The 57,671-nt window shown below is 74.5% G+C and carries 50 protein-coding genes (1 of these 50 running past the window's edge); 38 read left to right on the top strand and 12 right to left on the bottom strand.

Going from position 1 to position 57,671, the window contains the following annotated elements:
- Positions 1-214 carry part of the coding region annotated (locus J1M39_RS02970) for a hypothetical protein (protein ID WP_206496444.1) on the top strand (this coding region is incomplete at its 5' end). Its footprint begins 426 nt before the window's first position, so 214 of the 640 annotated nt are shown.
- 41 nt (positions 215-255) lie between these two features.
- Here J1M39_RS02970 and J1M39_RS02965 read toward each other — a convergent pair.
- The 4 genes from J1M39_RS02965 to msrB all read right to left on the bottom strand — a co-directional run bounded on the left by J1M39_RS02965 (position 256) and on the right by msrB (position 4,918).
- Positions 256-2,427 carry a 3-hydroxyacyl-CoA dehydrogenase NAD-binding domain-containing protein gene (locus J1M39_RS02965; protein WP_203552725.1) on the bottom strand — a complete coding sequence of 724 codons (2,172 nt, stop codon included), beginning with the start codon at positions 2,425-2,427 and terminating at the stop codon, positions 256-258.
- Between the two features lie 76 nt (positions 2,428-2,503).
- On the bottom strand, positions 2,504-3,655 hold the full coding sequence (locus tag J1M39_RS02960) for a ribonuclease D (RefSeq protein WP_206496461.1): 1,152 nt from the start codon (positions 3,653-3,655) through the stop codon (positions 2,504-2,506).
- 66 nt (positions 3,656-3,721) lie between these two features.
- On the bottom strand, positions 3,722-4,336 hold the full coding sequence (locus tag J1M39_RS02955) for a DUF3000 domain-containing protein (RefSeq protein ID WP_078025483.1): 615 nt from the start codon (positions 4,334-4,336) through the stop codon (positions 3,722-3,724).
- A 75-nt stretch (positions 4,337-4,411) separates the two neighbouring features.
- Positions 4,412-4,918, bottom strand: a complete 507-nt coding sequence (msrB, locus tag J1M39_RS02950) for a peptide-methionine (R)-S-oxide reductase MsrB (protein WP_206496443.1) — start codon at positions 4,916-4,918, stop codon at positions 4,412-4,414.
- An 87-nt stretch (positions 4,919-5,005) separates the two neighbouring features.
- Here msrB and J1M39_RS02945 point away from each other — a divergent pair, with 87 nt between their 5' ends.
- Complete coding sequence (locus tag J1M39_RS02945) at positions 5,006-6,406, top strand: alpha/beta hydrolase family protein (protein WP_078025488.1); 1,401 nt, start codon at positions 5,006-5,008, stop codon at positions 6,404-6,406.
- A gap of 6 nt (positions 6,407-6,412) precedes the next feature.
- Here the strand turns inward: J1M39_RS02945 and J1M39_RS02940 are convergent, their stop codons facing one another.
- The gene (locus J1M39_RS02940) at positions 6,413-8,461 is read right to left on the bottom strand and encodes a M3 family metallopeptidase (protein WP_206495823.1); all 2,049 of its coding nucleotides are present in this window, start codon (positions 8,459-8,461) and stop codon (positions 6,413-6,415) included.
- A gap of 99 nt (positions 8,462-8,560) precedes the next feature.
- On the opposite strand from J1M39_RS02940, the gene J1M39_RS02935 reads away from it, so the two are divergent.
- From J1M39_RS02935 to J1M39_RS02900, 8 genes are all read left to right on the top strand, one after another.
- Complete coding sequence (locus tag J1M39_RS02935; RefSeq protein ID WP_036317934.1) at positions 8,561-9,322, top strand: YebC/PmpR family DNA-binding transcriptional regulator; 762 nt, start codon at positions 8,561-8,563, stop codon at positions 9,320-9,322.
- A gap of 47 nt (positions 9,323-9,369) precedes the next feature.
- Complete coding sequence (ruvC, locus tag J1M39_RS02930) at positions 9,370-10,005, top strand: crossover junction endodeoxyribonuclease RuvC (protein WP_078025482.1); 636 nt, start codon at positions 9,370-9,372, stop codon at positions 10,003-10,005.
- 80 nt (positions 10,006-10,085) lie between these two features.
- Entirely contained in the window at positions 10,086-10,730 is a 645-nt protein-coding gene (ruvA, locus tag J1M39_RS02925) for a Holliday junction branch migration protein RuvA (RefSeq protein WP_078025481.1), read from the top strand.
- A complete protein-coding gene (ruvB, locus tag J1M39_RS02920) occupies positions 10,727-11,749 on the top strand; it encodes a Holliday junction branch migration DNA helicase RuvB (RefSeq protein WP_095694641.1) in 1,023 nt (340 codons plus the stop codon). The genes ruvA and ruvB overlap by 4 nt, the downstream gene beginning before the upstream one ends.
- A 60-nt stretch (positions 11,750-11,809) precedes the next feature.
- Entirely contained in the window at positions 11,810-12,241 is a 432-nt protein-coding gene (locus J1M39_RS02915) for a preprotein translocase subunit YajC (RefSeq protein ID WP_206496442.1), read from the top strand.
- A gap of 70 nt (positions 12,242-12,311) precedes the next feature.
- A complete protein-coding gene (gene secD, locus J1M39_RS02910) occupies positions 12,312-14,138 on the top strand; it encodes a protein translocase subunit SecD (RefSeq protein ID WP_095353337.1) in 1,827 nt (608 codons plus the stop codon).
- Positions 14,135-15,175, top strand: coding sequence for a protein translocase subunit SecF (gene secF / locus J1M39_RS02905; RefSeq protein ID WP_095353338.1), 1,041 nt, complete (start codon positions 14,135-14,137; stop codon positions 15,173-15,175). Before secD ends, secF begins: the two co-directional genes overlap by 4 nt.
- 115 nt (positions 15,176-15,290) lie before the next feature.
- The gene (locus J1M39_RS02900; protein ID WP_095353339.1) at positions 15,291-17,585 is read left to right on the top strand and encodes a RelA/SpoT family protein; all 2,295 of its coding nucleotides are present in this window, start codon (positions 15,291-15,293) and stop codon (positions 17,583-17,585) included.
- An 11-nt stretch (positions 17,586-17,596) separates the two neighbouring features.
- Here J1M39_RS02900 and J1M39_RS02895 read toward each other — a convergent pair whose 3' ends face one another.
- Both J1M39_RS02895 and J1M39_RS02890 read right to left on the bottom strand, forming a co-directional pair.
- Positions 17,597-18,214 carry a hypothetical protein gene (locus J1M39_RS02895; protein ID WP_203552714.1) on the bottom strand — a complete coding sequence of 206 codons (618 nt, stop codon included), beginning with the start codon at positions 18,212-18,214 and terminating at the stop codon, positions 17,597-17,599.
- 85 nt (positions 18,215-18,299) lie between these two features.
- Complete coding sequence (locus tag J1M39_RS02890; protein WP_095353340.1) at positions 18,300-19,817, bottom strand: DUF349 domain-containing protein; 1,518 nt, start codon at positions 19,815-19,817, stop codon at positions 18,300-18,302.
- Positions 19,818-19,991: 174 nt separating this feature from the next.
- On the opposite strand from J1M39_RS02890, the gene hisS reads away from it, so the two are divergent.
- Entirely contained in the window at positions 19,992-21,368 is a 1,377-nt protein-coding gene (gene hisS / locus J1M39_RS02885; RefSeq protein WP_036313678.1) for a histidine--tRNA ligase, read from the top strand.
- Positions 21,369-21,428: 60 nt separating this feature from the next.
- Here the strand turns inward: hisS and J1M39_RS02880 are convergent, their stop codons facing one another.
- Complete coding sequence (locus J1M39_RS02880) at positions 21,429-22,730, bottom strand: APC family permease (protein WP_136939974.1); 1,302 nt, start codon at positions 22,728-22,730, stop codon at positions 21,429-21,431.
- A gap of 145 nt (positions 22,731-22,875) precedes the next feature.
- Here J1M39_RS02880 and aspS point away from each other — a divergent pair, with 145 nt between their 5' ends.
- The gene (gene aspS / locus J1M39_RS02875; RefSeq protein WP_136939975.1) at positions 22,876-24,690 is read left to right on the top strand and encodes an aspartate--tRNA ligase; all 1,815 of its coding nucleotides are present in this window, start codon (positions 22,876-22,878) and stop codon (positions 24,688-24,690) included.
- Positions 24,691-24,713: 23 nt separating this feature from the next.
- Here the strand turns inward: aspS and dtd are convergent, their stop codons facing one another.
- From dtd to J1M39_RS02860, 3 genes are all read right to left on the bottom strand, one after another.
- Positions 24,714-25,166 carry a D-aminoacyl-tRNA deacylase gene (gene dtd / locus J1M39_RS02870; protein ID WP_036313682.1) on the bottom strand — a complete coding sequence of 151 codons (453 nt, stop codon included), beginning with the start codon at positions 25,164-25,166 and terminating at the stop codon, positions 24,714-24,716.
- Positions 25,167-25,210: 44 nt separating this feature from the next.
- Positions 25,211-26,950, bottom strand: coding sequence for a choice-of-anchor I family protein (locus J1M39_RS02865; protein WP_020621557.1), 1,740 nt, complete (start codon positions 26,948-26,950; stop codon positions 25,211-25,213).
- A gap of 139 nt (positions 26,951-27,089) precedes the next feature.
- Positions 27,090-27,680 carry a DUF1697 domain-containing protein gene (locus tag J1M39_RS02860; RefSeq protein WP_020621558.1) on the bottom strand — a complete coding sequence of 197 codons (591 nt, stop codon included), beginning with the start codon at positions 27,678-27,680 and terminating at the stop codon, positions 27,090-27,092.
- A 52-nt stretch (positions 27,681-27,732) separates the two neighbouring features.
- Between J1M39_RS02860 and J1M39_RS02855 the strand changes: the two genes are divergently transcribed.
- From J1M39_RS02855 to J1M39_RS02730, 26 genes are all read left to right on the top strand, one after another.
- Positions 27,733-29,130, top strand: a complete 1,398-nt coding sequence (locus J1M39_RS02855) for a replication-associated recombination protein A (RefSeq protein WP_020621559.1) — start codon at positions 27,733-27,735, stop codon at positions 29,128-29,130.
- 172 nt (positions 29,131-29,302) lie between these two features.
- Positions 29,303-29,866 carry a general stress protein gene (locus J1M39_RS02850; protein WP_020621560.1) on the top strand — a complete coding sequence of 188 codons (564 nt, stop codon included), beginning with the start codon at positions 29,303-29,305 and terminating at the stop codon, positions 29,864-29,866.
- Between the two features lie 284 nt (positions 29,867-30,150).
- Positions 30,151-30,777, top strand: a complete 627-nt coding sequence (gene rpsD, locus J1M39_RS02845; RefSeq protein ID WP_036313685.1) for a 30S ribosomal protein S4 — start codon at positions 30,151-30,153, stop codon at positions 30,775-30,777.
- Positions 30,778-30,948: 171 nt separating this feature from the next.
- Complete coding sequence (locus J1M39_RS02840; protein WP_020621562.1) at positions 30,949-31,338, top strand: hypothetical protein; 390 nt, start codon at positions 30,949-30,951, stop codon at positions 31,336-31,338.
- Positions 31,335-34,046: an alanine--tRNA ligase gene (gene alaS, locus J1M39_RS02835; RefSeq protein ID WP_036313688.1), complete on the top strand. Its 2,712-nt coding sequence runs from the start codon at positions 31,335-31,337 to the stop codon at positions 34,044-34,046. The genes J1M39_RS02840 and alaS overlap by 4 nt, the downstream gene beginning before the upstream one ends.
- A gap of 7 nt (positions 34,047-34,053) precedes the next feature.
- Positions 34,054-34,575 (top strand): Holliday junction resolvase RuvX, encoded by a 522-nt coding sequence (ruvX, locus tag J1M39_RS02830; protein WP_051995205.1) that lies wholly within the window; start codon positions 34,054-34,056, stop codon positions 34,573-34,575.
- Positions 34,572-35,840: an endolytic transglycosylase MltG gene (locus J1M39_RS02825; protein ID WP_136939976.1), complete on the top strand. Its 1,269-nt coding sequence runs from the start codon at positions 34,572-34,574 to the stop codon at positions 35,838-35,840. Before ruvX ends, J1M39_RS02825 begins: the two co-directional genes overlap by 4 nt.
- A complete protein-coding gene (locus J1M39_RS02820; RefSeq protein ID WP_036313793.1) occupies positions 35,840-36,763 on the top strand; it encodes a shikimate dehydrogenase family protein in 924 nt (307 codons plus the stop codon). The genes J1M39_RS02825 and J1M39_RS02820 overlap by 1 nt, the downstream gene beginning before the upstream one ends.
- A 79-nt stretch (positions 36,764-36,842) precedes the next feature.
- Positions 36,843-38,078 carry a chorismate synthase gene (aroC, locus tag J1M39_RS02815; RefSeq protein ID WP_036313697.1) on the top strand — a complete coding sequence of 412 codons (1,236 nt, stop codon included), beginning with the start codon at positions 36,843-36,845 and terminating at the stop codon, positions 38,076-38,078.
- A gap of 89 nt (positions 38,079-38,167) precedes the next feature.
- Positions 38,168-38,779, top strand: coding sequence for a shikimate kinase (locus J1M39_RS02810; protein WP_235187725.1), 612 nt, complete (start codon positions 38,168-38,170; stop codon positions 38,777-38,779).
- On the top strand, positions 38,776-39,945 hold the full coding sequence (gene aroB / locus J1M39_RS02805) for a 3-dehydroquinate synthase (protein WP_036313703.1): 1,170 nt from the start codon (positions 38,776-38,778) through the stop codon (positions 39,943-39,945). The genes J1M39_RS02810 and aroB overlap by 4 nt, the downstream gene beginning before the upstream one ends.
- Before the next feature lie 118 nt (positions 39,946-40,063).
- On the top strand, positions 40,064-40,627 hold the full coding sequence (gene efp, locus J1M39_RS02800; RefSeq protein WP_002857030.1) for an elongation factor P: 564 nt from the start codon (positions 40,064-40,066) through the stop codon (positions 40,625-40,627).
- Entirely contained in the window at positions 40,620-41,072 is a 453-nt protein-coding gene (nusB, locus tag J1M39_RS02795) for a transcription antitermination factor NusB (RefSeq protein WP_136939977.1), read from the top strand. The genes efp and nusB overlap by 8 nt, the downstream gene beginning before the upstream one ends.
- 169 nt (positions 41,073-41,241) lie before the next feature.
- Positions 41,242-41,850, top strand: coding sequence for a bifunctional pyr operon transcriptional regulator/uracil phosphoribosyltransferase PyrR (gene pyrR, locus J1M39_RS02790; RefSeq protein ID WP_087114165.1), 609 nt, complete (start codon positions 41,242-41,244; stop codon positions 41,848-41,850).
- Positions 41,851-41,853: 3 nt separating this feature from the next.
- Positions 41,854-42,837 (top strand): aspartate carbamoyltransferase catalytic subunit, encoded by a 984-nt coding sequence (locus tag J1M39_RS02785; RefSeq protein ID WP_036380943.1) that lies wholly within the window; start codon positions 41,854-41,856, stop codon positions 42,835-42,837.
- The gene (locus J1M39_RS02780; protein ID WP_206496441.1) at positions 42,834-44,213 is read left to right on the top strand and encodes a dihydroorotase; all 1,380 of its coding nucleotides are present in this window, start codon (positions 42,834-42,836) and stop codon (positions 44,211-44,213) included. Before J1M39_RS02785 ends, J1M39_RS02780 begins: the two co-directional genes overlap by 4 nt.
- Positions 44,210-44,845 (top strand): PH-like domain-containing protein, encoded by a 636-nt coding sequence (locus J1M39_RS02775; RefSeq protein WP_206496440.1) that lies wholly within the window; start codon positions 44,210-44,212, stop codon positions 44,843-44,845. Before J1M39_RS02780 ends, J1M39_RS02775 begins: the two co-directional genes overlap by 4 nt.
- Positions 44,842-46,026, top strand: a complete 1,185-nt coding sequence (gene carA / locus J1M39_RS02770; protein ID WP_036313720.1) for a glutamine-hydrolyzing carbamoyl-phosphate synthase small subunit — start codon at positions 44,842-44,844, stop codon at positions 46,024-46,026. The genes J1M39_RS02775 and carA overlap by 4 nt, the downstream gene beginning before the upstream one ends.
- 3 nt (positions 46,027-46,029) lie before the next feature.
- Positions 46,030-49,335 carry a carbamoyl-phosphate synthase large subunit gene (gene carB, locus J1M39_RS02765; RefSeq protein WP_010078599.1) on the top strand — a complete coding sequence of 1,102 codons (3,306 nt, stop codon included), beginning with the start codon at positions 46,030-46,032 and terminating at the stop codon, positions 49,333-49,335.
- On the top strand, positions 49,332-50,219 hold the full coding sequence (gene pyrF, locus J1M39_RS02760) for an orotidine-5'-phosphate decarboxylase (protein ID WP_036313723.1): 888 nt from the start codon (positions 49,332-49,334) through the stop codon (positions 50,217-50,219). Before carB ends, pyrF begins: the two co-directional genes overlap by 4 nt.
- 137 nt (positions 50,220-50,356) lie before the next feature.
- Positions 50,357-50,671 (top strand): integration host factor, actinobacterial type, encoded by a 315-nt coding sequence (gene mihF / locus J1M39_RS02755; protein ID WP_036313727.1) that lies wholly within the window; start codon positions 50,357-50,359, stop codon positions 50,669-50,671.
- Between the two features lie 111 nt (positions 50,672-50,782).
- Complete coding sequence (gene gmk, locus J1M39_RS02750; RefSeq protein WP_119217914.1) at positions 50,783-51,340, top strand: guanylate kinase; 558 nt, start codon at positions 50,783-50,785, stop codon at positions 51,338-51,340.
- Between the two features lie 66 nt (positions 51,341-51,406).
- Positions 51,407-51,847, top strand: a complete 441-nt coding sequence (rpoZ, locus tag J1M39_RS12510) for a DNA-directed RNA polymerase subunit omega (protein WP_036313731.1) — start codon at positions 51,407-51,409, stop codon at positions 51,845-51,847.
- Positions 51,848-51,854: 7 nt separating this feature from the next.
- Entirely contained in the window at positions 51,855-53,141 is a 1,287-nt protein-coding gene (gene coaBC, locus J1M39_RS02740; protein WP_036313734.1) for a bifunctional phosphopantothenoylcysteine decarboxylase/phosphopantothenate--cysteine ligase CoaBC, read from the top strand.
- A gap of 15 nt (positions 53,142-53,156) precedes the next feature.
- A complete protein-coding gene (gene metK, locus J1M39_RS02735) occupies positions 53,157-54,419 on the top strand; it encodes a methionine adenosyltransferase (protein ID WP_036313737.1) in 1,263 nt (420 codons plus the stop codon).
- Positions 54,420-54,432: 13 nt separating this feature from the next.
- On the top strand, positions 54,433-56,595 hold the full coding sequence (locus tag J1M39_RS02730) for a primosomal protein N' family DNA-binding protein (RefSeq protein ID WP_313955198.1): 2,163 nt from the start codon (positions 54,433-54,435) through the stop codon (positions 56,593-56,595).
- A gap of 66 nt (positions 56,596-56,661) precedes the next feature.
- Here J1M39_RS02730 and J1M39_RS02725 read toward each other — a convergent pair.
- A partial coding sequence (locus tag J1M39_RS02725) for an alpha/beta fold hydrolase (RefSeq protein ID WP_206496439.1) occupies positions 56,662-57,671 on the bottom strand: 1,010 nt, incomplete at its 5' end.

Genomic DNA, 57,671 nt, shown 5'->3' with positions numbered 1-57,671 from the left:
CGAGCTGCGCCCGGCGGACGCGGGCGGGTCCGACGTGCGGGTGGCCGTCGTCGCGGACGGCGTGGAGCTGGGGGCGCACCTCGTGCGCGAGGGCGCCGTGGTCGCCTCCGACTGGGGCGGGGGCACCGCCTCGACCCCCGTGGCCGACCAGGCCGCGGCGACCGCCGGGCTCGACGCGCACGTGGTGACGTTCGCCGGGCTGCCGATCGCCTGAGCCGTGGGCCGGGCCGTCGCGGACGGCCCGGCCGGGGCCGGTCAGGCCTGCGCGGCCGGGTGGAAGCGCCGCCCGTTCACCCGCTCGGCGGCCCCGCAGTCGTCCAGGTACGGCGTGATGCCGCCCAGGTGCAGGGGCCAGTTGGCGCCGAGGATCATGCACAGGTCCACGTCCTCGGGGGCCGCGACGACGCGCTCGTCCAGGAGCAGGCCGATCTCCTCGGCCAGCGCGTCCTCGACCCGGCGCAGCAGCTCCTCGGAGGTCTGCGGGGTCGAGCCCTGCTCCAGCAGGGCCGCGGTCGCCTCCGGGATCTGCTCGCCGGTCGCGCCGGCGGCCTCCTCGTCGCGCCGGTCCGGGCGGACGTCCTTGGCCCAGATCGCGGTCTTGCCGGCGTCGATCAGGCGCTGCAGGTTCGCCGAGACCGGGAAGCGCTCCGCGCCGAAGGACGCGGAGAGGGACTCGGACACGTGCTGGGCCACGGGGATGCCGACCATGGCCAGGAGGGTGAACGGCGTCATCGGCAGGGCCAGCGGGTCCAGCGCGTGGTCGGCCTCGTGCGCGTCGGTGCCCTCGTCGAAGGAGTTCTGCACCTCGCCCATCATGCGCAGCAGGACGCGGTTGACCACGAACGCGGTGGCGTCGTGGACGAGCACGCCGGTCTTGCGGAGCCGGCGGGTCAGTTCGAACGCGGTGGCCACGACCTCGTCCGTCGTCGCCTCGGTCCGCACGATCTCCACGAGCGGCATGACCGCCACCGGGTTGAAGAAGTGGAAGCCCACGAGGCGCTCGGGACGCTCGAGGACCTCGGCCATGGCGGCCACGGACAGGCTCGAGGTGTTGGTCATCAGGATGGCGTCCTCACGCACGATGCCCTCGAGCTCGCGGAAGACGGTGCGCTTGACCTCGAGCTCCTCGAAGACGGCCTCGATGACGATGTCGGCGTCCGCATACACGGCTTTGTCCGTGTCCGCGGTGATCAACCCGGCCAGGGCCTGGCCGTCCTCGGCGGAGAGCCGTCCACGGGAGACCATCTTCTCGACCTGCGCGCGCACGCCCGCCAGGCCGCGCTCGACACGCTCGGCGTCGATGTCCGTCATCACGACGGGCACCCGCAGGTGCCGGGCGAAGACGAGGGCGAGCTGGCCGGCCATCAGGCCCGCACCGACGATGCCGACCTTGCGGACCTCGCGGGCGAGCTCGCGGCCCGGGTCGCCGGCGGGGCGCTTGGCGCGGCCCTGGACGAGGCCGAGGAACGCGTACACGGTGCGCCGGAACTCGGGGGAGTGCAGCAGCGTCCCGAGGGCGTCCGCCTCGGCCTGGGCGGACTCGGCGCGGGTGCGCGTGCGGGCCCCGGTGAACAGGGCCTCCAGGTGACGGCGCGCCGGCAGGTGGCGACCGGGACGGGCGGCCTGCAGCCGCTCCAGCGCCGCCAGGGCGCGGTCCCAGGCGGCGTCGGACACGTCGCGGTCGCGGTGGGCGGCCAGTTCGGCCGCCACGGACTCGTCCCCGGTGACCAGGGCGGCGGCGAGCTCGAGGCCGGCGTCGAGGAGGTCCCCCTCGACGATCCGGTCCATGAGCCCCAGCCCGTGCGCCGCGCGGGCGTCGAGCATGCGGTTGTCGTCGAGGGGGTTCTTCAGCACGACGTCGACGGCGGCCTCCGGGCCGATCAGGTGGGGCACGCGCCACACGCCGGACCAGCCGGGGATCAGGCCGAGCCGGACCTCGGGCAGGCCGAAGCCCTTCGCGTCGGCGGCCACCACGCGGTGTCCGGCGGCCAGGGCCAGCTCGAGGCCGCCGCCGAGGGCGAGGCCGTTCACGAGCGCGACCGTGGGGATCTCGAGGGCCGCGAGCCGGTCGTAGACGGCGTGGCCGAGCAGGGCCAGGTCGCGGCCGACGTCGTCGGTGATGCTCGCGATCAGGGACAGGTCCGCCCCGGCCGCGAAGGTCCCCTCCACGCCGGTCACGGCCAGGGCCTGGATCTCGCCCGCGGCGGCCCGGGCGGCCTGCTCGTCGAGCACCCGGCCGAGGCCGAGGAGCGTGGCCGGGCCCAGGGTCGCGGGCCGGCGGGGTCCCTGCCCGTTGTCCAGCGTGAGCAGCGCGAGCGTGCCCGCACCCTCGGGCAGGGCGTGGTCGGTCACGGTGACGGTGGTGACGACCTCATCCGGGGCCAGGGCGGGCAGGTGGTCGAAGGAAGCAAGAGAAACGGATGTCATGCGGGTCACACTACCGGCGAGTAGCCTCCGCGTCGACGCGACGCGACGGACCGATCCGGCCGGCCGCGTCGGGGGCTCAAGCGCCGGCGGGATCGGGGTCCAGGAGCGCGACCGTGACGATCGCGCCGACGTTCTCCACCTGCCACGGGCGCGCGCCCCGCTCCGTCAGGAACGCGTCCACGGTCTCGGGGGTGATCGGGGCAGGCGGGGTCCAGCAGATCCGCCGGAGGGTGTCCGGGGTGAGGAGGTTCTCGGTGGGCATCCCCAGCTGCTCGGCCCGACGGGCGACGCGGGCCTTGGCCGTGCGCAGGCGGCGGTCCGCCACCGGGTCCCGGTCCTTCCAGGCCCGGGGTGGGGGCGGGCCGTCCCCGGTGCGGATCTGCGCCGCGGGGGCGTCGCCCCGCTCGGCGTCCTCGACGCCGGCCCGGATCGCGGCGATCCAGCGCGGGGCCTCGCGGCTCGCGGCGCGGCCGTGGAAGCCGGAGGTCTGGCGCAGGGCGGGGACGGTGCGCGGCTGGGCGGCCGCGGCGGCGACGATCGACCGGTCCGGGATGAGCCGGCCGGGGGCGACGTCGCGGTGGCGGGCGAGGTCCTCGCGGGCCTCCCACAGGCGCTTGAGGACCGCGCGCTGCACGGGGCGGCGCAGCGTCTGGGAGCCCGAGGTGCCGCGCCAGGGGTCCTTCTTCGGCGTGGGCGGCGGGGCCGTGCGCACGTGCTCGAACTCCTGCTCGGCCCACGCGAGCTTGCCGTCGGCCTCGAGGCGCGCGATCAGGGCCTCGCGCAGCGGGACGAGCAGCTCGACGTCGAGCGCCGCGTAGGTGAGCATCGCCTCGGGCAGCGGACGCACCGACCAGTCGGCGGCCGAATGCTCCTTGGCGAGGGTGACCCCCAGCAGCTCCTCCAGGACCGCGGCCAGGCCGACGCGCGGCAGGCCGGCCACCCGGGCCGCGAGCTCGGTGTCGAACAGCCGATCGGGGCGCAGCCCCTGCTCGGCCAGGCAGGGCAGGTCCTGGCTGGCCGCGTGCAGGATCCACTCGACGCCCGCGAGGGCCTCCTGCAGCGGGGCCAGCCCGTCGAGGGCCTCGGGATCGACGAGCCAGATGCCGGCGCCCTCGCGCTTGAGCTGGACGAGCATGGCCCGCTGGCCGTACCGGATCCCGGAGGCGCGCTCCGCGTCGACGGCGACCGGCCCGGTCCCCGCGGCGAGCGCCGCGGCGCAGGCCTCCAGACCCGCGCGGGTGTCGGTGAGCCGGGGGACTCCACCGGCCGGTGTGACGGAGGCGCGGGCGCGCGGTCAGGGGCCGGCCGTGTGGACGTCCGCGGCGTGCTCGGGCGGCAGACCGGCGAACGCGCAGATCATGTCCGACCACGCCTCGAGATGCGAGCCGAGGTCCCGCGGGGCTGGGGTCCACGAGGCGCGCAGCTCGATGTCGGTGGTGTCCGGGGCCGCACTGAGCGTCCCGAAGCCCTCCGCGATGCTGCGCGTCGCGGTGCCGCCGGCGTGGGAGTGCTCGGCGTGGTGGCGCTCGAGCGCCTCCACGAGCCACGTCCACGCGACGGCGCCGGCCAGCTGGTCCAGTGCGACGTCCGGTTCCAGGCTCGCACGGATCCAGGTCACCGCCCGGAAGCCTCCCGGCCACCGGGCGTCCGGGGCCGGGTCGTGCAGGAGGACGAACCGCCCCGTGGCCAGCACGCCGCCGGTCGCGCCCGGCCCGTCGCACACGTCGGCGGCGAGGGCGACGGCGAAGGGCGCCTGCCCCTCGGGTGCCGGGATCTCCCGCAGCCGCACCTCGGTCCGTGGCCGCGCATCGCGCAGGTCCGCCAGGGCACGCCGGAACACCCCCGGCGGCACGGGCGCCTCGACCGCCCCGGGGGCGGCGGAGAGGCGACGGGGCCCGATCACGCTCATGCCCGTCAGCCTAGGCTGCGGGGCCCAGCGGGCCGCGGGGGCGCGCCGTGGACGCCACGGCGCTCCCGCACCGGATCAGCGCGCCCCGTCCGGGGCCGCCGCGTCGTCGGCGGGGGCCAGGCGCAGCGAGATCGAGTTGATGCAGTAGCGCAGGTCCGTGGGGGTGTCATAGCCCTCGCCCGCGAAGACGTGACCCATGTGGGAGCCGCACGCCGCGCACCGCACCTCGATCCGCTCCATGCCCAGGGTGGTGTCCTTCAGGTACTCCACCCGGTCCTCCGCGAGCGGTGCGAAGAACGAGGGCCAGCCGCAGTGCGCGTCGAACTTCTCGTCCGAGCGGAACAGCTCGGATCCGCACGCCCGGCACGCGTACACGCCCTTCACGTGCGAGTCCCAGTACTCGCCCGTGAAGGGCCGTTCCGTGCCGGCCCGGCGCAGCACCTGGAACTCCTCGGGCGTGAGCCGTCGGGCCCACTCCTCGTCCGTCAGGCGGGCGCCGCCCGGGGCGGCCAGGGTCTGCTCGGGAGCGGGGACGTCCCGCGCGGGGTCGGGGGTGGGGCGGGTGTGGGGAGTCTCGGTCATGCCCGGTGCAACGGTCCGGAGCGCCGTCGTGTTCCCGACCGGCGTCGCATTGGCGGGCGCGCCCGCCCGTGGAGGACAATGGCGCGCATGGCCGCACGACCCCGCCGTCCCCGTCCCCACCCCGCCGACCTGCCGCCCGCCCTGGCCGCCGCCGTCACCGTGGCAGCCCGGCGGGCCGGGAGCCGCGAGTCCCGCGTCCGCCGAGCGGGCCGCCTGGTCCGCCGCGGAGTCACCGGATCGGTGCGCGGCGGCGTGGCCGTGGCCTCCCCGGTGGCCCGCTGGGCCCCGCCCGTGCTCAGCGTCGCCGCGGCCTACGCCTTCGTGCTGGCCGGGGCGAGCTCGGCGCTCGCGGGCGTGTTCGCCCGCACCGTGGTGACCCCCGTGCGCCGCCACGCCGAGTCCACGCCGATCCTCGCCGTCGTCGACACGCCCGCCGGGCAGGACGTGATCCTGCAGGCCGACGAGTACACCACCGTGCCCGGCCAGTACTCCCTCACGTTCGACGACGGCGCCGGATGCGCCCGCATCGGGGAGATCACCTCCTTCGACCCCCGGGACGGCACGGTGCAGCGCGCGGTCGAGGAGGTCTTCTCCGGCGATCTGACGACGGCGACCCGGGGCCGGTTCACCGGCTTCGTCTACCCGACCCCCGCCGACGCCGGGCTCGACGCCGAGGACGTGCAGGTGCCGGTGCCCGGCGGCCACGCCCGCGCATGGCGCATCGCGCCTTACCCCAGCGAGGACGGCGAACCCCGTCCTGCGGAGGGGCTGTGGGCGGTGATGGTCCACGGCCGCGGCGCGCGCCGCAACGAGGGCATCCGCGCCGTGCCGACCGCCCGCCGCCTGGGCATGACGTCGCTGCTGATCTCCTACCGCAACGACGGCGACGCCCCGGACGCCGCCGACGCCCGCTACGGGCTCGGCACCACCGAATGGGAGGACGTCGAGGCGGCCATCCGCTACGCCCTCGACCACGGCGCCCGGGACGTCGTCCTCTTCGGCTGGTCCATGGGCGGGGCCGTGGTGCTGCAGACCGTGGACCGCTCCGCGCTGGCCCCGCACGTGCGCGGCGTGGTCCTGACGGGCCCCGTCATCGACTGGGTGGACGTGCTGCGCCACCAGGCCCGGCTCAACCGGATCCCCGAAGCCGTGGGCCTGCTCGGCCAGTGGCTGCTGGCCAACCGGGCCGGCCGGTTCATCACGGGCCTGGCCGCCCCCGTGGACCTCAAGGCCCTGGACTGGGTGACCCGCGCCGACCACGTGCGTGTGCCCACGCTGATCCTGCACTCCGAGGACGATGAGTACGTGCCCGTCGGCCCCTCGCAGGACCTGGCCGAGCGCAACCCGGACCTGGTTCGGTTCGTCCGCTTCCACCAGGCCCGCCACACCCGGGAGCAGAACGTGGACCCGCGCAAGTGGGACACCGCCGTGCGCGGCTGGCTGCGCGCCGTGCTCAGCGCCCCCCGCCCCGGCGGCCGGGGGCGCTGACCGCGCTCAGGCGGCGGCGTCCGCCAGCCCCCGACGGCGCAGCAGCGGCTCGAGCTCGGCGTCCCGGCCGCGGAACGCACGGTAGGACTCCAGCAGGTCACGCGTGTCGCCCCGCGAGAGCAGCTCGTCCGCGAACCGGCGGCCGTTCTCCCGCGTCATCCCGCCGTGCTCGCGGAACCACTCCACGGCGTCCGCGTCCAGCACCTCGGCCCACACGTAGGAGTAGTACCCGGCCGCGTAGCCGCCGCCGAAGATGTGCTTGAAGTAGCCGGTGCCGTAGCGCGGGGGCACCAGGTCCGGGTCGATGCCCGCCTCGGTCAGCACCCGGCGCTCGAACGCGGCCGGGTCGGCCGTGGCGGCGTCCACCGTCTCCTCCGTCAGCGAGTGCCAGGCCCAGTCCACGAGCGTCGCACCCAGGTACTCGACCGTGCGGTGCCCCTCGCCCCACAGGTCCGCCGCCTCGAGCCGCTCCAGCGTCCCGGCCGGCAGCGGCTCGCCCGTCTCCACGTGCCGCGCATACGCGGCCAGCAGGGACGGCTCGCGCAGCCACACCTCATTGACCTGCGACGGGAATTCCACGACGTCGCGCGGCACGTTCGTCCCGGTGAGCGAGGCGTACTCGCCCCGAGCCAGCAGCCCGTGCAGGGCGTGGCCGAACTCGTGGAACAGCGTCGTGGTCTCATCCAGCGTCAGCAGGGCCGGACGCCCCGCCGCCGGGGCCGGCACATTCATCGTGGTGAACACCACCGGGCGCTCGCCCAGGGCGTCCGCCCTGTCCCGCACCGTGTGCATCCAGGCACCGCCGGACTTGGTCGGCCGCGCGAACAGGTCCGCGACGAACAGACCCACCCCGGCACCGTCCTCACCCGTCACCTCGAACACCCGGATCCCGGGGCGGTACAGGTGTCGCGCCAGCTCCGGGCGCTCGGCGAACGTGAGCCCGTACAGCGCGGTCGCCGCCGCGAACACGCCCTCCGTCAGCACCCGGTCCAGCTCGAAGTACGGGCGCAGGGCGTCCGCGTCCACCGCGAACTCCTCCCGCGCGTACCCCGCGGACAGCGCCGGCCAGTCCCACGGGGCCACCTCGGCGTCCGCCCGGCCCGCGTGTGCCGCCGCCGTCGCCGCGTCCGCCCGCGCATTGGCCATCGCCCGCGGCGCCATCGCGGCCAGCAGCTCCTCCACGGCCGCCGTCGACGGCGCCGCCCGGTCCTTCAGCGCCTGCTCGGCCCAGCTCTGCGCCCCCAGCAGCCGCGCCTTGCGCAGCCGCAGCCGCACCATCGCCATCGCCGTCGTCAGCGTCTCGTGCTCCCCGGACCCGCCCCGGCCCGTCGACGCCTCGAACACCTCGCGCCGCATCCCCTCGTCCTGCAGGGACGCCAGCCACGGCTGCGACGTGAACAGGGACAGCGTCAGCAGCCACGGACCCGCCGCCGCGGCCAGGTCGTCCTCGCTCAGACCGGCCAGGCGCTCGCGGTCCGTGACGAGCACGGCGCGGGCCGCGGTGTCCGCGACGAGGCGGCGCGTGTAGGCGGCCGAGAGGGACGCCAGCTCCGTGTTGATCCCGCGCAGCTCCTCGCGCGCGGCCTCGTCCAGGTCCGCCCCCGCCAGGGAGAGGCGCAGGCGCAGCGTCTCCAGCAGGCGGGCGTCCTCGCCCGTGAGGCCGCCGTCGTCGATCGAAGCGACGCGCGCCGCCAGCCGCGGGTCCAGCAGGATCGCGTCCTCGTGGGCCGCGAGCTCGGGGGAGAGCTCCTCGGCCAGGGCCTGCCGCGCATCCGTGCCGTCCGAGCCGACGAGCGTGAAGAACATCGCGGCGGAGCGGCGCAGCAGCTGGCCGGACAGCTCGAGCGCGCGGACGGTGTTCTCGAAGGTCGGCGCCGTGGCCGCCCCGAGGATCTGGTCGACCTCGGCGCGCTGGGCCGCCATCCCCGCGCGCACGGCCTCGGCCAGCTGCGCGTCGGAGACGGCGGAGAAGTCGGGCAGCCCGTAGGGCAGGTCGGAGGGGGTCGCCAGCGGGTGGTCGGCGGGCAGGACGGAGGGCGCGGAGGTGTGGGTCATGGGCGCGAGTGTAGTCAGCCGTGATCCGCGCCACCCCACCGGGCGTCGCTAGACTGGGCGGTCGAGCCAGCAGACGAGATCCAGACCTGAGGAGGCGTGATGGCAGGACATTCCAAGTGGGCGACCACCAAGCACAAGAAGGCCGTCATCGACGCGCGGCGCGCCAAGGCGTTCGCGAAGTACATCAAGAACATCGAGGTCGCGGCACGTGCCGGCGGACCCGACGTCGCCGGCAACCCCGCCCTCGACCTGGCCGTGTCCAAGGCCAAGAAGGCCTCGGTGCCCAACGACAACATCGACCGCGCCGTCAAGCGCGGCGCCGGCCTCACCGGCGAGGTCATCGACTACGCCGAGATCATGTACGAGGTCCGCGGCCCCCAGGGCTCGGCGCTGCTGGTCGAGTGCCTGACCGACAACAAGAACCGCGCCGCCGCGGACGTGCGCGCGGCCGTCACCCGCAACGGCGGCACCATGGCCGACTCCGGCTCCGTCTCCTTCCTCTTCGAGCGCAAGGGCCTCGTGCGCCTGCCCGCCGAGGGCAACACCGAGGACGGCCTGCTCGAGGCCGTGCTCGAGGGCGGCGCCGACGCCGAGGAGGTCGTCGTCTCCGGCGACTCCTTCGAGATCCTCTCGGACCCCTCCGACCTGCAGTCCGTGGCCAAGGCCCTCGACGAGGCGGGCGTGGAGTACGAGTCCGACGAGCTCGAGTTCGTCCCCACCATGAAGGTGGACCTGGACGCGTCGGGCGCCCGCACCTTCCTGAAGCTGGCCGATGCCCTCGAGGACCTCGACGACGTCCAGAACGTCTTCTCGAACGTGGACATCGCCCCCGAGGTCCTCGCCGAGCTCGACGAGGACTGATCGCGCTGAGCGCGCGCCGGCCCGCCGACGTCGTCCGGATCCTCGGGGTGGACCCGGGGCTCACCCGCTGCGGGATCGCCGTGGTGGACGTGGACGCGCGACGGCGGGCCGCGCTCGTCCACGTCGAGGTCACGGGCACCCCGCCCACCGCCCCCCTGGACCAGCGCCTCCTGCGCATCGACGAGGCCGTCTCCGCGGTCCTCGCCGCGCACCGGCCCGATCGCGCCGCCGTCGAGCGCATGTTCGCGAACACGAACACGCCGACCGTGCTGGGCACGGCCCAGGCCGCGGGCGTGGCGATCGCCGCGGCCGCGCGCGCCGGCGTCCCCGTGGGCCTGCACACCCCCTCCGAGGTCAAGGCCGCCGTCACCGGACACGGCGATGCGGGCAAGGAGCAGGTCACCACGATGGTCACCCGGATCCTCCGCCTCGACGCCCCGCCGCGCCCGGCCGACGCGGCCGACGCCCTCGCCTTGGCCATCGCCCACGGCTGGCGCGGCACCGCCCTCGGCGCGGCCGCCGGCCAGACCGGCCTCGACACCGCGGACCTCGCCTCCCGGGCGGGGCGCTCGCAGTTCGCCGCCAAGGCGCCCGCGCGCGCCCGCCAGCGGGGACAGCTCACCGCCGCGCAGCGGGCCTGGCTCGACGCCGAGCGCTCGGCGGGCGGCGGGCGTCGCCGGTAAGCCGCTGCCGGGCCGGCGTTCGATGATATGTTCGAATCCGCGCCGACCGGCGTCCGTCCGTCCCGACAGGAGGGCCCCTCATGATCGCCTCGCTCAGCGGCACCGTCGAGCACGTGGCCCTCGACCGGGCGGTCATCGCCGTCGGCGGCCTGGGTGTGCAGTTCTCCGCCACCCCGCAGACGCTGTCCACCCTGCACGAGGGCCGGCCGGGGGCGGTGCAGACCCACCTCGTGGTCAAGGAGGACGCCCTGACCCTCTACGGCTTCGCGGACCGCGACGAGCGCGAGGTGTTCGAGGTGCTCATCACGGCCAACGGCGTGGGTCCCCGCCTCGCCCTGGCGATCCTCTCCGTCCACCACCCCGAGACCGTGCGCCGGGCGGTCACCGAGGAGGACGAGAAGACCCTCACCCGCGTGCCCGGCATCGGGCCGAAGATGGCGCGCAAGATCATCGTCGAGCTCTCCGGCCGCCTCGCGCCCACCGGGGAGCCGGTGCCCGAGGCGGAGGCCGAGGCGAGCGCCGAGCCGACCGTCGAGGCGCTCTGGCACGCCGACGTCGTGCAGGCGATGGCCGGCCTGGGCTGGTCCGAGAAGGAGGCGCTCAAGGCCGTCGAGGCCACCGTGGCGGCCCGCCCGGAGCTGGACGAGGGCCGCGACGTCGCCGCGCTGCTGCGCGCCACCCTGCGCGACGTCGGCATGGCCGGCTCTGTGCGAGGCGGGCGATGAGCGCGGAGTCCTCGCCGCTGTCCGCGGCGGCCGTCGACCCGGAGGAGCGCCGGCTCGAGGCCGCGCTGCGCCCCAGGCACCTGGACGAGTTCGTGGGCCAGATGCGCGTGCGCGAGCAGCTGGACCTCATGCTCGCCTCCGCCCGGCTGCGCGACCGCGCCGCGGACCACGTCCTGCTCTCCGGTCCGCCCGGGCTCGGCAAGACCACGCTGGCGATGATCGTGGCCGCGGAGATGAACGCCCCCCTGCGGCTGTCCTCCGGCCCTGCGATCCAGCATGCGGGCGACCTCGCGGCCATCCTGTCCTCGCTCACCGAGGGCGAGGTGCTCTTCCTCGACGAGATCCACCGGATGTCCCGCCCGGCCGAGGAGATGCTCTACATGGCCATGGAGGACTTCCGGGTGGACATCGTGGTGGGCAAGGGCGCCGGCGCCACCTCGATCCCGCTCGAGCTGCCGCCCTTCACGCTCGTCGGCGCCACCACGCGGGCCGGCCTCCTGCCGGGGCCGCTGCGCGACCGCTTCGGCTTCACGGGCCATCTGGACTTCTACACCGAGGTGGAGCTCGAGCGCGTCCTGCGCCGCTCCGCCCTGCTGCTGGACATGCGGCTGGCCACGGAGGGGTACCGGCAGATCGCCCGGCGCTCGCGCGGCACCCCGCGCATCGCCAACCGCTTGCTGCGCCGCGTGCGGGACTGGGCGCTCGTGAAGGGGCTGGCCGAGGTCGGCGCGCACGACGCCGCCGCCGCCCTGGACATGTACGAGGTCGACGGGCGCGGCCTGGACCGGCTCGACCGGTCCGTGCTCACGGCCCTGTGCACCACGTTCGGCGGCGGGCCCGTGGGGCTCAGCACGCTGGCCACCGCCGTGGGGGAGGAGGCCGAGACCGTGGAGACCGTGGCCGAGCCCTTCCTCATCCGCGAGGGCATGGTGGCGCGGACCCCCCGTGGCCGCGTCGCGCTGCCGGGGGCCTGGGAGCACCTGGGCCTCGCCGCTCCGGAGGCCACGCCGGGGCCGTGACGCCCAGGGCGGGCCCCTACACTGGACAGGCCCGCCCACCCCGAGCATCAGGAGTCCCCCATGCCCGTCGCCACCGCCGCGACCCTGCCCGTGATCGCCCAGCAGGCCCAGGGGGGTGGCGGCAGCCTGCTCATGCTCATCGCCTTCGCCCTGCTCGCGGTGATGCTCTTCCTCTCCTTCCGCAAGGGCAAGAAGATGCAGCAGCAGCAGGCGCAGATGCGCAGCACCCTCGCCCCAGGCGTCGAGGTCATGACGGGCGCCGGCATCTTCGGCACCGTCGTGGCCGTGGACACCGAGGGCCAGCGGGTGACGCTGGAGACCGCCCCGGGCACCCGCATGGACGTGCACCTGCAGGGCGTCACCACCGTCGTGGAGCCGGAGACGGCCGCCGCGCCCACCACGGACCCGTCGCGTCGGGATGACGCCCCCGGCACCGAGTACCGCGCCGACGACGCCGACGACCCGCGTCCGCGCCGCGACGACCTGGCCTGAGGCCCACCCACCCCTGCACACGCGGCCCCGCCTGGCGGGGCCGCTCGAATGTGACGGAAGCACCTGAGCAATGGCGAAGAGAACACCCACCGGCTCCGCCGGGCGCACCCTGGCCTGGCTGGCCGCCCTCCTCGTGGTCCTGGCCGCGATCCTCGGCGGGGGCGTGGCCTCCGGCGCGGCCTCCTGGGCTCCCAAGCTCGCCCTCGACCTCGAGGGCGGCACGCAGATGGTGCTGGCCCCCCAGACCTCGACGGGCGAGTCCGTCACCCCCGAGCAGCTGGACCAGGCCGTGGAGATCATCCGCCAGCGTGTGGACGGCTCCGGCGTGGCCGAGGCGGAGGTCGCCACGCAGGGCTCCCAGAACGTGGTCGTCTCCCTGCCCGGGGTCCCGGACGAGGAGACCCGCCGCCTGATCCAGGCGTCCGCGGACATGCAGTTCCGCCCCGTGCTGCAGTCCGGCCCGGGGGAGGCCACCCCCGAGGACCAGCGCCTGCCAGAAGACCAGCTGCCGAAGCCCGACGGGGAGCCGGCGGACGCCTACGACCCGAACTGGGTCACCCCGGCCCTGCTGGCCGAGTTCCAGGCCACGGACTGCACCGCCCCGCGGGACCCGGCCGCGCCCCCGCCGCCGTCCGACCGGGCGATCGTCGCCTGCCAGCCCTCCGAGGAGCTCGCCGACGGCGCCGTCACGCCGGCCCAGAAGTACATCCTGGGCCCCGTGGTCATCCCGGGCACCCAGATCAAGGGCGCGTCCAACGGCATGGCCCAGGCCCAGGGCGGCGTCTCCACCAACCAGTGGGTCGTCAACATCGAGTTCGACGAGGAGGGCACCAAGGCCTTCACGGAGGTCACCCAGAAGCTCACCCCGTACCCCGAGGGCGACCCGCGCAAGCAGTTCGCGATCCTGCTGGACGGGGACGTGATCTCCGCGCCGCAGTCCAACGTGGTCATCACCAACGGCAGCGCGCAGATCAGCGGCCCCACCCTGAACGAGCAGACGACGGCGCAGTTGGCCGAGCAGCTCAACTACGGCTCCCTGCCGATCTCCTTCTCGATCGAGTCCGAGCAGCAGATCTCCGCCACGCTCGGCCGGGACCAGCTCTTCTGGGGCCTGATCGCCGGCCTGATCGGCCTCGGCCTCGTGGCCGTGTACCAGTTCTTCCAGTATCGGGCCCTGGGCCTTCTGACCTTCGCCTCGATCATCGTGGCGGGCGTGCTGACGTGGCTGACCATCGCGATCCTGGGCTGGACGGACAACTACCGCCTGTCCCTCGCGGGCATCGCCGGGCTCATCGTGGCGATCGGTCTGACGGCGGACTCGTTCATCGTCTACTTCGAACGCATCAAGGACGAGCTGCGCGCGGGCCACACCGTGCCCGTCGCCGTGCACGAGGGCTGGAAGCGCGCCCGGCGGACGATCACCGCGTCCAAGGCCGTGAACCTGCTGGCCGCCGTCGTGCTGTACTTCGTGGCCGTCGGCAACGTGCGCGGCTTCGCGTTCACCCTCGGCCTCACCGCGATCGCCGACCTGATCGTGGTGTTCATGTTCACCCACCCGCTCATGGTGCTGTTGGCCCAGACCCGCTTCGTGGGCGAGGGACACCCGATGTCCGGACTGGACCCGTCGCTGTTGGGCGGGCCGTCCCTGTACCAGGGCGCCGGGCGCTTCCGCGAGCCCGCCACTGCCCCCCGCACCGGGCTCCCGGCGGAGGCCTCCGACGAGCCGGCCGACGCCGACGACGCGGCGGCCGCCGACGCCCCGCGCCCGCTCGCCGCGACGGGCGCCCCCCGCGCGGGCACGTCCGCCCGGGGCGGCCGCCGCTCGCGCACCGCGCCGCCCATGACGATCGCCGAGCGACGCCGCGCCGAGCGCCGCCGCCAGGAGGAGGACCAGTGAACCGCTTCGCCGACTGGGGCAACGCCCTCTACTCGGGCCGCATCTCCTACCCGTTCATCCAGCGCTGGCGGTGGTGGTTCGCCCTCGCCGCCCTGCTGCTCGTCCTCGCCGGCGGCCTGACCGCCCTGCGCGGCGGCTTCAACCTCGGCATCGAGTTCCGGGGCGGCTCCGAGTTCACCGTCTCGCAGACGGCCTCCACCGACGTGGCCGCGGGCGAGCGCGCCGTGACCGACGTGCTGGCCGACGGCCACGCCACCGTCACGAACGTCGCCCCGGGCACCGTGCGCGTCCAGACCGAGCAGCTCGACGACGCCCAGACCCGAGCCGTGGCCGCGAACCTGCAGGAGGCCTACGGCGTCGGCCAGGACCAGGTGACCTCGACCTTCGTGGGGCCGACCTGGGGCGCCGCGGTGTCGCAGCAGGCCCTGATCGGCCTGGTGATCTTCGTGGTGCTCGTGACCCTGTTCATGGCCGTGTACTTCCGCACCTGGAAGATGTCCCTGGCCGCCGTGCTCGGCATGCTCTACGTGGTCGCGCTGACCGCCGGCATCTACGGCGCCACCGGCTTCGAGATCACGCCGTCGGCCATCATCGGCTTCCTCACGATCCTGTCGTACGCGCTCTACGACACCGTGGTGGTCTTCGACAAGATCCGCGAGAACACGATCGGGGCCGAGGAGGACCCGGAGCGCTCCTTCGTCGAGAACGTGAACCTCGCGGTGAACCAGACGCTCGTCCGGTCCATCACGACCTCCGTCGTCGGCATCCTGCCGGTCGGCTCGATCCTGTTCATCGGCGCGGGGCTGCTCGGTGCCGGCACGCTGCGGGACATCGCGCTCGCGCTGTTCGTGGGCATCATCGTGGGCACCCTGTCCACCCTGTTCCTCCAGGCGCCGCTGTACGCCCTGCTGCGCCGCAACGACCCGGACGTGCGCGACCACGACGCCCGGGCCGCGGCCCGCGCCGCCCGGGAGCGTGCCTCAGAGGCGGTCACCGATCCCGACGTCGCCCCCTGGGACGACGGCGCACGGCTCTGACGGAGCCGCTGCGGCCCCGGTGGTCTTCCTGGGGCGGGGTGGGACGGGCGCGGGTAGACTCGCCGATCATCCCGGCCGGAGCGGTCGGGGCCGCACGAGTCAGGAGGCGTGGCCCATGAGCGAGCAGGACCCCACTCCCGCCCCGGCCCGTCCCGTCCCGGTCCGGCCCCGCGGCCGGATCGCACGCCTGACCGGCCGGCACGCCACCGAGTACTCGCCCCTGCTCGAGCCGCTGATGCGCACGGTGCGGCAGCGAGCCACCAAGACCGAGCTGGCCGACATCGTCCGCGCCTTCGAGGTCGCCCGCGCGGCACACGAGGGGCAGATGCGGCGCTCCGGGGACCCGTACATCACCCACCCCGTCGCGGTCGCCACGATCCTCGCCGAGATCGGCGTGACCGGCCCGACCCTCCTGGCGGCCCTGCTGCACGACACCGTCGAGGACACGGACTACTCCCTGGAGCGCCTGCGCGCCGACTTCGGCTCCGACGTCGCCCTCCTCGTGGACGGCGTGACCAAGCTGGACAAGGTGACCTACGGCGCCGCGGCGCAGGCCGAGACCGTGCGCAAGATGGTCATCGCGATGGCCCAGGACGTGAACGTCCTGCTCATCAAGCTCGCCGACCGGCTGCACAACGCGCGGACGTGGCGGTACGTCTCCCCGGAGTCCAGCGCGCGCAAGGCCCAGGAGACCCTGGACATCTACGCCCCGCTGGCCCACCGGCTCGGCATGAACACCGTCAAGTGGGAGCTCGAGGACCTCTCCTTCGCCGCCCTCAAGCCCAAGATGTACGCGGAGATCGTGCGCCTCGTGGGGGAGCGGAACCCGGAGCGGGAGAAGCACATCGCGGCGCTGCGCACCGTGATCGAGGATCATCTGCGCGAGCACCGGATCCGGGCGACCGTCACCGGACGGCCGAAGCACTACTACTCGATCTACCAGAAGATGGTGACGCGCGGGAAGGACTTCGACGACATCCACGACCTGACGGGCATCCGGGTGCTCGTGGACTCCGTGCGTGACTGCTACGCCGTGCTCGGCGCGATCCACGCCCGCTGGAACCCGGTCCCGGGTCGGTTCAAGGACTACATCGCGGTCCCGAAGCTGAACATGTACCGCTCCCTGCACACCACGGTGATGGTGCCGGGCGGCAAGCCGGTGGAGATCCAGATCCGCACGCAGGAGATGCACCGCCAGGCCGAGTACGGCGTCGCCGCGCACTGGCGGTACAAGGCCCAGGCCGCCGGCCAGGCGCCGGTGCAGGCCACGCCGGCCTGGCTGCGCTCGGTGATGGACTGGCAGGCGGACACCCGGGACCCGGACGAGTTCCTCGCCTCGCTGCGCACCCAGATCGGGGCGGACGAGGTGTACGTCTTCACGCCGAAGGGGGAGATCCGCACCCTGCCGGCCGGCTCCACGCCCGTGGACTTCGCCTACGCCATCCACACCGACGTCGGCCACCGCACCATCGGTGCCCGGGTCAACGGCAAGCTCGTCCCGCTGTCCACGCCGCTGAGCCACGGTGACACCGTGGAGGTCTTCACCTCGCGCGCCGAGGACGCGGGCCCGAGCCGGGACTGGCTGGGCTTCGTGGTCTCGCCGCGGGCCCGGTCCAAGATCCGTCACCACTTCGCCACGCAGCGCCGCGACGAGCAGGCCGACCGGGGACGCGAGTCGCTGACCCGTCAGCTGCGCAAGGCCGGCATGGCCGTGCAGCAGGTGCTCGGCGGCGAGGAGCTGGTGCAGGTGGCCACGGATCTCGGCTACGCGGACCTCGACGGGCTGTTCGTGGCCCTCGGCGACGGCCACGTGTCCGCCCAGTCCGTGCAGGAACGCGTCGCGGAGCGCCTCGCTCCGCCGACGCCGACGCAGGCCGAGCCGGAGGGCGAGCTGACCGTCGGCGAGGTGCACCTGCAGGAGCTGGTCCCGGCCCAGTCGCGGCGCGCCCCCGCGCGGGCCACCAACGACGCCGGCGTGCTCGTGGACGGCGACGGCGGCGTCATGGCCAAGCTGGCACGGTGCTGCAACCCGGTGCCGCCGGACGCCATCGACGGGTTCGTCACCCGCGGCTCCGGGGTCTCCGTGCACCGGGTCGACTGTCCCAACCTGGCGACCCTGCTCGCGCAGGAGCCGGAGCGCCGCACCCCGGTCAGCTGGGCGCCGTCGCGGGACACCGTCTACCTGGTGGAGATCCAGATCGAGGCGCTGGACCGCAAGTCGCTGCTCTCCGACGTCACACGGGTCCTCTCCGAGAACCACGTGTACATCCTCTCGGCCTCCGTGAACACCACCCGCGACCGCGTGGCGATGAGCCGGTTCGTCTTCGAGATGGGCGACCCCCGGTTCCTCGGCCACGTGATCGACGCGGTGCGCCGCATCGACGGCGTCTTCGACGTGCACCGCACCTGAGCCTCCCGGCCTCAGTCGGGGACGTCCAGCGCCGCCAGCAGCGCGCCCAGCCGGCGCCGGGCCGCCACGACGCCGGCACGGCGGGTCCGGCGGGCCAGCCGCTCCCGCAGCCCGGCGGCGCCGTGGGCGCCGATCACGGCGGCCGCGCGCCGCGCCGCATCCGGGTCGGCGCTGAGCAGCAGGTCTTCGACCGTCCGGGCGGGCGTCGTGACCCGCACGGGGCCGAACCGGAGCACGTCGTGCTCGGCGGGGGCGACGCCCGTGGCATCGGCCGCGACGTCCGACTGCGTGAGCGTCCAGGGCAGCAGGCCCCCGCCGGCGGGGCGCCGGTGGAAGTGCGGCACGGCAGCGTACAGCCGCCCGGGCGCTGCGCCGCCGGCCAGGATCCAGGCCGCCGACGGGCCGATCGCGGTCCAGCCGGCGGCCAGGAGCGGGCCGCCGAAGGTCCACAGGGCAGCGGCCCGGACCGCGGGATCCTCCGCGGCGTCCGGCCGCGCCCACACTCCGGGCAGCAGCGGCCGCACGGCGCCCCGCGCGCCGAGCGCCTGCAGCTCCGGCTCCGTGAAGGGGTCGCCCGCCAGCACGAGCGCCCCGGTCGGGGCGGTCTCCTCGATCGTCACGGTCGTCATGCCCGGAGCCTGCCAGAGACGGGGACGCCCCCGCGGCCGCCTGTGGACAGGCGGGCCGCGGGGGCGTGCTCGAGACGGGTGGGGCTCAGCGGAGCTCGGAGGCCGAGGCCTCGAGGGCCTGCTTCCACTGCAGGCGCGCGTCGAGCGCCTCCTGGGCCTTCTTGACGGCGCGCTGGTCGCCCCGGGCCTGGGCCCGGGCGAGATCCGCCTCGAGCCCGGCGATGGTCTCCTCGAGCTGCGTGAGGGCGGAGTTCGTGCGGGCCTTGGTCTCCGGGTCGGTGCGGCGCCAGTGCTCGTTCTCCGCCTGCTTGAGGGCGTCCTCGAGCTTGCGGAAGCCCTCCTCCATGCGACGGACGTCCCCGCGGGGCACGCGGCCGGCATCCTCCCACCGCCCGCGCAGCTCGTTGAGCGCGCGCCGTCCGGCCTTGACGTCCGTGAAGGGGAGCAGCTTCTGGCCGTCGGCGAGGATCTGCTCCTTCACCTTCAGGTTGGCCCCGTACTCGCGGTCGATCTCCTGGTTCGCGGCCTTGCGGGCGGCGAAGAAGACGTCCTGGGCGGCGCGGAAGCGGGCCCAGAGGGCGTCGTCCTCCTTGCGGGAGGCCCGGGGGGCGCGCTTCCACTCGTCCATCAGGTCGCGGTACTTGCCGGCGGTCACGCCCCAGTCGGTGGAGGTGGACAGCTCCTCGGCGCGGGCGATGAGGCGCTCCTTGACCTGCTTGGCCTCGGCCGAGGCGGCGTCCAGCCGGGAGAAGTGGGCGCGGCGGGTCTTGTCGAACGTGGTGCGGGCGCCGCGGAAGCGCTTCCACAGGTCGTCCTCGACCGACTTGGCCAGACGCGGACCGGCCTTCTGGGCGGCCTTCCACTCCTCGAACAGCTCCGTCATGCGCTGGGACGCGGTCTTCCAGGGCATCCGCTCGGCCGGGGTCTGGGCGAAGGTCTCGGCCTCGGCGACGATGGCCTCGCGGGTGGCCAGCTGCTCGGCCTGGGCGGCCTGCCGGGCCTCCTGTTCCGCGGCGCGGTAGTCACCCAGGAGGGTCTCCAGAGCCGCCAGGCGGGTGCGGAGGGCGTCCATGTCGCCGACCATGTGGCGCTCGTTCACCGCGGTCGTCATCTGACCCAGCGCCCGGCCCAGCTCACCCGAGGGGGCGCCGGCGGCGATGCGCTGCTCGAACAGGGCCATCTGGGCGCGCACGTCGTCGTACTTGCGCACGAAGTACGCCAGCGCGTCCTCGGTGCTCGCGTCCGGCACCTGGCCGACCGCGTGCTCCTCCTGCCCGTCCAGCAGCGTGACGTGGCCGTCCTCGCTCACCCGGGCGAACCTGGCGGCCTCCTCCACCGGGGTGGGTGGCACGGTCGGGGCCACGACGGGGGCCGGGGCGGCGGACGCGGCGGCGGGCGTCGCGGGGCGCACGGCGGCCGGGCTGGCCTTCTTCATCGCGGCCGGGGACGGCACGGCGGGCGCCTCGGCGGGCGGGGAGGCCTCACCGTGCGCCGGCGCGTCGGGGACGACCTCGGGGACGGGCCGGGCCTCGGCGGGCACGGTCGTCTCGGCGGCCTCGGTGGCGGGGGACTGCTGGTCGTCGGGCTGCATGTGATTGGTCACCGCTGGAACTCTCCCTGACTGCGCCGGCACGCAGTCGTCGAGGGATGCGGCCGGTCGGGATGGACACGAACAGGGCCAGCGTACCGGGCCGGGCAGCGCCCGCGCCTAGAATGGGCCGGTGCGCCGGCGGGGGACCGTCGCGCGTCCCCGCCGTCGTCGTCTCGAAGGATCGCCATGTCCCGCAAGGCCTCCCTGTCCGGTTTCCACGAGTGGCTGCCCGCCGAGCGGCTCGTGGAGCAGCACGTGCTCGACACGCTGCGGCGGACCTTCGAGCTGCACGGGTTCGCCGGCATCGAGACCCGTGCCGTGGAGACCCTGGGCCAGCTGCTGCGCAAGGGCGAGGTGGACAAGGAGGTCTACGCGGTCTCGCGCCTGGCCGAGGACGAGGAGGTCGCCGCGGGCCTGCGCGATCCCAAGGACCCGGCGGACCCCAAGCGCCTGGCCCTGCACTTCGACCTCACCGTGCCGTTCGCCCGCTACGTCGTGGAGAACGCCGGCCACCTCGCCTTCCCCTTCCGTCGCTACCAGATGCAGAAGGTCTGGCGCGGGGAGCGCCCTCAGGAGGGCCGCGCCCGCGAGTTCACCCAGGCGGACATCGACGTCGTCGGCGACGGCGCCCTCTCGCCCCGGTACGACGCCGACGTCGCACTGGTGATGGCCGAGGCGCTCGGCGCCCTGCCGATCGGCGACTTCCTCATCCGCGTGAACAACCGCAAGCTCGCCGAGGGCTTCTACCGGGGCATCGGCCTGGAGGACACCGCCGGCGTGCTGCGCAGCATCGACAAGCTGGAGAAGGTCGGCCCGGAGGAGGTCGCGCGGCTGCTCCAGGAGGAGGTCGGCGCGAGCCCCGAGCAGGCTGCGCAGGCGCTGGCCCTGGCGGACATCCGCACGTCGGACACCTCGTTCGTCGAGCGGGTCCGCGCCCTGGGGGTGACCCACGAGCTGCTCGAGGAGGGGCTGACCGAGCTGGCCGACGTCGTCGCCACCCTGCACCGCCGCGCCCCCGGGCGCGCCGTGGCGGACCTGTCCATCGCGCGCGGCCTGGACTACTACACGGGCACCGTCTACGAGACCGTCCTGGTGGGCCACGAGCAGCTCGGCTCGATCTGCTCGGGCGGCCGCTACGACGCGCTCGCGTCCAAGGGGAACCGCGTGTTCCCCGGTGTCGGACTGTCCATCGGCGTGACGCGGCTGGTGATGCGCATGCTGTCCCAGCAGATGGCCGTGGCCTCCCGCTCCGTGCCGACCGCGGTGTACGTGGCGCTGACGGCGGACGAGGACTGGTCCGAGGCCCAGGACGTCGCGGCCCTGCTGCGGGAGCGCGGCATCCCCGCGGAGGTCGCGGTGTCCGCGGAGAAGTTCGGCAAGCAGATCAAGTATGCGGACCGCCGCGGCATCCCGTTCGTCTGGTTCATGGGTCGGGACGACGCCGGCGCGCGGGTCCACGAGGTGAAGGACATCCGCTCCGGCGAGCAGCACGCCGCGGACCCGGCCGACTGGACCCCGCCGGCCGAGGACCTGCTGCCGCAGGTCGCCCGCGCGCAGGACTGAGCGGACGCGGCCGCTATGCCGGCCCCGGTGTGCGGCGGCGGTGGGTGTCTGCGCGTCGGGTCACCGGCCCCGGCGCCCGGCCCGCACGAACGCGCGCCCGCCCACCCCGATCAGGAACACGCCCGCCATCGCGGCCACGGACATCGGCGGCAGGCTGAGGGCGAGCAGCAGGCACAGGGCCAGGCCCAGGACGTTGACGGCGCGGGGCACGCGCAGCGGGCGCAGCGGGCGCGGCCGGGCCGGGCGGCGGCCGTCGTCGTCCCCGCGCAGGGTCAGGGCGGACAGGTTCGCCACCGCGTAGTAGACGAGCACGCCGAACGAGCTGAAGCCCACCACGGTGAGGATGTCCGTGGTGAGCAGGAGCAGGATCACGGCCGCGGCCAACGTCAGCTGAGCCGTCCACGGCGTGCCGGTCCCCGCATGGACCCGTGCCAGGGGGCGGGGCAGGTCGGACTCGCGGGCCATGGCCAGGGCGGTGCGGGAGATGCCCGTCAGCAGGTTGAGCATGGCCCCGGCCGCGGCGAGGGCGGCGCCGGCCACCGCCACCCAGCCCCAGCCGGAGCCCAGGGCGGTCTCGAGCAGGTCGCGCACGGGCGCCGGGGACCGGGCCAGCCCGGAGGTCCCGAGGCCCGAGATCAGCGCCGTGGCGAGCAGCAAGTACAGCGCCACGGTCACGGCGAGGGCGATCAGGATGGCGCGCGGGATCGTGCGTGCGGGGTCGATGACCTCCTCACCCATGGTGGCCACGCGCGCGTAGCCGGCGAACGCGAAGAACAGGACGCCCGCGCCCATGAGCACGCCCTGCACGGGGGAGTCGACGCCGAGCGCCGCGGCCGAGCCCCCGGGGGCCTCGCGCGCCAGGCCTGCGCCGATGGCCAACACGAGCACGGCGAGCACGGGCACGAGGATCGCCAACGTCGCCTGCGCGGTCCGCGTCACGCCCGCCATCGCCACCCCGGTGAGCACGACGACGGCGGCCACGCCCGTCCACCGGGCCGCGGCGGCGTCGTCGGGGAAGAGGTACAGGCCGAGGGTGGCCGCCATCGCGGCCACCGACGCGGTCTTGCCCGTGACGAAGCCCCAGCCGGCGACGAAGCCGGCCCACGGGTGCAGCTGCCGCCGGCCGTAGACGTAGGCGCCGCCGGACTCGGGGTGGACGGTGGCCAGCTGCGCCGTGGACAGGGCGTTGCACAGGGCCGCGACGGCCGCGACCGCCAGGGCCCCGTACAGCAGGCCGGGGTGGCCGCCGGTGAGCGCGGCCGCCAGGCCGATCGCGGTGAACACGCCCGCGCCGATCATCGAGCCGAGGCCGATCGCGACGGCGTGGAGCAGGGTCAGGCGGCGCTGCAGGGCGGCGGTCATGACGGGGTCCTCCTGGGCTGGGGCAGTGTGGACGGGGCACTAGACTGACGGGAACGGCGCGCGCCCGCCCCGCAGGCGTATCACACGGCGTCGACCATCACATGAACCCCGCACATCGTCCGGCGACCGGACGGAGAGGATCCTCGTGCTGCGCACCCACTCCCTCGGCGAGCTCAACGCCTCGCTCATCGGCCAGACCGTCACCGTCACCGGCTGGGTGGCGCGGCGGCGAGACCACGGCGGCGTGGCCTTCGTGGACCTGCGCGACGCCTCGGGCTTCGCCCAGGTCGTGGTGCGGGACGAGGCGGACTTCGACCCGCTGCGCAACGAGTGGGTCCTGCAGGTCACCGGCACGGTCGAGCGCCGCCCCGAGGGCAATGAGAACCCGAACCTGCCCTCCGGTGAGATCGAGCTGATCGCGGAGACCGTGACGGTGCTCAACACCGCCGCCGCGCTGCCGTTCCAGGTGGACGAGCACGTGGAGGTCGGCGAGGAGGCCCGGCTGCGCCACCGCTACCTGGACCTGCGCCGCCCGCAGCCCTCGCGCATCATGCGCCTGCGCTCCGAGGTCAACCGGACGGCGCGCGAGCTGCTGCACGGCGAGGGCTTCGTGGAGGTCGAGACCCCGACACTCACGCGCTCGACGCCGGAGGGCGCCCGCGACTTCCTCGTCCCGGCCCGCCTGGCTCCCGGCTCCTGGTACGCCCTGCCGCAGTCACCGCAGCTGTTCAAGCAGCTGCTGCAGGTGGGCGGGATCGAGAAGTACTACCAGATCGCCCGCTGCTACCGCGACGAGGACTTCCGCGCGGACCGCCAGCCCGAGTTCACCCAGCTGGACATCGAGGCCTCCTTCGTGGAGCAGGACGACGTGATCGCCCTCGGCGAGAAGATCGTCAAGGCCCTGTGGGCCCTCGTCGGTGTGGACGTCCCGACGCCGATCCGCCGCATGACCTACGCCGAGGCGATGGAGAAGTACGGCTCGGACAAGCCGGACCTGCGCTTCGGCCTCGAGCTGACGGACCTGACCGAATACTTCAAGGACACCCCGTTCCGCGTGTTCCAGAACGAGTACGTGGGCGCCGTCGTGATGCCGGGCGGCGCCTCCCAGGCCCGCCGCACCCTCGACGCGTGGCAGGAGTGGGCCAAGCAGCGCGGCGCCAAGGGCCTGGCCTACGTGCTCATCCAGGAGGACGGCGAACTGACCGGCCCGGTGTCCAAGAACATCTCCGAGGAGGAGAAGGCCGGGCTGGCCGCCGCCGTGGGCGCGAACCCGGGCGACTGCGTGTTCTTCGCCGCCGGGAAGCCGAAGGAGTCCCGCGCGCTGCTGGGTGCGGCCCGCGTGGAGATCGGCCGTCGCTGCGGGCTGTTCACCGATGCCGGTGACGGCGTGGCCGCGAAGGACGCCGACTGGGCGTTCGTGTGGGTCGTGGACGCGCCGATGTTCGAGCCGGCGGCCGACGCCGTGGCCTCGGGCGACGTCGCCGTGGGTGCGGGCGCCTGGACCGCCGTGCACCACGCGTTCACCTCGCCCAAGCCGGAGTTCGCGGACACCTTCGACACCGACCCGGGCGCGGCCCTGGCGTATGCGTACGACATCGTGTGCAACGGCAACGAGATCGGCGGCGGTTCCATCCGCATCCACCGTCGGGACGTGCAGGAGCGCGTGTTCGAGGTCATGGGCTTGTCCCCGGAGGAGGCGAACGAGAAGTTCGGCTTCCTGCTCGAGGGCTTCAAGTACGGCGCCCCGCCGCACGGCGGCATCGCGTTCGGCTGGGACCGCGTGGTCGCCCTGCTGGCCGGCACCGACTCGATCCGCGAGGTCATCGCGTTCCCGAAGACCGGCGGCGGCTTCGACCCGCTGACGGCCGCACCGGCGCCCATCACCGCCCAGCAGCGCAAGGAGGCCGGCGTCGACGCGCAGCCGGAGCCGAAGCAGGCCGAGGCCGAGCCGGAGGCCTGATCCGGGTCCGCGGCGGGCCCGCCTCAGCCGCGCCGCGGACCGGCCAGCTCGTCCGAGTCCACGATCAGCGTGAACGGCCCGGAGTTGGTGAGGGAGACGTCCATCTTCGCGCCGAACACCCCGCGCTCCACGCGCACGCCGGCGGCCTCGAGCTCGGCCGTGAACCGCTCGTAGAGCGGCTCGGCCTGGTTGCCCTTCGCCGCGCGCGTCCAGGACGGCCGCCGGCCCTTCCGCACGTCGCCGTACAGCGTGAACTGGCTGACGACGAGCGCCGGGGCACCGGCGTCGGTGAGGGACCGCTCGCCGTCGAGCATGCGGAGCCCGGCCACCTTGCGGGCCACCTGGACGGCCTCGGCCTCCGTGTCCGTGACTGACACTCCGAGCAGGATCACCAGCCCCTCGCCCTCGAAGGAGCCGACCACCTCGCCATCCACGACGACGGAAGCGGAACGGGCGCGTTGCAGAACGGCTCTCATGCAGCCATTCTGCAACGCGCCCGGAACCGGTCCGCGTCAGCGGATCACTGACGACGGGTCGGATCCACCTCGTACACGGTGGTCGAGCCGGAGACCTCGTTGGCGACGATCAGCAGGGCGGTGCCGGAGGGGGACTCGTCGGCCGGCACGAAGGTCAGGCCCTCGGCGCCCATGTCACCCAGGCCGGCCGCGGCGTCGTCGCCCGCGGCATCCCAGTCACGGTCGTTGACGTAGTCCACGTAGGTGGCGTTCCGCGGGTCGGTGATGTCGAAGACCATCACGCCGCCGATGCGCTCGAGGCCCACGAACGCGTAGGTGCGGCCCTGGATCGTGCCCACCACCACGGACTCGGGCTCGGGGCCCTTGTCATCCGAACGGGAGTCCCCGGACGGGGTCTCGTCGTTGTTCGCGTTGAACGCGTGCTCCGGCAGCTCGCCGGCGGCCACGAGCCGGGCGATCTGCTCTTCGATCATGCCGGCGGAGTCGAACAGGCGGGTGCCGTCCGCGGTGTAGATGGAGAAGGACCGGCCGCCCAGTGTGGTCAGGGAGGAGTGGCACTCGCGCTCAGAGTCGTAGCCGAGGTCGGTGAGCACCTTCAGGCGGCCCAGGGCATCCTTCTTCTGCAGGGCCTTGGCCCCCGGGAACTCGGCGGCGCACAGGTCCAGGTCGCTGACGCGCTCGGAGTCGTTGAAGTCGCCCCACTCCCGCCCGTCACCCTCGTTGGCGGTGACGACCAGGTTCTGACCGCGCCAGCGGTACGTGTCGATGCCGTCGGGCATGGGCAGGCCGTCGACCGGCCAGTGGCCCAGCTCGATGCCGCCGTCCTTGTCCGAGGCGTCCAGCATGCCCTCGGTGGACCAGTCGGTGGGCGTCAGCGCCCAGAGGTCCTCCAGCGTGGCGGACTTCAGGTCCACGACGGCGACGGCGTTGGCCTCCTGCACGGACACGTAGGCGGTGCGTCCGGGCGGGTCGATGGTGACGTACTCCGGCTCGAGGTTGCGGGCCACCCGACCGGCGGGCTCGTGACCGGCGGGCACGGCCACATCGGGGCCGGAGACGCGCACGCCGGCGGGCAGGGCGGTGCCGGCGTCGTAGGCGCGGAAGTCCACGGTGCGCACCGCGTCTTGGGTCAGGCGGGAGAACTGCTGGGCGTTCTTCGGCACGGAGACCACGGAGATCGTGCCCTCCGGGTCGACGGAGAAGTCGTCGGCCGGTTCGCCCTCGTTGGCGACCACCACGTACGCCCCGTTCGGGGAGAAGGCCAGCGAGTCCGGCAGGGCGCCCACCCGCACGCCGCCGAGGTAGCGCAGGGTGGTGGTGTCGAAGAACACGACCCAGCCGTGGTCGGTCTTCTCGGCGGCCTCCACGGCGACGGCCATCACGCCGCCGGAGACGGCCACGGAGTTCACCGTGGCGCCCTTGTCCGTGACGGAGCCGTCCGCGGTGCGCAGGCCCTCGGCGGAGAGGGTCCGCTCGGCCACGGGGGCGGCGTCGGCGCCCAGGCGCATGACGTCGACGGCGCCGCGCTGCGCGTTCACCACGAACAGGCGGCCGGAGACCGCGTCGAAGGCCGGGATCTCGGCGGCGGACTCGCCGAACACGCCGGTCTCGTGGGTGCCGGCGCGGGTGAGCTCGATGCTCTTGCCGGACGGGTTGGCGGCGATGGCGGCGCGCTGGGCCGTGGCCGAGTGCGGGGCGGGCGCGCTGAGGGAGGCCGGGGCGAGGAAGGCCGTGGACAGGGCCGCGGCGGTGACGGCCGTGGCGAGGCGTGCGAGGCGAGGCATGGATGCTCCAGTCAGGGCAGGGAGGCGGAGGACGGGGTCACCCCATCGCACGGATGTGAACGGACCGTGACGTCCCGGCCAGCGCGCGGTGTCCCGCGGGTGTCGACGCCCCGGACGCCCCGCGTGCCGTCCGCCGAGGTCAGTCCTCGCTCGGCAGCCCCGCGAGCACCCGCACCGTCGTGAGGTTCCGGGCCGTGCCGCGCACCCCGAGCGCCCGGTCGAGGCGAGCCGGGGTGAGCGGGGAGTCGGCGACCCCCGCGGCGCAGCGCATCCACAGCAGCCGTCCCTCCAGGGCCGTGCGATCCGGCCCCGCGGGTCGGCCATCCCCGTGGTCGAGCGCGGCCAGGGCGGCGGCCGCCTCGGGTGCGGGGTCGTCCTCGAGCACGGTGAGCTGGGTGCGTTTCGGCTCGCCGCCGGCCCAGGGGAGCGCGTCGTGCAGCTCCAGGGCGCGCCGGAGCGTGCCCACGTCCACGAGGACCACGGGGACGTCGAGGCCGCCCTCCTCACGCGCCCGCCGCGCGAACCCCTGCCGCACGCCCTCGGCGGCCGCGTCGGAGGACGCCCGGAACAGGACGTTGCCGCTGGCCAGGTGGGTCGTGACCGCCTCCCCGCCGGCGGCCCGGGCCCAGCGGATCAGCGTGTCCTTCCCGACACGGTTGCTCCGGCCCACGTTGATCCCGCGCAGCAGCAGGACATGGGTGTGGTCGGCGCGCGGGGCGGCGGGGCTCATGCGGCCAGGATGCCACCCACGCGCCCGCGGGCCGAGGACTACCCTGGACCCGATGGACGACCTCTTCAGCGCCGCGCACACCGGGGCCGACGACGACGGCCCGGCCGGCACCGTGGCCGCCCCGCACCCCGGCGCACCGCTGGCCGTGCGCATGCGCCCGCGCACGCTGGATGACGTGCTGGGCCAGCGGCACCTCATGCGGCCGGGCTCCCCGCTGCGCAAGCTCGCCGAGCCCGATCCGGACTCCGCCGCGGGACCGAGCTCGGTCATCCTCTACGGGCCTCCGGGCATCGGCAAGACGACGCTGGCCCACGTGATCGCCCGCGCCCCCGGGCGCACGTTCACGGAGCTGTCCGCGATCACGGCCGGTGTGAAGGACGTGCGGCAGGTGATGGAGCAGGCCCAGCGCGAACGGGACCTCTACGGGCGCACCACCGTCCTGTTCCTCGATGAGATCCACCGCTTCTCCAAGGCGCAGCAGGACGCGCTGCTGCCGGGCGTCGAGAACCGCTGGGTCGTGCTGGTGGCCGCGACCACGGAGAACCCGTCCTTCTCCGTGATCGCACCCCTGCTCTCCCGGTCGCTGCTGCTCACGCTGCGTCCCCTCACGGACGACGACATCGTCGGGCTGCTGGACCGTGCCGTGACCCAGGAGCGCGGGCTCAACGGCGCCGTGGTGCTCCAGGACGACGCGCGGGACTACCTGGTGCGGATGGCCGGCGGCGACGCGAGGCGGGCGCTCACGGTGCTGGAGGCCGCGGCCGGCGTCGCCCTGGACAAGGCGCGCGAGGCCGGCCGGGCGGGGGAGGGCGCCGTCGCGGTCACGGAGGAGGACGCCGCGCAGGCGATGGACCACCACGTCCAGCGCTACGACAAGGACGGCGACCAGCACTACGACGTGATCAGTGCCTTCATCAAGTCCATCCGCGGCTCGGACGTGGACGCGTCGATGCACTACCTCGCCCGGATGCTGGAGGCGGGGGAGGACCCCCGGTTCATCGCCCGGCGGCTGATCATCTCCGCGTCCGAGGACGTGGGCATGGCCGACCCGACCGCGCTGCAGACCGCCGTGGCCGCCGCCCAGGCCGTGCAGCTGATCGGCATGCCGGAGGGACGCATCATCCTGGCGCAGGCCGTGACGCATCTGGCCACCGCGCCGAAGTCCAACGCGAGCTACACCGCCGTGAACGAGGCGATCGCGGACGTGCGGGCCGGCCACACGGGCGCGGTGCCGGCGCACCTGCGGGACGCGCACTACCCCGGCGCGGCGGCCCTCGGCCACGGCCAGGGCTACGTCTACAGCCACGACGAGCCGCACGCCGTCGCCCGTCAGCAGTACGCGCCGGACCCCCTGGTCGGGAGGGACTATTACCGGCCCAAGCCCATCGGACACGAGAAGCGGCTCACCGAGCAGGTGGCCGCGCTGCGCCGGATCATCCGCGGCGACTGAGCGCGCGCCGGGCCCGAGGGCGGAGGCCTCGGGCGGCCGCGCGGAATAAAGACGCCCGGATCACCGGTTGTCCAGGGATGAGCGGGGCGGTCGACGTCGGCCCGCCGACTCCTCGCCCGCTCGCGCCCCCATGCACCACCGACGCACAGAAGGAACAGAAGGAGCCGCCCCCATGACCCAGTCCACTCCGCAGCAGTCCACCCCCCAGCACACCGCCGCGCAGCAGCCGGCCCCGTACGGCCGCCCCGGCGCCGGCGGCCCCGCCCTCCCGCAGGCCGACTACCGCATCCTGCGCTCCGTCCCGGCCTACGCCGAGGCCCAGGCCCTCGTGGACCAGCTCTCCGACGCCGGGTTCCCCGTGGAGCGCGTGCGCATCGTGGGCACCGGGCTGCGCTCCGTGGAGCAGGTCCTGGGCCGGATGACCACCGGCAAGGCCGCCGTCCGCGGCGGGCTGCAGGGCCTGTGGTTCGGCCTCCTGCTCGGCCTGCTCTTCTCGATCTTCGCCCCCGGCTTCGGGTTCCTCTGGATCCTGCTGATCTCCCTGGGCCTGGGCGCCCTGTGGGGGGCGGTCTTCGGGGCGATCGGCCACGCGGCCACCGGCGGCAGGCGCGACTTCACGTCCCTGCAGACCATGGAGGCCGAGTCGTACGACGTGCTGGTCGAGGCCTCCCACCTGGACCAGGCCGGTCAGCTCCTCGGCGCGGACCCCGGCACCGCGGCCACGCCGCGCGCCTGAGCCCCGGCCCGCCCCGTCGTCGTCGCTCTGGTAAGGTGGACCGGTCTGGCAGGCGCTGCGCCCCGGACGCATCCCCCTCGCTCGGATCCCCGCGGACGCCCGCGTGCCCGGGCGAGGGACGCGCAGCGCATCAGTGGATGACGGGCGGCGGCACGCCCCTCAGCTCTCCTCAGGATCGCGGGGAGGCCAGGTTCGAGGCCCCTTGACCCGTGCGCCCCGGCGCCCGGACGAGACCTCGAGACAAACCCGAACCGTGCCGCACGTCAAGGAAAGGCAGGTCCACCATGAGTGGCAACCTTCGCACCCGCCGCACCGTGCGGCACTCCCGCGCCCTGGGCATCGCGCTGACCCCCAAGGCCGAGAAGTACATGGAGCGTCGTCCGTACGGCCCCGGCCAGCACGGCCGTGCCCGCCGCAAGCAGGACTCGGACTACGCGGTGCGCCTCAAGGAGAAGCAGCGTCTGCGCGCCCAGTACAACATCCGCGAGGCCCAGATGCGCCGCTACTTCGAGGAGGCCAAGCGCACCGCCGGCCTGACCGGTGAGAACCTGGTCGAGCTCCTCGAGCAGCGCCTCGACGCCCTCGTGCTGCGTGCCGGCTTCGCCCGCACCATCCAGCAGGCCCGTCAGCTCGTCGTGCACCGCCACATCATGGTGGACGGCAAGCGCGTGGACGTCCCCTCGTTCCGCGTGAAGGAGGGCCAGATGATCCACGTGCACGAGCGCTCGGAGAAGATGGTCCCCTTCCAGCTGGCCGCCGCCGGCGCCCACCAGCAGGTCCTGCCCGCCACCCCGGGCTACCTGACCGTGGAGATCGACAAGCTGCGCGCCACCCTCACCCGTCGCCCGAAGCGCTCCGAGGTCCCCGTGACCTGCGAGGAGCAGCTCGTGGTCGAGTACTACGCGCGCTGATCCGCCGCGGCCGGGTCCGTCCCGGACGACGGCGCCCCGCGCGTCCCGCAGGCCCGGTCACCTCTCGGAGGTGACCGGGCCTGCGGCGTCCCCCGGGCCCGCCGCCGGGGATCGGCGCCGCGCCCGGTAAGGTGGGGCCGGAATCCCTGCCGTCCGAAGGAGGCCCCCGCCATGCTCCGCTCGCTGCTGCTCGTCGGCGCCGGCGCCGCATCCGGCTGGTTCGCACACCGCGCCCTCGGCGACCGTGCCCACCCGGCCACCGACGCGACCGACGCGCCGACGTCTGACCCTGGCTCCGCGGGGGGGCGCGCGGGGTTCTCCGCCCGCCTGGACCCGGAGCGTCTGGCCCGCCAGGCCGGTGAGGCCGCCGCCGACGCCGCGGCGGCCGCCCTGCAGGACGGTGCCCGGCGCCTGGCCGAGCGCGTCCGCGCCGAGGCCCCCTGGGCCGCGCCCTACCTGCCCCACACGGGGCCGATCATCTCCGGGGAGACCGTGGAGCCGCCGTCGCACGGCGCCGCCCGCCCCCAGACCACCACCACGCAGAAGGACACCCCCGCATGAAGTCCCAGGAGATCGCCCGCCGCTGGACCGCCTTCTTTGAGTCCAGGGGGCACCGCGTGGTGCCGTCGGCGTCGCTCGTCTCGCCGGATCCGTCGCTGCTGTTCACGGTGGCCGGCATGGTCCCGTTCATCCCGTACTTCCTGGGGGAGCAGACCCCGCCGAGCCCGCGCGTCGTCTCGGTGCAGAAGTGCATCCGCACCGCGGACATCGAGGAGGTCGGCAAGACCGTCCGCCACGGCACCTTCTTCCAGATGTGCGGCAACTTCTCCTTCGGCGACTACTTCAAGGAGACGGCCATCCCGATGGCCTGGGAGCTGCTGACGTCCTCGGTCGAGGACGGCGGCTTCGGCCTGGACCCCGAGCGCCTCTGGGTCACCGTGTACCGCGAGGACGACGAGGCCGAGCGCATCTGGCGCGAGGACGTGGGCGTCCGTCCCGAGCGCATCCAGCGCATGGGCAAGGACGACAACTACTGGAACACCGGCCAGCCCGGCCCGGGCGGCCCCTGCTCGGAGATCTTCTACGACCGCGGCCCCGCGTACGGCGTCGACGGCGGCCCGGCCGCGGACGACACCCGCTACATCGAGATCTGGAACCTCGTGTTCATGCAGTACCGCCTCTCCGCGGTGCGCTCGAAGGACGACTTCGACATCGCCGGCGAGCTCGAGCACAAGAACATCGACACCGGTCTCGGCCTCGAGCGGCTCGCCATGATCCTCCAGGGTGTGGAGAACATGTACGAGACGGACCAGGTCCGCCCCGTGCTCGACCGCGCCGCGCAGCTGGCCGGCCGCTCCTACACCTCCACCGAGGACCCGGCCGACCCGCACTACGACGACGACGTCCGCCTGCGCATGGTGGCCGACCACGTGCGCTCGGCCCTGATGCTGATCAGCGACGGCGTGCGTCCCGGCAACGAGGGCCGCGGCTACGTGCTGCGCCGCCTCATCCGCCGCGTCGTCCGCGCCCTGCGCCTGATGGGCGTCACCGAGCCCGTGTTCCCCGAGCTGCTGCCGGTCTCCCGGGACGCGATGAAGGGCACCTACCCGGTGGTCGCGGACGAGTTCGAGCGCATCTCCCGGATCGCCTACGCCGAGGAGAAGGCGTTCCTGCGGACCATCGCCGCGGGCACGGCCCGCCTCGACGCCGCGGTGGGCCAGGCCCGCTCGGCGGGCGGCGGCATCGCGGGCCCGGACGCGTTCGAGCTGCACGACACCTACGGCTTCCCGATCGAGCTGACGCTCGAGATCGCGGAGGAGGCCGGCGTCGCCGTGGACGAGGCCGGGTTCCGCGCCCTCATGGCCGAGCAGCGCGACCGCGCCCGCGCGGACGCCAAGGCCAAGAAGTCCGGTCACACGGACACGGCCGTGTACCAGCGCCTGCGCGCCGAGGGCCAGACCCACTTCACCGGCTACACCGAGCACACCACCGAGTCCGTGGTGCGCGGCCTGCTGCAGAACGGCGAGGAGGTCGCGTCCGCGGGCGCCGGCACGGAGCTCGAGCTCGTCCTGGACGCCACGCCGTTCTACGCGGAGTCCGGCGGCCAGGCCGCGGACACCGGCCTGATCACCGGCGACGGCTTCCGCCTCGAGGTGCTCGACGTGCAGGCCCCCGTGAAGGGGCTGTCCGTGCACCGGGTCAAGGTCCTCGACGGGGAGGTCGCCGCCGGCGCGCAGGCCCTCGGCGCGATCGACCTGCAGCGCCGCCTCGACGGCGAGAAGGCCCACTCCGGCACCCACCTGGTGCACGCCGCGCTGCACCAGGTCCTCGGCCCCGAGGCCACGCAGTCCGGCTCCTTCAACAAGGAGGGCTACCTGCGCTTCGACTTCCGCTGGGCCGAGGCGCTCTCGGCCGGGGCCCGCTCCGAGGTCGAGGACGTGGTGAACATCGCCATCCGCGACGACCACGCCGTGCTCACCCAGGAGATGAGCCTCGAGGAGGCGCGCGCACTTGGTGCGATGAGCCTGTTCGGCGAGAAGTACGGCGACCGGGTGCGCGTCGTGGAGATCGACGGTGCCTGGTCCCGCGAGCTGTGCGGCGGCACCCACGTGGGCCGCACCGCGCAGATCGGCTCGCTGACCCTGCTCGGCGAGCAGTCCGTGGGCTCGGGCAACCGCCGCGTCGAGGCGCTCGTCGGCCTGGACTCGTTCCGCCACCTCGCCGCGGAGCGCACCCTCGTCTCCGAGCTCTCGGAGATGTTCAAGGCCCCGGCCGAGGAGCTCAAGGACCGCATCGGCGCCACCCTGGACCGGCTCAAGGCGGCCGAGAAGCAGGTCGCGGAGCTGCGGGCCCAGGCGCTGCAGGCCCAGGCCGGCCAGCTCGCCGGGCAGGCCCAGGACGTCACGACGTCCGCCGGGACGTCGGTGCGGGTGCTGGCGCACCACGTCGGCGACGTGGCCGGGGACCAGCTGCGTTCCCTCGTGCTGGACCTGCGCGCCCGGATCGAGTCGGCCGGCGGCAACGCGGCGGGCACGCCTGTGCTCGTGGCCCTCACGGCCGAGGCCAAGGGCCGGCCCCTCGTGGTCGTGGCGACCAACGAGGCCGCCCGCGCGGCCGGCCTCAAGGCGGGCGCCATGGTCAAGACCGCCACCGGCGTGCTCGGCGGCGGGGGCGGAGGCAAGGACGACGTCGCCCAGGGCGGCGGCCAGGACGTCACGCGCGTCGAGGACGCGCTCGAGGCCGTCGTCGCCGCGGTGCGCGCGGCCTGAGGCGGACGTGAGCGCAGGTCAGGACGGGGCCGCCGTGGCGAGCGACGCCGTGCGCCGGGGGCGCACCCTCGGCGTCGACGTCGGCCGTGCCCGCGTGGGCGTCGCGTCGGCCGACCCCGACGGCCTGATCGCCACCCCCGTGGCCACCCTGCGGCGGGATGCGCGTCGACGTCGTGACGTGGACGAGCTCGTCGCCCACGCACGCGAGCTCGACGTCGTCGCCGTGTACGTCGGTCTGCCGGTGAATCTGCGGGGCGAGCACACGCCGTCCACGCAGGACGCCCTCGACTACGCGGACGCCGTCGCCGCCGCCCTGGTCGAGGCGGGCCAGCCTGTGCCGGTCCGGCTCGTCGACGAGCGGCTCAGCACGGTCTCCGCGCAGGCCGGACTGCGGGCCGCGGGCCGGTCCGTCAAGGACAGCCGCGGCGTGATCGACCAGGCGGCCGCCGTCGCGATCCTGCAGGCCGCCGTGGACGAGCAGCGCCGCACCGGACGCTGGGCCGGCCAGGACCGGGAGCGGATCCGGTGACCGGCGACCGCCAGCACGCTCGGCGTGAGGACCAGTGGGACGATCTGCTCGGCGACGAGGCCGACGTCCACGACGACCTCGACGTGTTCGGCTTCGCCCACGGCGAGGCGGACGAGGCCGATCTCGGCGCCCCGTCCCAGCCGGTCGACGCGGCCGGCCCACGCCGGCCTCGCAGGTTCCTGCGTCGCCGGGGCTCCGGGTCTCACCCGGCCCCGCGGGTCGACCGCGGCGCCGACCGGCGGCGGACCGCGCTGGTGCTGGGCACGGTGCTCGTGGCGTTCGCCGTCGTGGTCGGGCTGATCGTGCGCGGCTTCCTGAGCGGCCCCGACCACACGGCCGTCGAGGGTGACGAGGTGACGTTCTCGGTGGGGCCGGGCGAGGACCTGGGCTCCGTGGCGGCCCGCCTGGACCGGGCCGGCATCGTGGCCTCCGCCCGTGCGTTCGAGCGCGCTGCCCGGGACACGGACAGCGGTCTCGTGCGGTCGGGGGACTTCGTGCTGCGCGAGCGGATGCCCGCGGCCGAGGCCCTCGCGGTGCTCCAGGGCGCCACGGACGGGGCCGTGCACTACGTGCTCGTGGAGCGCGGCCGGCGGCTCACCGAGGTGCTGGACGCCGTCGCCGAGGCCACGGGGCTGCCCCGCGAGGAGCTCGAGGCCGCCGCCCAGGACCCGACCCGCTACGGCGTCCCCGGGGAGGCGGGCACGCTCGAGGGCTGGCTCGACGCGGGGGAGTACCGCCTCCCCGTCGACGCCACCGCCGAGCAGGTGCTCGACGCCCTGATCCGGCCCACCCTCGCCGAGCTCGACGCCCTCGACATCCGCGACCCGGCCGACCAGCAGCGCGTGCTCACGATCGCCTCCATCCTCGAGGCGGAGGCCCTGCCCCAGGACTACCGGCAGGTCGCCGGCGCCATCGAGAACCGCCTCGCCCCGGACAACACCGAGACGCACGGCCTCCTGCAGATCGACGCCACCGTCACGTACGGCCTCGGCGTGCGCAGCCTCAGCTTCACCTCGGGCCAGCGCCAGGACGCCTCGAACCCCTACAACACGTACGTGCACCCGGGCCTGCCACCGGGTCCGATCGGCATGCCCTCCGACGCGGCCGTCGAGGCCGCCCTCGACCCGGCCGAGACGGACGCCTACTACTGGGTGACCACGGACATCGGCACCGGCCACACCGAGTTCTCCCGCACCTATGAGGAGCACCAGCAGCACGTGCGCACCCTGCAGCGCTACTGCGCCTCCAATCCGGGGGTGTGCTGATGCGCCCCGTGCTGCGCGCGGCGGTCCTGGGCCGGCCGATCGCCCACTCGCTCTCCCCGGTGCTGCACACGGCCGCCTACCGGGTCCTGGGCCTCGACGTCGACTACGGCCGCCGTGACCTGGGCGAGGACGAGGTGCTCGCCTTCGCGGCCGAGCACCTCGGCGCCCCGGGCGCGGCCGACGGCGGCGCGGCCGCGGCCCGCGGGCAGGACTGGCTCGGCTGCTCCGTCACCATGCCGCTGAAGCGGGCGGTCGTCGCCGCCGCCGGGCACGTCAGCGACCGTGTCCGGCTCCTGGGCAGCGCGAACACCCTCGTGCGCGACCACCCCTCCGCGCCCGGGGTCGTCCACGCCGAGAACACGGACGTGGACGGCATCCTCGGCGCCCTCGCCGCGGCCGGCCTCGACCGTGCCGCCCGGGGCGGGACCCTCGGCGTCCTCGGGAACGGGGGGACCGCGACGGCGGCCGTCCTCGCCGCCGCCACGCTCGGCGCGGACGCGGTGCTCTTCGGCGTCCGCGACGCCGCCCGCGCCGCCGAGGTGACGGCCCTGGCCGACGCGCTCGGGCTGCGCTGGGCGACCCTGACCCAGGCGGATCTGCTCCGGCGGGCGCCGGGGCTGCGTGCCGTCGTCGCCACCCTGCCGCCGCGCGCCGCGGACGCCCTGGCCGCACACGTGCCGGCCGACGCCGCCCTGCCGCCCCTGCTGGACGCGGCCTACGACCCGTGGCCTTCCGTGCTGGCGTCCGCCTGGTCCCGGGAGGTCGGTCCGGTGGCGTCCGGGCTGTCCATGCTGCTGCACCAGGGCATCCAGCAGGTCCGGCTGTTCACGGCCCGGCCCCGCGCCGCGGCCGGGATGCCCGAGCCGGACTGGGCGGCGGTGACGCGCGCCGCGGCGGACGCCCTGGGGCCGGCCGCCGGCTGAGTGCCGGACGCCGCACCCGGCGCGTCCCGTCCGGTCACACGTGGCGGCGCGGTGCCCCGTGCGTGAGAGACTGCACGCCATGGTGCGCTGGTTGACAGCGGGGGAGTCTCACGGCCCCGCGCTCACAGGAATCGTTGAGGGACTGCCGGCCGGGATCCCGGTCACGACGCAGGACGTGCAGGACGCGCTCGCGCGCCGCCGCCTGGGGTACGGGCGCGGCGCGCGCATGAAGTTCGAGCAGGACGCGGTGACGATCCTCGGCGGCGTCCGCCACGGCCGCACCCTCGGCTCGCCCGTGGCGATCCAGGTGGGCAACACGGAATGGCCCAAGTGGGAGAAGGTGATGGCCGCCGATCCCGTCCCCGCGGAGGAGCTCGACGGTCTGGCCCGCAACGCGGCGCTCACCCGCCCACGGCCCGGCCACGCCGACCTGACCGGCATGCAGAAGTACGGCTTCGACGAGGCCCGCCCCCTCCTCGAGCGCGCCTCGGCCCGTGAGACCGCCGCCCGTGTGGCCCTGGGCACCGTCGCCCGCGCCTTCCTCGGCGAGCTCGGCGTGCGGATCGTCTCCCACACCGTGGCCTTCGGGGAGGCCGCCCTGCCGGAGGGCCACCCGTTCCCCGTCCCCGAGGACGAGGCCCGCCTCGACGCCGACCCGGTCCGCTGCCTCGACCCGCAGACCTCCGCGGCGATGGTCGCCGAGGTCGACGACGCCCACCGCGCCGGGGAGACCCTCGGCGGCGTCGTGGAGGTGCTGGCGTACGGCGTGCCGATCGGCCTGGGCTCCCACGTGCACTGGGACCGCCGCCTCGACGCGCGGCTGGCGGGGGCGCTCATGGGCATCCAGGCGATCAAGGGCGTGCAGGTCGGCGACGGGTTCGCCACGGCCGCCCGACGCGGCTCCGCCGCCCACGACGGGATCGCCCGCGGCGCGGACGGCCGCCCCCGGCGCACGAGCGACCGGGCCGGCGGCATCGAGGCCGGCATGTCGACGGGCGAGCTGCTGCGCGTGAGCGCCGCGATGAAGCCGATCGCCACGGTGCCGCGCGCACTGCCCACGGTCGACGTCGCCACGGGCGCGGAGACCACGGCCCACCATCAGCGCTCCGACGTGGCGGCCGTGCCCGCCGCGGGCATCGTCGCCGAGGCCATGGTCGCCCTCGTCCTGGCCGACGCGATGCTCGAGAAGTTCGGCGGCGACTCCGTGGCCGAGACGCGCCGCAACCTCGAGGCGTTCCAGGCCGCGGTCCCCGCCTTGCCGGAGCCGGGCGCCGACGTCGTGGCGGACGGCCCGATGGGCGACCCCCTGCCGTGACCGACACCCCCGGGACCGCGCCGGCCCCGGGACCGGACCCGAGCACGCGTCCCGTCCCCGGGCCCGTCACTGTGTGCCCGTGGGAGGGCATGACCGGTGCCCTCGAGGCGCGCCTGACGGCCGCGGCCACGGTGGCCGCCGCGGCCGACGAGGACCCGGCCGCGCGCCCGGCCCGCCGGGTCGTCCTCGTCGGCCCGATGGGGGCCGGGAAGACGACGGTCGGCCGGGCCCTGGCCGCCGTGACCGGGCTGCCCTTCGTGGACTCCGACGAGCTGTTCATCCAGGTGCACGGCCCGATCCCGGAGTTCTTCGCCGAGCACGGCGAGGCCGCGTTCCGGGCGGAGGAGGCGCGCGTCATCGGCCATGTGCTCGGCCGACCCGCCCCGTGCGTCCTCTCGTGCGGCGGCGGCGCCGTCCTGCATCCGGGCACCCGCCGCGCGCTGGCCGGGCCGGACTCCGACGTCGTCTACCTCGCGGTCGGAGAGGAGGAGGCGCTGCGCCGCGTGGGCGGCGGCGCGGGCCGCCCCGTCCTGGCCGGAGACCCCGCCGGGACCTGGCGGCGCATCCTCGCCGAACGCGAGGGGCTGTACCGCGAGGTCGCCGACCTCGTGCTCGACACCACAGGCCTGACGGCCGCCGAGGCGGCCTGGCGTATCGTGGGGGACGCCCACCGCCCCCGAAGGAGTGAGTCACACCCATGACCGACCGTGAGCCGGACATCACCGAGCAGGAGACCCCGGGGGCGGCGCCCGCGGCCGCTCCGGCCGCACCCGAGGACGTGACGGTCATCCCCGTGGCCGGCGGCCACGAGGCGGCCGTGCACGGCGGCTACGACGTGGTGGTGGGCCGGGGCCTGCTCGCGCGCCTGCCGGACATGCTCGGCCCGACCGTCCGACGCGTGCTGGTCATCCATCCGCGCGCCCTCCGGGCCACCGGCGACGTCGTCAAGAACGACCTCGAGGCCGTGGGCCTGACCGCACTGACCGCCGAGATCCCGGACGCCGAGGAGGGCAAGCACCTGCAGGTGGCCGGGTTCTGCTGGCAGGTGCTCGGCCAGAACGACTTCACCCGGTCGGACGCGATCGTCTCCGTGGGCGGCGGCGCCGTGTCCGACCTGGCCGGCTTCGTGGCGGCCACGTGGCTGCGCGGCATCCGCGTCGTGCACATGCCCACCACCCTGCTGGGCATGGTGGACGCGGCGGTGGGCGGCAAGACCGGCATCAACACCGCCGAGGGCAAGAACCTGGTGGGGGCGTTCCACAATCCGGCCGGCGTGCTGGCCGACCTGGACACGCTGCTCACCCTGCCGGCCAACGAGCTGATCTCCGGCCTGGCCGAGGTCGTGAAGTGCGGCTTCATCGCCGACCCCGCGATCCTCGACCTCATCGAGGAGGACCCGGCCCAGGCCCAGAACCCGCACTCCGCGCGGCTGCGCGAGCTGATCGAGCGCTCGATCCGGGTGAAGGCGGACGTCGTCTCCCGCGACCCCCGCGAGTCGGGGGCCCGCGAGGCGCTGAACTACGGCCACACGATGGGCCACGCGATCGAGCTCGCCGAGCGCTACCAGTGGCGCCACGGCGCCGCGGTGTCCGTGGGGCTGGTCTTCGCTGCCGAGCTGGCCCGCTCCCTCGGCCGGCTCGACGACGCCACCGCGGACCGGCACTGGTCGGTGCTGACGGCCCTGGGCCTGCCCGTCTCCTACCGCGGGGACCGGTGGCAGACCCTGCTCGAGGGCATCCGCCGGGACAAGAAGAACCGCGGCGACCAGCTGCGCTTCGTCCTGCTGGACGGGCTCGCGCAGCCCACCACCGTGGACATCCCGGACGCGTCCCTGCTCTTCGCGGCGTACCAGGAGATCGCGGAGTGAGCCGCCGCTGACCCCGGCCCCGCGCGGGGCCTCCCGTAGACTGGCCCGCGCACATCCAAGACCCCACCCACTCCAGGCGGACCCGTGACGGTCCGCGAGACCGATCGGGAGCACACACGTGGCAACGAGCAACGACATCAAGAACGGCGCCGTCCTGAAGCTGGAGGGCCAGCTCTGGAACGTCACCGAGTTCCAGCACGTCAAGCCGGGCAAGGGCGGCGCGTTCGTCCGCACCAAGATGAAGAACATCACCACGGGCAAGGTCGTGGACAAGACCTTCAACGCCGGCGCCAAGGTCGAGTTCGCCACCGTCGACCGCTCCGACTACCAGTACCTCTACCAGGACGGCGCGGACTACGTGTTCATGGACGTCAAGGACTACGACCAGATCACCGTGCCCGGGGCCGTGGTCGGCGACGCCGCGAAGTACATGCTCGAGAACACCCAGGTCGTCATCGCCCTGCACGAGGGCACGCCGCTGTACCTCGAGATGCCGGCGTCCGTGGTCCTGGAGATCACCTACACCGAGCCGGGCCTGCAGGGGGACCGCTCGTCCGCCGGCACCAAGCCCGCCACCGTGGAGACCGGCGCCGAGATCCAGGTGCCGCTCTTCGTGGAGCAGGGCACCCGCGTCAAGGTCGACACCCGCACCGGCGACTACCTCGGCCGCGTCAATGACTGAGCGGGCCTCCGCCGGCTCCGCTGCCAAGCGGGGGACCACGGCGCGCAGCCGCTCCCGGCAGCGTGCGGTGGAGATCCTGTTCGAGGCCGAGCAGCGCGGCTCCACCGCGCTGGAGGGCATCCGCACCCGACGCGAGAGCACCGACCTGCAGGTGAACGCCTACACCCAGCGGCTCGTGGAAGGCGTCATCGCGGACCAGGAGCGGCTCGACGAGGCCCTGAGCTCCTACTCCCGCGGCTGGTCCCTGGACCGCATGCCCGCCGTCGACCGGGCGATCCTGCGCGTGGGGGCCTGGGAGCTGCTGTTCCAGGACGACGTGCCGGACGCCGTCGCCATCTCCGAGGCCGTCGCCCTGGCCGCCCAGCTGTCCACGGACGACTCGCCCGAGTTCGTCAACGGTCTGCTCGGCCGCCTGCAGCAGGTCAAGTCGACACTGCTCGCCTGAGCCGCCGAGAGCTCCGTCACGAGGCCCGTCCCGCACCGCGTCATCCGCGCCGTGGGGCGGGCCTCGCTGGTAGAGTCGGCGACGTCCCGCACGGGGGCCCACCGGCGCCCGGGGACGAACCACGCATCCTTTAAGAGCCGTCCTGTGAGGCGGGGAAGGAGGCGCCGGCATGGGAACTGATCCCGCCGCACCTCGTGCTGCCCGGACCGTGCTGTCCGCGTCCGAGATCGACCGGGCGCTGACCCGGATCGCCCACGAGATCCTCGAGTCCAACAAGGGTGCCGAGGGTCTCGTCCTGATGGGGATCCCGCGCCGCGGGGCGCCCCTGGCCCGGCGGCTCGGCGCCCTGCTGGCCCGCATCGAGCCGGCCTTCGACCCCACCGCCGCCGTCGGCGAGGTGGACGTGACGCTCTACCGCGACGACCTCCGCCGCGGCACGGCCCGCACCCCGATGCCCACCCGCCTGCCCGAGGTCCCCCTCGACGGCGCCGTCGTCGTGCTCGTGGACGACGTCCTCTTCTCCGGCCGCACCGTCCGGGCCGCCCTCGACGCGATCGCCGACCTGGGCCGCCCCGCCGCCGTGCGCCTGGCCGTCCTCGTGGACCGCGGGCACCGCGAGCTGCCCGTCCGGGCCGACTTCGTGGGCAAGAACCTGCCGACCTCCACCGCCGAGCGCGTTCAGGTCCGGCTCATGGAGGTCGACGGCCCCGAGGGCACCGGCGAGGTCACCGAGGACGCCGTGAGCATCGTCGACCGCGTCGCGACCCGGGAGGGCTGAGCCGTGCGCCACCTGCTGTCCACCGCCGACCTCTCCCGCGCCGACGCCCTCGCCGTCCTCGACACCGCCGAGGAGATGGCCGCCGTCAACCAGCGCGAGGTCAAGAAGCTGCCCGCCCTGCGCGGCCGCACCGTGGTGAACCTCTTCCTCGAGGACTCCACCCGCACCCGCATCTCCTTCGAGGCCGCCGCCAAGCGGCTCTCCGCGGACGTGATCAACTTCTCCGCGAAGGGATCGTCCGTCTCCAAGGGGGAGTCGCTCAAGGACACCGTCCAGACGCTCGAGGCCATCGGCGCGGACGCCATCGTGATGCGCCACTGGTCCTCGGGCGCGGCCCGCCAGCTGGCCGACTCCGGCTGGGTGCGCTCCGCCGTCGTGAACGCCGGCGACGGCACCCACGAGCACCCCACCCAGGCCCTCCTGGACGCCTTCACCCTGCGCCGGCGCCTCGCCGCGGCGACGGGAGAGGACCTGGTCGGCCAGGACCTGACCGGCATGCGCGTGGTGATCGTGGGGGACATCCTGCACTCGCGCGTGGCCCGGTCCAACGTGTGGCTGCTCAGCACGCTGGGCGCCCAGGTCACCCTGGCCGCCCCGCCCACCCTGCTGCCCGTCGGCGTGGCCGCGTGGCCGTGCCAGGTCACCTACTCGCTGGACGAGGCCCTCGACGCCGGCCCCGACGCCGTCATGATGCTCCGCGTCCAGGCCGAGCGGATGGGCGGCGCCTTCTTCCCGTCCGCGGGGGAGTACACCCGGACCTGGGGGCTGACCGACGACCGCTTCGCCCGCCTCACCGCCGGCCGCGGCGCCCTGCTCGACGAGCCCGTGGTCATGCACCCCGGCCCGATGAACCGCGGCCTGGAGATCAGCCCGGCGGCGGCGGACTCGCCCCGCAACACCGCCCTCGAGCAGGTCGCCAACGGCGTGTCCGTCCGCATGGCGGTCCTGCACCTCGTCCTCAACCACGACCAGGAGGTCCGCCCGTGAGCGCCCCCAGCCCCGCCCCCCTGCTGCTGCGCAGCGCGCGCCTGACCACGGGCGAGACCGCCGACGTGCTCGTCGCCGAGGGCCGGATCCCCGCCCTCGGCCCGGACGCCGCGACCCACGCCGCCGGCCTCGACCCGGCCCCCGAGGAGGTCGACTGCGCCGGCCTGGTGCTGCTGCCCGGGCTCGTCGACCTGCACACCCATCTGCGCCAGCCCGGCAAGGAGGACGCGGAGACGGTCGAGACCGGCACCCGCGCCGCCGCGATGGGCGGCTTCACCTCGGTCCACGCGATGGCCAACTCGACGCCGACGGCCGACACCGCCGGCGTGGTGGAGCAGGTGTGGCGGCTGGGCCGGGACGCGGGCTGGTGCGATGTGCACCCCGTGGGCGCGGTGACCGTGGGCCTGGCCGGCGAGGCCCTGGCCGACCTCGGCGCGATGGCCGACTCGCAGGCCCGCGTGCGGATGTTCTCCGACGACGGCATGTGCGTCCACGACGCCGTGCTGATGCGCCGGGCGCTCGAGTACGTGAAGTCCTTCGGCGGCTTCGTGGCCCAGCACGCGCAGGAGCCGAACCTCACCGCCGGCGCCCAGATGAACGAGTCCGAGCTCTCCGGCGTCCTCGGCCTGGCCGGCTGGCCCGCCGTGGCGGAGGAGGCCGTCATCGCCCGTGACGTGCTGCTGGCCCAGCACGTGGACTCCCGCCTGCACGTGTGCCACGTCTCCACGGCCGGCTCCGTCGAGCTGATCCGCTGGGCCAAGGCCCAGGGCGTGGCCGTGACCGCCGAGGTCACCCCGCACCACCTGCTGCTCACGGAGGAGCTCGTCCGATCCTACGACCCCGTGTTCAAGGTCAACCCGCCGCTGCGCCGCGAGTCCGACGTCCTGGCCCTGCGCGCCGGCCTGGCCGACGGCACCATCGACACCGTGGGCACCGACCACGCCCCGCACACCGCCGAGACCAAGCAGTGCGAGTGGACGGTCGCGGCGATGGGCATGACGGGCCTCGAGACCGCCCTGTCCGTGGTGCAGCAGGCGATGGTGGACACCGGCCTGATGGACTGGGCGGGCGTCGCCCGCGTGATGTCCACGGCGCCGGCCCGGATCGCCGGCCTGACCGACCAGGGCCAGGCCGACGAGCGCGGCGTCCCGCGCGTCGGCGCCGTGGCCAACCTCGTGCTCGTGGACCCGCGGGCCCGCCGCACCGTGGACCCCGAGCAGCACCTGACGAAGTCCCGCAACAGCCCGTACCGGGGCATGGAGCTGCCGGGCGCGGTGCGCCACACGGTCTATCGCGGCGCCCGCGTCGTCGCCGACGGCGCCCCCGCCCGGCCGTACCGCCACCCGGCCCTGACGGAGACGGGGGAGCGCGCGTGAGCATCACCCCCCTGGCCCCCCTGGCCGCCGCCCTGGCGGCCCGACCCGTCCCCCCGCGGACCCCGACGAAGGACTACGCGGACGTGTGGCTGCCGGTGACCCTGGGCACCCTGGCCGTCGTCCTCGTGCTGCTCGGCCTGCTGGCCCTCGGGTGGCGGGCCCGCCGCCGGGCGCAGGCCGGGATCCCGGCCCCGGCCCCCGTGCCGACGGCCCTCTACGACGCCGAGCCGACGCTGTCCGCGGAGGGCATGCACGTGGGCACGGTGCGCGGCGAGGACCGACTGGACCGCGTGGCGGTGCACGGCCTGGGCCTGCGCTCGCGCGCCGTCCTCGAGGTCCACGACGCCGGCGCCCACCGCGGCCTGCTCGTGCTCCGCCCCGGGGCCGCCAACCTGTTCATCCCCGCGGACGACCTCGTCGAGGCCGGCCTGTCCGCGGGGATCGCCGGCAAGTTCGTCGAGCCGGGCGGGCTCGTCGCCTGGGGCTGGCGCCTCGGCGACGTCGAACTCACCTCCGCCTTCCGCCCCGACCGCCCCGAGGACCGCGACCGGCTCCTCGCCGCCCTGCAGACCATCATCGACCCCGCCCCGGCCGACCCGGCCGGCCGCGCAGGAGAAGGAGACCCCCGATGAGCACCCCCACCGACGACCTGGCCCTGCTCGTCCTCGAGGACGGCACCGTCCACCGCGGCCGGGCCTACGGCGCCCGCGGCCGCACCCTGGGCGAGGCCGTGTTCACCACGGGCATGACCGGCTACCAGGAGACCCTCACCGACCCGTCCTACGCGGGGCAGATCATCGTGCAGACCTCCCCGCACATCGGCAACACCGGGGTCAACGACGCCGACCGCGAGTCGCGGGCGATCTTCGCCGCCGGCTACGTGGTCCGCGACGCGGCCCGGCGTCCGTCCAACTGGCGCGCCGAGCGCACCCTCGACGAGGAGCTCGAGACGTTCGGCGTCGTCGGGATCCGCGAGGTCGACACCCGGGCCATCACCCGCCGCCTGCGCACCGAGGGCTCGATGCGCGCCGGCGTGTTCTCCGGCGAGCACGCCGCCCGCCCGGAGGCCGAGCTGCTGGCGGAGGTGCGCGCCCAGCCGTCGATGGCCGGCGCCCGCCTCGCGGAGTCCGTCACCACGGAGCAGCCGTACGTCATCGAGCCGGCCGAGCACGGCTGGGAGGGCGAGCCGATCGCCGAGATCGCCGCCCTCGACCTCGGCATCAAGGCCGCCACGCCGCGGCACCTGGCCTCCCGCGGCATCCGCGTGCACGTGCTGCCCGCGGCCACGGACCTGGCCGGCATCCGCGCCGTGGACCCGGACGGCGTCTTCCTGTCCAACGGCCCCGGCGACCCGGCCACGGCAGACGCCCAGGTGGAGCTGCTGCGCGAGGTCCTCGACGCCGGCCTGCCGTTCTTCGGCATCTGCTTCGGCAACCAGATCTTCGGCCGCGCGCTCGGCTTCGACACCTACAAGCTGAAGTTCGGCCACCGCGGCCCGAACCAGCCGGTGCTGGACAAGGCCACGGGCCGCGTGGCCATCACCTCCCAGAACCACGGCTTCGCCGTGGACGCCCCCCTCGGCGAGCCGATCGAGGCGCCGGAGTCGCGCTTCGGCCGCGTCGAGGTCTCCCACTGGTCCCTGAACGACCAGGTCGTCGAGGGCCTGCGCCTGCTCGACCGGCCCGCCTTCTCCGTGCAGTTCCACCCGGAGTCCGCGGCCGGCCCCAACGACACCCTCGACCTGTTCGACCGCTTCGTGCAGCTGCTCACCGAGCACCGCGCCGCCACCACCCCCGCCACCGAAGGAGCCTGATCCATGCCCAAGCGCACCGACCTGAAGTCCGTCCTGGTCATCGGCTCCGGCCCCATCGTGATCGGCCAGGCCGCCGAGTTCGACTACTCGGGCACCCAGGCCATCCGCGTCCTCAAGGAGGAGGGCGTCCGCGTCGTCCTCGTCAACTCCAACCCGGCCACGATCATGACCGACCCGGAGCTGGCCGACGCCACCTACGTCGAGCCCATCACCCCGGCCGTGGTCGCCAAGATCATCGAGAAGGAGCGCCCGGACGCCCTGCTGCCCACCCTGGGCGGCCAGACGGCGCTGAACACCGCCATCGCCCTCGACAAGGACGGGGTGCTCGAGCGCTTCGGCGTCGAGCTGATCGGCGCGAACATCGAGGCCATCGAGCTCGGCGAGAACCGCGAGCTGTTCAAGGGCGTCGTGGAGCGTGCCGGCGGCGAGTCCGCCCGGTCCCACATCGTGCACACGATGGAGGAGGCCCTGGCCGCCGTCGAGGACCTGAAGTACCCCGTGGTGGTGCGCCCCTCGTTCACGATGGGCGGCCTCGGCTCCGGCATGGCCTACGACGAGGCCGACCTGTACCGCATCTGCGGCGCCGGCCTGCAGTACAGCCCGACCTCCGAGGTCCTGCTCGAGGAGTCCATCCTCGGCTGGAAGGAGTACGAGCTGGAGATGATGCGGGACAAGAACGACAACGTCGTCGTCGTCTGCTCCATCGAGAACGTGGACCCCGTGGGCGTGCACACCGGCGACTCCATCACCGTGGCCCCGGCCATGACGCTGACGGACCGCGAGTACCAGAAGCTGCGGGACATCTCGATCAACGTCATCCGCGAGGTCGGCGTGGACACCGGCGGCTGCAACATCCAGTTCGCGGTGAACCCCGTGGACGGGCGCGTCGTCGTCATCGAGATGAACCCGCGCGTCTCCCGCTCCTCGGCGCTGGCCTCGAAGGCCACCGGCTTCGCGATCGCCAAGATCGCCACCAAGCTGGCCCTGGGCTACACGATGGACGAGATCCCCAACGACATCACCCAGAAGACCCCGGCGTCCTTCGAGCCGGTCCTGGACTACGTGGTCGTGAAGGTCCCGCGCTTCGCGTTCGAGAAGTTCCCGGCGGCGGATCCCACGCTGACCACCACCATGAAGTCGGTCGGCGAGGCCATGGCCATCGGCCGCAACTTCACGGAGGCCCTGCAGAAGGCCCTGCGCTCGCTCGAGCAGAAGGGCTCGGAGCTCGCGTTCCCGCAGGACGCCGACCCGCAGGCCCTGCTCGCGGCGGCGAGCACGGCCACCACCGACCGGCTCTCCCAGACCCAGCAGGCGCTCTACGCCGGCGCCACGATCGAGGAGGCCTTCGAGGCCACCGCGATCGACCCGTGGTTCCTGGACCAGTTCGTGCTCATCAACGAGGTCGCGGACGAGATCCGCGACGCCGAGGTCCTCGACGAGGCCCTGCTGCGCCGCGCCAAGCGGCACGGGTTCTCCGACGCCCAGATCGGCTCGCTGCGGCACATGGACGCCGCGGTCGTGCGCGGCGTGCGTCACGCCCTGGGCGTGCGCCCCGTCTACAAGACCGTGGACACCTGTGCCGCCGAGTTCGAGGCCTTCACCCCGTACCGGTACTCCAGCTACGACCTCGAGACCGAGGTCGCCCCGCACGAGGGCGAGTCGGTGATCATCCTCGGCTCGGGCCCGAACCGGATCGGCCAGGGCATCGAGTTCGACTACTCGTGCGTGCACGCCACCATGGCGCTGCGCGAGGCCGGCTACGAGACCGTGATGGTCAACTGCAACCCGGAGACGGTATCCACGGACTACGACATCTCCGATCGCCTCTACTTCGAGCCGCTCACGCTCGAGGACGTCCTGGAGGTCATCGCGGCAGAGGAGGCCTCCGGCGGCGTGCGCGGCGTCTTCGTGCAGCTCGGCGGCCAGACCCCGCTCAAGCTGGCCCAGCAGCTCGCCGACGCCGGCGTGCCGATCCTGGGCACCTCGCCCGCGGCCATCGACCTGGCCGAGCACCGCGGTGAGTTCGCGCTCGTGCTCGAGCGCGCGGGCCTGGTGGCGCCGAAGAACGGCACGGCCGTCTCCTTCGACGACGCCAAGCGCGTGGCGGACGAGATCGGCTACCCCGTGCTCGTGCGCCCCTCCTACGTGCTCGGCGGCCGCGGCATGGAGATCGTGTACTCCGAGGAGGCGCTGGCCCACTACGTGGCGCACGCGACGGAGATCACCCCCGACCAGCCGATGCTCGTGGACCGCTTCCTCGAGGACGCGATCGAGATCGACGTCGACGCCCTCTACGACGGCACCGAGCTGTACCTCGGCGGCGTCATGGAGCACATCGAGGAGGCGGGCATCCACTCGGGCGACTCCGCGTGCGTGCTGCCCCCCGTCACCCTGGGCCCGGACGTGCTCGAGCGCGTGCACCGCGCCACCGAGCGGATCGCGGCCGGCGTCGGCGTGCGCGGCCTGATCAACATCCAGTTCGCGCTCGCCTCGGACGTGCTGTACGTGATCGAGGCGAACCCGCGCGCCTCGCGGACCGTGCCGTTCGTCTCGAAGGCCACGGGCGTCCAGCTGGCCAAGGCGGCCGCGCGGATCGGCGTCGGCGAGAGCATCGCCGACCTGCGCGCGGCCGGCATGCTGCCCACGGCGTACGACGGCGGCACCCTGCCGATCGGCGCGCCCGTGGCGGTCAAGGAGGCGGTGCTGCCGTTCACCCGCTTCCGCACCGCGGAGGGCCGCGTGGTCGACTCGCTGCTGGGCCCGGAGATGCGCTCGACGGGCGAGGTCATGGGCATCGACAAGCACTTCGACACCGCGTTCGCCAAGTCCCAGTCCGCCGCCGGCGGCCCGCTGCCCACCTCGGGGCGCGTGTTCGTGTCGGTCGCGAACCGGGACAAGCGCACCCTCGTGGGCCAGGCCAAGCGCCTCGTCGACCTCGGCTTCCAGGTGGTCTCCACCGGCGGCACCGCCGAGGTGCTGCGGCGCAACGGCATCCCCGCGGAGGTCGTGGCGAAGATCGCCGACGCCGGGCACGAGGACGGCGCGGGCACCGTGCTGGAGCAGCTGCACGCCGGCACCGTCGATCTCGTGCTGAACACGCCCTCCGGCGGCGACGCCCGCACGGACGGCTACGAGATCCGCGCGGCCGCGACGTCGCTCGGCGTGCCGGTGATCACGACCACGGCCGAGTTCGGGGCGTGCCTGCAGGCCATCGAGGCCATGCGGTCCTACGAGTGGTCCGTCACCTCACTGCAGGAGCACGACGCGCGCCTGCAGCAGGCTGTCGCCGGTCCGGAGGCCGCGGCGTGACCACGACGGCGACGGGCGGCGCGGGGCCCCGCGCCCCCTTCGGGCGGCGGCTGGCCCAGGCCATGGAGACGGCCGGTCCGCTGTGCCTCGGCGTGGACCCCCATCCGGGCCTGCTGCGGCAGTGGGGCCTGAGCGACACCCCGGCGGGCCTCGAGGCGTTCTCCCTGACCGCCCTCGAGGCGGCGGTGGGTCCCGAGGGGCCCCGCGTGGCGGCGATCAAGCCCCAGGTGGCGCTGTACGAGCGCCACGGATCGGCCGGCCTGGCGGCCCTGGAGCGGCTGCTCGCGGCCGCCCGAGACGCCGGGGTGCTCACGATCGCGGACGCCAAGCGCGGTGACATCGGCTCCACCATGGACGGCTACGCCGCCGCGTGGATCGCCGATGCCTCGCCCCTGGCCGCGGATGCGGTGACGCTCAGCCCGTACCTGGGTTTCGGCACCCTCGTGCCGACCATCCGCGCCGCCCACGAGGCCGGCCGCGGCGTGTTCGTCCTCGCGCTGACCTCCAATCCGGAGGGCCGCGAGGTCCAGCACGTGGGCGAGGGGTCGGCCGAGGGATCGGTCGCCCGGCGCATCGCCGCGGCGGCGGCCGCCGAGAACGCGGCCCTGCGCGGCGACGACGCGTGGGGGCCGGTGGGACTCGTCTTGGGCGCCACGGTGGCCGCCGAGGCGGACCGCCTCGGCCTGGACCTGCCGGCCCTCGGCGGGCCCCTGCTGGCGCCCGGGTTCGGTGCCCAGGGCGCCACGGCCCGGGGCATGCGGGCCGACTTCGGGACGGCCTGGCCGCAGGTCTTGGCGACCTCGTCCCGCGGCATCCTGAGCGCGGGCCCGTCGGTGGCCTCGCTGGTGGACACGATCGAGGAGAATCGCGCCGCCCTGCGGTGACGCCCGCGTCCTCCCGGCGCGCCCGTGCCGTGTGGACGGGATGGTATCTTCCCTTTCGATCGGCTGTGCTCGTCGTCCTTGACGGTGGAAGGGTCTCGACGGGGCCGGTGAGGAATGAGAGGCATCGAGGTCAGACCATGGCGTTGCGGCAGCTCAGTGTGCAGGAGCGGGCGGAGGCCCGGAGGAAGGCCCTCCAGGCCCGCCAGGCGCGGGCGGAGCTCAAGGCGGCCTTCGCCGCCGGTGCGGTCGGCCTGGCCGACGTGTTCGCGCGCGCGGACACCGAGGACGCCGTCGCCCGCCTGCGGACCGTGGACCTGCTGCTGGCCCTGCCGGGCGTGGGCGAGGTCCGGGCCCGGGAGACGATGGCGGGGTGCGGCATCTCGCCGCGGCGTCGGCTGGGCGGCCTGGGCCGTCGTCAGCGCGAGGCGTTGATCGCCTATATTGGCCGGTGACCCCCACACCCCGGCGGGTCGGCGCCGGCCCGGGTGAAGGGCCTGCGAGGCCCGTCCCACCAGGAGGATGCGTGACCGACACGTTCGACCCCGGACCCGGGCGTCACCGTCCTGGCAGGACCCACCGCCGTCGGCAAGGGCACCGTCTCGGCCTATGTCCGCGAGCACTATCCCGAGGCCTGGCTGTCCGTCTCCGCCACCACCCGCCCGGCGCGCCCGGGTGAGGAGGACGGGGTGCACTACTACTTCACGACGCCGGAGGAGTTCGACTCCCTCGTCGAGGCGGACGAGATGCTGGAATGGGCCGTCGTCCACGGCGTCCACCGCTACGGCACGCGGCGCGACCGTGTGATGGAGGCCGTGGCGCAGGGGCGCCACGTCCTGCTGGAGATCGACCTGCAGGGCGCGCGCCAGGTCCGCCGTGCGCTGCCGGAGGCCACCTTCGTGTTCCTGGCGCCGCCGAGCTGGGAGGAACTCGTGTCCCGGCTGCTCGGCCGCGGCACCGAGAGCCCGGAGGAACAGCGGCGTCGGCTCGAAACGGCTAGACTGGAACTCGCAGCGGAACCCGAGTTCGACGCCGTCGTCGTGAACGACCGCGTGGAGCGGGCCGCCGAGGAACTGGTGAGACTCATGGGGCTGGACCCCGAGCGCCGTCCGACCGAGGCCTGAGGACCGGCCGCACCGACGCCGCACCCGGCGCCGACGTGACAGTGAGATGAAGACTTTGGAGACCCCGTGACCGAACAGTACGAAGGCATCGTCAACCCGCCCATCGACTCCCTGCTGGAGCGGGTCGACTCGAAGTACGCCCTGGTGCTCTTCGCCGCCAAGCGGGCCCGGCAGATCAACGCCTACTACTCGCAGCTGCACGAGGGGCTGTTCGAGTACGTCGGCCCGCTCGTGGACACCCAGCTGAACGAGAAGCCGCTGTCCATCGCCCTGCGCGAGATCGAGGCCGACCTGCTCGAGTCCCACGAGGCCGTCGAGGCCACCCCGGAGGCCGACCTGGCCGCCGAGGACTTCGGCGACTTCTCCCTGCCGGGCGAGGACGACCCGTTCGCCACCCTCGAGTCGTCCGACGCCCACCAGCCGATGGGCGATCCCGCCGCCATCGAGGAGGCCGCCGAGACGGTGCGCGCCGAGGAGGGCACCTCCGAGGACGCCACGGAGGCCTGAGCCCGTCATGGAGATCGTCCTCGGGGTCGGCGGCGGCATCGCGGCCTACAAGGCGGCGCTGCTGCTGCGCTTGATGACCGAGGCCGGCCACGGCGTGACCGTGGTGCCCACCGCCAACGCCCTCGAGTTCGTGGGCGCGGCGACGTGGGAGGCCCTCTCCGGTCGCCCGGTCCGCACGGACACGTTCGAGGCGGTCGACGAGGTGAACCACGTCCGGCTCGGCCGGCGTGCGGACCTCGTGGTGGTCGCGCCGGCCACGGCCGACCTGCTCGCGCGCACCGCCGCGGGGATGGCGCCCGACCTGCTGGGCAACGTGCTGCTCACCGCCACGTGCCCCGTCGTCCTGGCCCCCGCCATGCACACCGAGATGTGGCACCACCCCGCCACGGTGGCCAACGTCGCCCTCCTGCGCGAGCGCGGCGTCACGGTCGTGGATCCCGCCGTGGGCCGCCTCACCGGGGCCGACTCCGGCGCCGGACGTCTGCCCGAGCCCGCCGAGATCTGGGAGCGTGCGCAGGCCGCCGCCGCCGCGGGCGCCCCGCGCCGTCCCCGGGCCTCCGGGTCCGACGCCGAGCCGACGCCCGGCCCGCTGGCCGGTCGCACCGTGGTGATCACGGCCGGGGGCACCCGCGAGGCCCTGGACCCGGTCCGCTACCTGGGGAACCGCTCCTCCGGCAAGCAGGGGGCCGCCCTGGCGCGCGCCGCCCTCGACGCCGGCGCCACCGTGCGGTTCGTCGCCGGGTCCATGTCCGTCCCGACGCCCGAGGGCGTCGAGCGCGTCGTGCCCGTGGAGTCCACGCAGGACCTGTTGGACGCCGTGCAGGCGGAGGCCGCCGACGCCGACGTCCTCGTGATGGCGGCGGCCGTCGCGGACTTCCGGCCGGCCGAGGTCTCGGACGCCAAGATGAAGAAGGGCGACGACGGCGGCGCGCCCGTCATCGTGCTCGAGCGCACCCCGGACGTGCTCGCCACGGCCGTGCGCACCCGCTCCGAGGGCGGGCCCATGGCCCCGCTCATCGTCGGCTTCGCCGCGGAGACCGGCGACGCGACGTCCTCCGTGCTCGAGTACGGCCGGGCCAAACTGGCGCGCAAGGGCTGCGAGATGCTCGTGGTCAACGAGGTCGGCACGGACAAGGTGTTCGGCCGGGACGAGACCGCCGTGACCATCCTGTTCGCCGACGGCCGCCCCGCCGTGGAGGCCGCAGGCTCCAAGGACGAGGCCGCGGCCGCCGTCGTGCAGGCGATCGTGGATGACCTCGCCGGTCGCGACCCCGTCGGCGCGTCGGGCCGCTGACCTAGACTGTGCGGCATGACCGATGCCGCCTCGCTGAGCCCCGCCCGCCACGCCGACCCGTATTCGGGGGTGGGCGGCGGAGAGCTCCGCCTCTTCACCTCCGAGTCCGTCACGGCGGGCCACCCCGACAAGATCTGCGACCAGATCTCCGACGCCATCCTGGACGCGATCCTCGCCGCCGACCCGTCGGCGAAGGTGGCCGTGGAGACCCTGACCACCACCGGCCTGGTGCAGGTGGCCGGCGAGGTGAACACCTCAGCGTACGTGGAGATCCCCAGGATCGTGCGCGAGACCATCCTGGACATCGGCTACGACTCCTCGGCCAACGGCTTCGACGGCGCCCAGTGCGGCGTGAACATCTCCATCGGCCAGCAGTCCTCGGACATCTTCGCCGGCGTCTCCCGGTCCCTCGAGGCCCGCGAGTACGGCTCGGCGGACGAGGTGGACGAGCAGGGCGCGGGGGACCAGGGCATCATGTTCGGCTACGCCACGGACGAGACCCCGGCGTACATGCCCATGCCCATCTACCTCGCGCACCGGCTCTCCGAGCGGCTCACCGCGGTGCGCCGGGCGGAGAACACGCCCATGCCGTACCTGCTGCCGGACGGCAAGACGCAGGTCACCATCGGCTACGCGCCCGGCCACGTGCCCACCACGGTCGAGGCCGTGGTGGTCTCCACGCAGCACCACGAGTGGGTCACGCAGGAGCAGCTGCGGGCGGACGTGGAGGAGCACGTGATCCGGCCCGTCATCGAGCGCTCCGGCCTCGACACCTCCGGCATGCGGATCATCATCAACCCGGGCGGCAAGTTCGTCATCGGCGGCCCCGTGGGCGACGCCGGCCTCACCGGTCGCAAGATCATCGTGGACACCTACGGCGGCATGGCCCGGCACGGCGGCGGCGCCTTCTCCGGCAAGGACCCGTCCAAGGTGGACCGCTCCGCCGCCTACATGCTCCGCTGGGTCGCGAAGAACGTGGTGGCCGCCGGCCTCGCCTCGCGCGCCGAGTTCCAGGTGGCCTACGCGATCGGTTCGGCCCGGCCCGTGGGCCTGTACGTGGACACCTTCGGGACGGCCACGGTGCCGGAGGAGAAGATCATCGAGGCCGTGAACGCGGTGTTCGACCTGCGTCCGGCCGCCATCGTGAAGGAGCTGAACCTCCTGCGGCCCATCTACCGACGGACCGCCGCGAACGGCCACTTCGGCCGGGACGACGCCGACTTCACGTGGGAGCGCACGGACCGCGTCGAGCAGCTGCGCGCTGCCGCCGGCCTCTGACCCGGAGGCGGGCATCACAGACGCGCTGTTCGCCCTCCCGGAGCCGGAGGACGCGCCCCGACTGCCGGAGCGGGCCGAGGGGTGGCCGGAGCGGCCGATCGCACGCGTCCTGCTGGACTCGCCCGTGCCGCACCTGGACCGCGAGTTCGACTATCTCGTGCCCGTGGCCCTGGACGACCGGGCGGTCCCCGGCTCCCGCGTGTCCGTCCGCTTCGGCGGACGGGCCATGACGGGCTGGCTCGTCTCGCGGGAGCAGGAGCCGGCCACCGGCGCCCAGCTCACCGAGCTCACCGGCGTGCTCACCGTCATCCCGCCGCTGACGGAGGAGGTCCTGGCGACCGCGCGCGCGGTGGCCCGCCGCCAGGCCGGCGTCGTCACGGACGTGCTGCGGGCCGCGGTGCCCCCGCGCGTCGCGCAGGTCGAGAAGGCCGCCCTGGCGGAGGACGCGGAAACCGCCGCGGACCACCCTGTGACGCTGACCGGCACGGACGCCGAGCGCCCGGAGCCTCCCGCGGCGGAGGAGGGCCTCGTGCCCACGGTGTGGGAGTCCCTTGAGGGGGGCACCGCGTTCGTGTCCGCCGTGCTGGCCGGGGACGCCGCGCGGGCGGCCGCCGTCGTGCCCTCGCGCCTGTTCGAATGGGACGAGGCGGGCGCGCTGGCCGCCCTGGCGCGCACGGTGGCCGCCTCGGACGGCGGCGTCCTACTGCTGGTGCCCGACCACCGCGACCTCGACCGGCTCTGCGCCGCCCTCGACGAGCACGTGGGGGAGGACGCCTACGCGCGGATCGGCTCCGAGGACGGCAACACGCCCCGGTACCGCGCCCACCTGGCCGCGCTGCGCGGCACCCGGCGCATCGTGGCCGGCACCCGGGCCGCCGTGTGGTCGCCCGTGCGCGACCTGCGGCTGGTGGTGCTCTGGGACGACGGCGACGACGCGTGGGCAGAACCCCGCGCGCCCTACTTCCACGCCCGAGAGGTCGTGCTGGAGCGGGCCCGCGCGACCGGCGCGGCGCTGCTCTTCGCCGGGCCCTCCCGGTCCGTCCCGGTGCAACGGCTCGTCGAGTCGGGCTGGCTGCTGCACCTGGGCCCCTCCCGCGCGACCCAGCGGGAGCTCGGGCCGCGGGTCGTCTCCACCGCCGACGCCTGGGAGACGGCGCGCGACCCGTTCGCGCAGCGGGCGCGGCTGCCGCAGGCCGCCTGGGCCGCCGCCCGCGCCGCGCTGCTCGGGCCACGGCCCGGCCCGGTGCTCGTGCAGGTGGCCCGGGCCGGCTTCATCCCCGCCCTCGTGTGCGAGCGCTGTCGCACGCCCGCCCGCTGCCGCGTCTGCGCGGGGCCGCTGGGCTTCCGCGACGCGCGGGCCGCCCGGCACGGGGAGGTGGCGTGCCGGTGGTGCGGCACCCGGGAGCGCGGCTTCCGGTGCACCGAGTGCGGCGGCACGACGCTGCGGGCCGGGGCCCGCGGCGTGGACCGCACGGCCGAGGAGCTGGGCCGGGCGTTCCCGCGCGTGCCCGTGCACGCCTCCTCGGCGCAGCACATGCTCGGCTCGGTGCCGCCCGGGCCCTCCCTGGTGGTGGCGACCGTGGGGGCCGAGCCGGTGACGCCCGACGGCTACGCGGCCGCCCTGCTGCTCGACGGGGACAGCCAGCTCCAGCGCGAGGGCCTCGACGTGCCGGGCCGGGTGCTCGCCCGCTGGCTCGCGGCCGCCTGCCTGGTCCGCCCCGCCTCCGACGGGGGCGTCGTGGTGGTCACCGCGGACGCGGGGGAGGCGGTGAACGCGCTCGTCCGACGGGACCCCGACGGCTTCGCCGCGCGCCAGGTCGCCGAGCGGCGCGAGCTGCACCTTCCTCCCGCCGGCCGCCTCGCAGAGGTCACGGGGGAGGCCGCCGCCGTCGCGGAGTACCTCGAGCTCGTGGAGGCCGCCCGCCGGGAACGGCCGGACGAGGACGTCCACGAGGATCCGCACTCGGCCCCGCTCGACGGCGGCCCGGCGCGACTGCCCTGGATCGGGCCGGTGCCGGACCCCGCCGACGAGATCCGCTCCCGCGCCCTGCTGATCTTCCCGTACGCGGCGGCCGAGGCCACCGTCGGCGCCCTGCGCGCCGCCCGGTCCGCGGCGAGCGCTCGGCGCGAGACCGCCCCGGTGCGGGTGCGGCTCGACCCGGCCGGGGTGCTCTGAGGGGGCGGCCGGACCGGCCCCCAGCCCGAGGGGCCGGAGCGCGGCGACGCCGGGGCGACGACGACGTCAGCGGCCGGCGCGGCGGAACCAGTCGCGGATCAGCGCCGCGCAGGCGGCCGGCCGCTCGTAGTGCAGCAGATGCCCGACGCCGTCGAGGACGTGCAGCTCCGCTGTGCCGCCCGCGGCGTCGATCGCCGCGGCGAGCGCCTCCTGTGCCGGCACCGAGCCCAGCGGATCCTCCCGCCCCGCGACCAGCAGCACCGGCAGGGTGAGGCGGGCGGCGACGTCGGCCACGGAGCCCGTGCTCGAGGCGCGGTACGCCTCGGAGAGCATGCGCGCGGAGGCGAAGCCCGAGAAGTGACGCCGGTGCTGGTCATGGGTGTACGCAAGGACATCCCTGTCCCTGGTGCGGGTCATGGCGAGCGTGGTCGCCCACACGACCGGCGGCGCGCCCAGCAGCAGCCGCGCCGAGCGCTCGGGCAGGCGGGCGGCGACCTCGTAGTACCCCTCGGCGACGGCCGCCAGCACCCGACTCGTCGCGGACGCCGACGCCTGCAGCGCGGGTTCGGCGATGGGGTTGAGCAGGACCAGCCGTCCCCACCGGGACGGCTCCCGGGCGACCAGCTCGGCCGCCACCGTCGTCCCGTAGGAGTGTGCGACCAGCACGGGGGCGGCCGGCAGCCCCAGGGCGACGACGGCGGCGGCCACCGCGTCCGCGTGATGGGCCACGGTGTGCTCGGCGCGGGGGAAGGGCTCCGAGGCCCCGAAGCCGGGCAGCTCGATCGAGTGGATCGGATGCTCCGGGAGCGCGTCGGCCAGCAGGGCGAGGCCGTGGTGGTCCCCGCGGAAGCCGTGCACGAACACGAGCGGGGCAGCGGCCGCGTCCCCCTCGAGTGCGCCGGGCGATCCCGGCGCGGCCACCGGAACGGGGGCATACTCCCACACGGCCACGGACGACGGGGTCCTGCGGACGGGGTCCGGGACCGCCAGGGTACGCCGGCGGGGCGTCCGGGCCGGGTGGCCCGTGAGCACGCGGGGATCGGCGGGCGCCGCGGGCGGGCGCAGCAGATCGCGCA

This window comes from Micrococcus sp. KRD077, assembly GCF_017168505.1.
Lineage (GTDB): Bacteria > Actinomycetota > Actinomycetes > Actinomycetales > Micrococcaceae > Micrococcus > Micrococcus luteus.
Note: the sequence above shows the minus strand (reverse complement) of the source record. Positions and strands in the feature narration are given on the sequence as shown.

What these genes read in the sequence shown, in the direction of transcription:
- J1M39_RS02965 (WP_203552725.1), bottom strand. Translation starts at nt 2,427, where the DNA reads ATGACATCCGTTTCTCTTGCTTCCTTCGACCACCTGCCCGCCCTGGCC.
- J1M39_RS02955 (WP_078025483.1), bottom strand. Translation starts at nt 4,336, where the DNA reads ATGAGCGTGATCGGGCCCCGTCGCCTCTCCGCCGCCCCCGGGGCGGTC.
- msrB (WP_206496443.1), bottom strand. Translation starts at nt 4,918, where the DNA reads ATGACCGAGACTCCCCACACCCGCCCCACCCCCGACCCCGCGCGGGAC.
- J1M39_RS02945 (WP_078025488.1), top strand. Translation starts at nt 5,006, where the DNA reads ATGGCCGCACGACCCCGCCGTCCCCGTCCCCACCCCGCCGACCTGCCG.
- J1M39_RS02940 (WP_206495823.1), bottom strand. Translation starts at nt 8,461, where the DNA reads ATGACCCACACCTCCGCGCCCTCCGTCCTGCCCGCCGACCACCCGCTG.
- J1M39_RS02935 (WP_036317934.1), top strand. Translation starts at nt 8,561, where the DNA reads ATGGCAGGACATTCCAAGTGGGCGACCACCAAGCACAAGAAGGCCGTC.
- ruvA (WP_078025481.1), top strand. Translation starts at nt 10,086, where the DNA reads ATGATCGCCTCGCTCAGCGGCACCGTCGAGCACGTGGCCCTCGACCGG.
- ruvB (WP_095694641.1), top strand. Translation starts at nt 10,727, where the DNA reads ATGAGCGCGGAGTCCTCGCCGCTGTCCGCGGCGGCCGTCGACCCGGAG.
- J1M39_RS02915 (WP_206496442.1), top strand. Translation starts at nt 11,810, where the DNA reads ATGCCCGTCGCCACCGCCGCGACCCTGCCCGTGATCGCCCAGCAGGCC.
- secD (WP_095353337.1), top strand. Translation starts at nt 12,312, where the DNA reads ATGGCGAAGAGAACACCCACCGGCTCCGCCGGGCGCACCCTGGCCTGG.
- J1M39_RS02900 (WP_095353339.1), top strand. Translation starts at nt 15,291, where the DNA reads ATGAGCGAGCAGGACCCCACTCCCGCCCCGGCCCGTCCCGTCCCGGTC.
- J1M39_RS02895 (WP_203552714.1), bottom strand. Translation starts at nt 18,214, where the DNA reads ATGACGACCGTGACGATCGAGGAGACCGCCCCGACCGGGGCGCTCGTG.
- hisS (WP_036313678.1), top strand. Translation starts at nt 19,992, where the DNA reads ATGTCCCGCAAGGCCTCCCTGTCCGGTTTCCACGAGTGGCTGCCCGCC.
- J1M39_RS02880 (WP_136939974.1), bottom strand. Translation starts at nt 22,730, where the DNA reads ATGACCGCCGCCCTGCAGCGCCGCCTGACCCTGCTCCACGCCGTCGCG.
- dtd (WP_036313682.1), bottom strand. Translation starts at nt 25,166, where the DNA reads ATGAGAGCCGTTCTGCAACGCGCCCGTTCCGCTTCCGTCGTCGTGGAT.
- J1M39_RS02865 (WP_020621557.1), bottom strand. Translation starts at nt 26,950, where the DNA reads ATGCCTCGCCTCGCACGCCTCGCCACGGCCGTCACCGCCGCGGCCCTG.
- J1M39_RS02860 (WP_020621558.1), bottom strand. Translation starts at nt 27,680, where the DNA reads ATGAGCCCCGCCGCCCCGCGCGCCGACCACACCCATGTCCTGCTGCTG.
- J1M39_RS02855 (WP_020621559.1), top strand. Translation starts at nt 27,733, where the DNA reads ATGGACGACCTCTTCAGCGCCGCGCACACCGGGGCCGACGACGACGGC.
- J1M39_RS02850 (WP_020621560.1), top strand. Translation starts at nt 29,303, where the DNA reads ATGACCCAGTCCACTCCGCAGCAGTCCACCCCCCAGCACACCGCCGCG.
- rpsD (WP_036313685.1), top strand. Translation starts at nt 30,151, where the DNA reads ATGAGTGGCAACCTTCGCACCCGCCGCACCGTGCGGCACTCCCGCGCC.
- J1M39_RS02840 (WP_020621562.1), top strand. Translation starts at nt 30,949, where the DNA reads ATGCTCCGCTCGCTGCTGCTCGTCGGCGCCGGCGCCGCATCCGGCTGG.
- alaS (WP_036313688.1), top strand. Translation starts at nt 31,335, where the DNA reads ATGAAGTCCCAGGAGATCGCCCGCCGCTGGACCGCCTTCTTTGAGTCC.
- J1M39_RS02820 (WP_036313793.1), top strand. Translation starts at nt 35,840, where the DNA reads ATGCGCCCCGTGCTGCGCGCGGCGGTCCTGGGCCGGCCGATCGCCCAC.
- aroC (WP_036313697.1), top strand. Translation starts at nt 36,843, where the DNA reads ATGGTGCGCTGGTTGACAGCGGGGGAGTCTCACGGCCCCGCGCTCACA.
- J1M39_RS02810 (WP_235187725.1), top strand. Translation starts at nt 38,168, where the DNA reads ATGACCGGTGCCCTCGAGGCGCGCCTGACGGCCGCGGCCACGGTGGCC.
- aroB (WP_036313703.1), top strand. Translation starts at nt 38,776, where the DNA reads ATGACCGACCGTGAGCCGGACATCACCGAGCAGGAGACCCCGGGGGCG.
- nusB (WP_136939977.1), top strand. Translation starts at nt 40,620, where the DNA reads ATGACTGAGCGGGCCTCCGCCGGCTCCGCTGCCAAGCGGGGGACCACG.
- pyrR (WP_087114165.1), top strand. Translation starts at nt 41,242, where the DNA reads ATGGGAACTGATCCCGCCGCACCTCGTGCTGCCCGGACCGTGCTGTCC.
- carA (WP_036313720.1), top strand. Translation starts at nt 44,842, where the DNA reads ATGAGCACCCCCACCGACGACCTGGCCCTGCTCGTCCTCGAGGACGGC.
- carB (WP_010078599.1), top strand. Translation starts at nt 46,030, where the DNA reads ATGCCCAAGCGCACCGACCTGAAGTCCGTCCTGGTCATCGGCTCCGGC.
- mihF (WP_036313727.1), top strand. Translation starts at nt 50,357, where the DNA reads ATGGCGTTGCGGCAGCTCAGTGTGCAGGAGCGGGCGGAGGCCCGGAGG.
- coaBC (WP_036313734.1), top strand. Translation starts at nt 51,855, where the DNA reads ATGGAGATCGTCCTCGGGGTCGGCGGCGGCATCGCGGCCTACAAGGCG.
- metK (WP_036313737.1), top strand. Translation starts at nt 53,157, where the DNA reads ATGACCGATGCCGCCTCGCTGAGCCCCGCCCGCCACGCCGACCCGTAT.